Genomic DNA, 57,671 nt, shown 5'->3' with positions numbered 1-57,671 from the left:
TTGCTGCAATACAAGCAATGATAACTATTAGTCCAGAATATTTTTGGGCTTTAATGGGTAGCCTTATTGATGATGGTTATCTCCCTACAGAAAATATTATAGTCATAGATGAAGGTAACCATCAGAAAATTGTCAAAGAAGGCAACCGGCGAATTGCATCTCTCAAGATAATTCATGGCTATGTCGACGCGCAACTATTCGATATTCCTGAAGCGATAAAAAATCGTATCTCAAATATTCCACAAAGTTGGCGTCAGGTGAATGAATCTATACCTTGTACAATTTATGAAAGTAAAGATTCAGCATTAGTCGACAAAATTGTGACTCTTACTCATGGTAAGGGGCAGAAAGCTGGTCGAGACGATTGGGAAACAGTAGCCAGGGCTCGACATAACCAAAAAAGCAATGCCTCACCTGAGCATGGATTGGTATTGCTTGAAAAATACCTTGTTCACGGGATGAATCATTCAACTGAGCAAAAGCTTAGATGGTCTGGAAAATATAACCTCTCTGTTCTTGATGAGGCTTTGCCAAAGATCTTCTCTAGAGTTGGATGCTCTTCAACATCTGATCTTGCTGTTAAATATCCAAAGGTAAACCACAAAAAAGAGTTGGATAATATATTTCTGGCTATTGGATTAGGTGAGCTAAATTTCCCCGCGATTCGCGGTTCAGTTGATTTTCTTTTGCGATATGGAATACCACCTATAAGCTCACCTAGTTCTGGCACTACTAACAATACGACAGGGGCCAATTTACCGATACCTAATCCTGCTAATCCTGCTAATCCTGCTAATCCTGCTAATACAGGTATGCAGCCAGTTAACACATCTTCAGTGCCAACTCCGACGAATACGAATGGTACCAATCCTCAAGCTGCAACATCTGGGGCTAATACAGTAAAACCTACTCAAAGAATTACTACAACGTCAACACATGACATAAAAACAGTGAGAAGGCTTTTGCGTGGGTTGAAATTGTATGGGAATAACAGAGCAAAGTTATTAGACATCAAAAAAGAAATGATCGAGTTAAAGCTAGATAGTAACCCTATCGCTTTTGTGTTCTTATTAAGAAGTATGGTGGAACTATCGGCCAAGGCGTTTTGCGAAGATAAAGCATCAGAACCTAATGCCCCTAGTTATAGGAAAAAAGATGGGAGTGAGAAACCATTAGGTGATTTACTTAGGGATATTGTAGATTTTTTAACGCAGAAAAAACAAGATAAACAAATGGTTAAGTTGTTGCATGGGCCGGTTACTGAGTTAAATCGGCCTGATGGTATCTTATCAATAACATCAATGAATCAGTTGGTACATAACCAGAGATTTATTATCAGAAGTACAGATATACCAGCTCTGTTTTCTAGTATATTCCCAATTATTGAGCAGATGAACAAGTAATTATGGCAAATTATAGAACTCCACTGAGGTATCCGGGTGGGAAGCAAAAGTTAGCTCCTTATATATTAGAATTGATTAAAGCTAATTCTTTAGATGGTTGTAATTATGTTGAACCATATGCTGGAGGGGCGGGGGTTGCTATGCAACTTCTTATTGATGGTAATATAGATAGGGTTTATCTTAACGATTCTTCTATCCATATTTACGCTTTTTGGCATTCTATTCTTAATAGGACTGAAGATTTTTGTAGAGCTATATCAAAGTCGATAATGACAATTGATGAGTGGAAGGAACATCGCGAAGTTGTTCGAAATCCTAATGATTACGATTTGTTTAATTTAGGGTTTTCAACGTTTTATCTGAATAGAACAAACCGTTCTGGTGTGTTGAATGGTGGTGTAATTGGTGGTTTATCACAGGCAGGAAATTGGAAGATAGATGCAAGATTTCCGCATAAGGCATTGATTGAACGCATCGAGTTGATTGCAACTAAGGGCCAATATATCCATATTTATAATGATGATGCCGAAGATTTTTTTTCAAATGAAATACCAAACCTCCCTAAAGATACTTTGATGTACTGTGATCCTCCTTACTTTGAAAAGGCCAGTGGTCTTTATTTGAACTTTTATAAACCGGAAGATCATGAGCGCATAGCAAATATCATACAAAATATCAATAATGTTAAATGGGTTGTTTCATACGACGGTGTGAAAAATATTCTAGATTATTATTCTCAAAGAAGACACTTTTTATATGATCTCCAATATAATGTGTCTCGGGTATATAAGGGGAGTGAGGTTTTTATATTCTCTGATGATCTAAATATACCTCGTAATTCTTCTGTAAAGTTTATTGATCAAGCAATAAATAACAGTAGTTTACTGTTCAGATGAAATTAATGATTATGCTGGGGGGACAAAAATATTGCAATCCAGCACAATAATTTAAAAAAAGTATGTTTTTTAATCATTGGTAAAGTGTTTTACTCCCCCAGACTATATTTGTAAGAAAAGTAAAATGGTGGTTACTTTGGGGGTATAATCTGATTTTTGTTTTGTTTTTTTTATTTAACTCATAGGGTTATGTTTCTTTCTCGACTCCTGTGATCTTCCGCCAAATTATTGTTTCCCACACTTTCTTGAATTCAAAAAAATCCTATCCAAGCGAATCACCTCGCAGACATTTTTTTGAGAAAATAACCGTTGTTCGAGTAATGAGCTTCGATGAGCTTCTCTGGCATACTAAGCGAATTACAGCGTTGTAAGTCAGATTAAAGCGGAGGCGACATGGCAGACAAACACTTAACCCAATCACCGGCAGGTGAGTTTGTTATGTTTGCCAGCGATGATGGCGAAGTGCGCGTTGAATGTCGTCTTGAGCAAGAAACGCTGTGGTTGCCCCAGGCGACCATCGCGAATCTTTATCAAGTGACTCCCCAGGCGATTACGCAACACATCAAAGCGATCTACGAAGAAGCGGAACTTGAACAAAACGCAACCTGTAAGTCTTACTTACAGGTTCAAGAGGAGGGGGGCGCCAGAAAAGTCGCAATATTTAATCTAAGCGATTATGTGATATAGTAATACGCTCTTTCTTGTTGTTTGATGATGTAGTTCCTTACTTTTCTCTTAAGGGAAAGAGTAAGAGAAATACTGATTATTAACCAGAAAAGAATGATTTCTATGATGGTCAGTATTGGGTATATAATTATCTTGTCTTTTTTTACTTCATCTATGTATTTATTTAGTTCAATCTGGTTTTTTTCATCATTAAATATTTCGCAAATCAATGATGACAACTCTGGAGAGATGTTTTTTATTCTTTTTAGTTGATTGCTATTTCCAATGCATTGTTTTTTGTCAATAGACCAAGGGTGACGGGAAAACAAAGATGATTCCTTGGCGGAATGGTTGGTGATAAAGAAGCTTTCATTTGTTGTTTTTAACGTCAAAAGAGTCCACCCATTTTGAATGCGCAATGTTTGTATGTGCATGTGAAAAACAAATAAAAGCCCAATGGTCACTGAAAAAATAATAAAGCCAGACAGTATTTTATCAATGAACGTATTCTGGGGTGTTTTTTTTAGAGGAATAGATATGGAGAACAATCTAATTGTCCAATTGGGGATGCCTGCTTTACTCAAGTATTCAGATTCGCCGTTTAATGGTTTGTTTAAATATTTAAGTATTATCATTCCTGCCGCGAATATACTCCCTAATATTCCAAGGATGCTTGCAAATATTTCAATAGTTGACTTGAAACTTTCGTCAGTAAATAATTCAGTGATAGATAGTGCGTTACTCATATTTTTTCCTCATTGTGACTGTTACGTTTTGTTGATTTTTTATTATTCTTATGATTTTTTCAAGTTGTTAACAGCTATCTAGTCTATGATAAGTACATGGTGTTATTGATATGAAATTCATTGAGTTGGTAAATGATTAGTGGTTACTATACGAAATGTCTTCCTAATTTAGCTAAGCGGCTATTTTAGTAACAGCATAATATATCTGAAGTGCGATTTGCTATAAGTCCCCAATACCTAACCCCTTTACTCCCTTTGCAAAAAGAACTGCTTTATGGTCTGCCGCAGCCAGCGGTGCGCCGGGTCGCGATCGAGGCGCGGATGCCAGGCCTGCACGATAAACACCGATTCCAGCTCGAGCGGCAGCTCGATCTCAGCCAACGGCAGGTGGATGTTGCTTACTCCCTGCAGCACGTGGCGCGGTAGCGGCAGGATAAAGTCTGATTTCATGGTTAGCATCATCGCCGAATGGAAGCCCGGCAGGGTCAGGGCGACGTTGCGCTGCAGGCCAAGATCGCGCAGCGCGTCGTCGATCGGCCCCTGCGTGCGCCCGCGGCGAGAAACGCTGATATGCGGGTAATGGGTCAGGGTTTCGGGCGTTACCTGGCCGATGATCGGGTGACCAGGGCGCACCAGCGCCTGAAAGGTGCTGGTGAACAGGCTCTGCGTCTTAATTTCCGGGTGCCAGTCGCGTGAGGAACCGATCACCAGATCCACCTTGCCGCTGCGCAGCGCGTCATCTTCGCCGTCGCTTTCGGCGATAAACTTCAGGCCGCTTAACGGCGCCATGTCCCGCAGCGTCTCCAGCAAGCCGCCCGCCAGCGCGCCGATAAAAATGTCGTTGGCGCGAATGGTGAAGGTTCGGGTCAGCTTGCCGGGCTCGAAGGATTCACTCGGCGCGATCAGCGCGGCGGCCTGTTCGATGATATCGCTGAGCTGGCGTTTCAACTCCAGCGCGCGCGGCGTCGGCACCAGATGCTTGCCGGCCCTGACCATGATCGGATCGTCGAACTGCCGGCGGATGCGCCCCAGAATGCGGCTCATCGCCGGGGCGCTCAGATTCATCTTCTCGGCGGCGCCGCTCACGCTGCCTTCTTCCAGCAGCAGATTCAGCGCATAGATCAGGTTGAAATCAATTTTTTGCGGCATGGCCTCTCCGGTGGTGGTGCGCTCAATGGATTGCGTTTTGTGCAACTAGTTAATTACATCATTTCATTTTAAACAATCGAAATAAGCCCGGATACTGCCCACGACAACAAAGATTGAGGCTGAAACAGCAGGAGTGGGGAATGGTTGAGGTGTCTGTTACGCCGCACCACAAAAATCGATGGCTCGCCAGCGCCGGCGAAATCAACGGCCGCACCTGGCTGGGGCTGTTCGGCGTGTTTTTGGCGGTGATGGCCAGCGGCGTGGGGGAAAACGCCAGCAAGTTCGCGCTGGCGGATATACAGGGCGGCATGCTGCTGAGCTTCGATGCCGGCAGTTGGCTGACCACCTGTTACGTCACCGGCTTTGTGATCGGTTCCGGGTTCACGCCCTGTTTTTGGCCGACCTTTTCGCTGCGCCGGGTGGCGTTGACGATGTGCGGCATTTACCTGGCCGGTGGGCTGCTGACGCCCTGGCTGGGAGAACAGTATGGCGTGCTGCTGGCGGTGCGCAGCCTGCAGGGCTTCGCCGGCGGCGCGTTGCCGCCGATGCTGATGACGGTGGTGCTGCGTTTTATGCCGCCGCTGATCAAGGTGCTGGGGCTGGGTGCCTACGGCTGGGTCTCCGCCTGGAGCGCCACGTTGGGCGCCACCGCCGCCGCCTTCGCCTTTCACTGGGGTTGGAGCGGGTACTTCTACTGGAACCTGCCGCTGATGGCGATCGCTGCTGTGTGCATCGGCTATGGTCTGCCGCAGGATCCGCTGCGGCTGGAGCGCCTGCGGCAGTTCAACTGGCGCGGCATGCTGCTCGGTGGCATGGCGCTCGGCATGCTGACGATGGGTATCTCACAGGGGGAACGCCTCGACTGGCTGAACTCGCCGCTGATCTACGTTTTATTGTTGGGCGGCATCGGGCTATTGGCATTATTTCTGATTAACGAATGGTATCACCCGCTGCCTTTTTTCAATTTGCAGCTATTAAGCAAAAGGAACTTATCCTTCTCCTTAATTACGCTGGGTGGCGTGCTGTTAATTATGGTGTCGTTGGTCAATATCACGTCGGGATATTTATCCGCGATTCAAGGCTATCGCCAGGAACAAACCTCCGACTTAATGCTGTGGGTGGCGTTGCCGCAATTAATTACGCTGCCGATTGTCGCCATGATATGCAATACGCCGCGGGTGGATTGCCGCTGGGTGCTGGCGATCAGCCTGCTGTTGATGGCCACCGCCTGCGTGCTGGCCGCCCAGCTGACGCCGGAATGGAACGGCGACACGTTTCGCGTCATCGCGCTGTTGCAGGCGGTCGCTCAACCGATGGCGATCATCCCCCTGCTGATGCAGGCGACCGGTGGGCTGTTGCCGACCGACGGGCCGTTTGCGGCGGCCTGGTTCAACGCGGTGAAGGGGTTCACCGCCACCGCGGCCGGCGGCGCCATCGCGCTGCTCAGCCGACAGCGCGGGGACTATCACGCCGGCACGATCGCCGACGGTTTTGGCTCGGCCTACAGCCGCGCATCGGGGTCGGCGGAGCAGTTGGCGCAGCTTGCCGCTCGGCAGGGCCACGTGCTGGCCAGCGCCGATCTTTATCTGTTGGTTGCCGGCCTGGCGTTATTACTGACCGTGCTGATTTTATTTATGCCGACCCGTATTTATCCGCCGCGTTCGGTCGCCGCCTGACATTTTATCATCAGAAATAAATATTAAGTGGAGTCACTTTTATGGCTAACAAGAAAGTCGCCGTCGCCGTATTGGCGGTTACCGTCATTACGCTGGGATTATTAATCAATAAATTCCTTATTAAAGAGACACAGCAGAATACCAACGACGCCTATATTCGCGCCGATATCTCGCGTATTTCTCCGCAGATTGCCGGTGAAATTGCGCAGGTGTTGGTCAGGGACAATCAGTGGGTCAAACAGGGGGAGTTGCTGGCGGTGATCGACCCGCGTGAATTCAACGTTGCCCTAGCGCAGGCGACGGCGCAGGAGCAATCGGCCCGCGCCCGGCAGGACGACGCCAGGGCTAACCTCACCCGCCAGAGCGCGCTGATCGCCGCCGCGCTGGCGGAGCGGCAGGCGGCGCAGGCGGAGCTGGCGTTTGCACGCCAGGAGCAGAACCGCTACCAGAGAATGGCCAGCAGCGGCGCGGGTTCGCAGCAGGCGGCGCAGCAGGCGACAACGCGGGTGCACACGCTTTCCGCCAATGTGGCGCAGGCGGAGGCGACGCTCAAAGCGGCGCGAAACATGGAGCAGGTGCTACAAGCCAAGCTGGCGGACAGCGATGCCGAGCTGATGTTGGCGCAGGCGAAGAAAGCGATGGCTGAACTGAACCTGTCTTATACCCGCATCACCGCGCCGATCGGCGGCGTGGTCGGCAAGAAAAGCCTGCGGGTCGGGGAGTTCGTCAAACCGGGCGATGCGCTGCTGGCCATCGTGCCGCAGGACAAGCTGTACATCATCGCCAACTACCAGGAAACCCAGCTGGAAAAAATTGCGCACGGGCAGTCGGTAGACATCCATATCGATACCTTTCCCGGCCAAACGCTGAAAGGGCAGGTGGACAGCATTGCGCCGGCTTCCGGCGTCAGCTTCGCGGCCGTGGCGCCGGAGAACGCCACCGGCAACTTCACCAAGATCGTTCAGCGCATCCCGGTGAAGATTGTGTTCGATATCAATAAAGAGCATGCCACCTTGCTGAGCGCCCTGCGCGTCGGCATGTCCGCAGACGTCAGCATCAATACGCTGGACGGAGGCGTGCAATGAACAGGGCCGTGATCCCGCTGCTGTTGATGGCGCTGAGCGGCTGCCGGGCGGTAGGGCCGGACTACGCTCGGCCGCAGAACGCGCTGCCCGAGAGCTGGGGTGAGCAGGCCGGCGGCGGGGCGTTGCCGGTGGCCTGGTGGTCGATATTCAACGATGCGTCGCTGACGCAGCTGGTACAGCGCGCGGCGGCCGGCAACCTGGATCTGCAGCTCGCCACGGCGCGCATGCAGCAAAGCCGCGCACTGCTGGGCGTGACCGAGGCGGCGCTGATGCCGGATCTGAGCCTGGACGGCGCCTATCACCGCCAGCGTGCCACCTCGGTGGGCAGCATGGATCCGTCCGGCAACGGCGGAGAGGCGGATTACAACTTCTGGCGCGGCGGATTCAGCGCCACCTGGGAGCTGGACATGTGGGGCAAGCTGCGTCGCGCATCGGAAAGCGCGCGCGCCGGCTTCGCCGCTTCGCAGGAGAATCGGCGCGCGCTGCTGACGTCGGTGACGGCGGAGGTGGCGAGCGACTATCTGCGTCTGCGCGCCACGCAGCAGCAGCTGGCGGTGGCGCAGGAAAACCGCGCCACGGCGCTGCGCACGCTGCAGCTGACGCAAAGCCGTTATCAAAGCGGCGCAGGCAACGAACTGGATATCGATCAGGCGCAGGTGCAGTTGGCGCAGGTAGATGCCCTGCTGCCGACGCTGTTCGATCGACAGGAACGCTTGATCAACGCCATCAGCCTGCTGTTGGGCGAGCGGCCGGGCGCGCTGAAAGCGAGGTTGTCGCCGACGGGGCCGCTGCCGGTGCTGGCGCGCGCGGTGCCGATGGGCGTGCCGTCGGATCTGGCGCTGCGCAGGCCGGATATTCGCGAAGCAGCGGAGCGTTTGCATCAGGCGACCGCCGAGATTGGCGTCGCCACCGCCGACTACTATCCGCGCATCACGCTGACCGGCAACGCGGGCTACCAGGCATTGGCGCTGGCGGATATGGGCAACTGGTCCACGCATACCTTCGCCATCGGCCCCGCCCTGTATCTGCCGCTGTTCGACGGGGGGAAAATCACCCAGCGGGTGCGCCTGAGCGAATACCGGCAGCAGGAAATGGCCATCGCCTACCAGCAAACGGTGCTGCGCGCTTGGCATGAGATCGACGACGCGCTTTCCGGTTACCGCGCCCAGCAGCGCCGCCAGACGCATCTGGCCGAGGCGCTGGCCGCCAACCGACACGCGTTTGCGCTGGCGCGCGACAGCTATCTGAACGGCGCCAGCGATTTTATCCACGTTCTGAGCACGCAGCGCGCGCTGCTGGATCTGCAGTCCGCGCAAATTGTTTCACAGGAGGAGACGGCGATCGCCGTGGTGAATATCTATCGAGCGCTGGGCGGCGGCTGGGAACACACCTACCCGTCTGCGGCGCCACAGGAGAAGGCTGATGCACAACACGCTGAATAAGATTGTCGACGAGATGCTGGAAAGGGATACCCGCCGTAAACGCGAGGCCAGGGTGAGCGCCGTGCGGCAAGTCACCGCCCGGATCCGCCGCATCACGTTGAGCGGCGACGATGTGGATAAGTTTATCGCCGACCCGCGCGCGCAGGAGCCGGCCAGTTGGATCAAGGTGTTCTTCCCGTGGCGCGACACGCTGGCCGGGCGGGCCTATACCCTGAGCGGCATCGACAAACTCGCCCGCACCTTCGATATCGATATGGTGCTGCACGGCGAAGGCCCAGCGTCGAACTGGGCGCGCGACGCGATGCCGGGCGACAAGCTGGGGTTCGCCGGCCCTTGCTCCGGCGGCTTCCGGCTGTTGCCGCAAACTCGCTGGCTACTGTTGCTGGGCGATGAGACCGCGCTGCCCGCCATGCGCACTATCCTCGCCTCGCTGTCTACCCCGCTGCCGGTGCTGTGGTTCGCCGAAGTGGGCGATGCGCAGGAGATTCAGGATGTCGATTGCTCCTTTTTGCAGATGAACAGCTGGCAAATACGCACCCGGCATTTCGACAGCGTGATGAACAGCCCGCTGGTGCAGGCCGTCAGCCACTGCGAACTGCCGGCCGGGGAAGGGCAGGTGTGGCTGGCCTGCGAACACCAGGTCGCCGCGTATCTGAAGGCGCGTTTTATCAACGAAATGGGCATCTCCCGCGCCGCCTTGTTTGCCAAAGGTTATTGGAAAAAGGGCGAAGCTAATTTCAAGGGCGCGATGTAACTCGGGCGAATGAGGATGGTTATGATTGAGAGAGTGTTATTGGCGGTGGACTGCTTTGAACACAGCGGCAACGCGCTGGATTTTATGGCGCGTCTGCAAGGCAGCATCGGCGGCGTGATCGTACTGACGGTGGTAGACAATGCCTTCACGCTCAGCCGCAGCGGCCTGCGCTTCGACAGCGACGAGCGCGAAGAATATCCCGCCGCCCAGCGCGAAGAGGCGCTGGCGGAAAAGCAGGTCGGGCAGGTGACGCGGGCGTTGAAACAGATGGGCTTCAACGCCCAGGGCCTGCTGGCTGCGGGGGCGCCCATCGAGGTGATCCCGGACCAGATGGCTTTGTTCAACTGCGATTTGCTGATCATCTCGCACCGCCACCTGTCTTCGTTGGGGCGCTGGCTGAACGCCTCCGTCACGCGCGGCCTGCTGGATGAGATTGGCCAACCGGTCTTGGTGATCCCGCGCTAAGCTATGGGTAAGGGCAGCCGCATGCGGCGGCGCGCGTTCGGCGACGAAGGCCGTACATACCGGAGGTCAACATGCGAAGTCTGGAAGATCAACTTGCCGCTTATGCCGCCTATCACCGCGATGCGCGCAATATTGCCACGCATTTTATCGGCATCCCGCTGATCGTCGTCAGCCTGCTGGCGCTGCTCTCCCGGCCGGCTTGGGACGCGGGAGGGCTGCCGTTTTCGCCGGCCTGCGCGGTGGTTATTGTCGCGGCCCTCTATTACCTGCGGCTGAGCCTGCGCCTTGGCGCCATGATGCTGGCGTTGCTGCTGCTGTGCCTCGGGTTCGGCGCCTGGGTGGCGTCGCTGTCGACGGCGGCGTGGCTGAGCGTCGGCATCGGCGGCTTCGTTATCGGCTGGCTGTTTCAGTTTGTCGGGCATTTCTGGGAGGGGAGAAAACCGGCGTTTATGGACGATGTGACGGGCCTTATCATCGGCCCGCTGTTCGTGCTGGCGGAAGCCTGCTTCCTGGCCGGCGGGCTGCGCGAACTGCAGCGGAACATCGAAATGCGCTCGGGCAAAGTGCGTAGCGGGAGGGCATGAGGTGGGCTTGATTCCTACGGTGACGGCCTTTCCGCTGCAGCAGGCTTTTATCCCGCTGCTGGAGGCGCTGACGACAGGGCTACCGCGCCAATTCCCGACGCTCATCCACAGCATTTACCTCTACGGCAGCGTCGCGCGCGGCGAAGCCATTCCCGGCGTGTCCGATCTGGACATCACGCTGTTGCTCATCAAGCCGGCCGATAGCGAGGCGTTGCAGCGCCTTGAGGCGTGGCGGCAGGCTTTTCAGCTGGAGCAGCGGATCGTGAGCAAGGTCGACTTTGACATCGGCAGCGTCGAGGAGGCGTTGAACCCCGAGCATTGCCATTCCTGGGGATTTTGGCTGAAGCATCACTGCCGCTGCCTGTGGGGCGAAGACGTGTCCGCCGCTTTTCCGCTGTTTCGGCCCGATCGGCGCATCGCGCTGGCGGTCAATGCCGATTTACGGCCCGTGTTGGTGCGTTATCGGGAGCAGCTACTGCTGCAGGCAAGCCCGGTGCCGGATGAGAAGCGCTTAAAGCGCGAAGCGGCCAGAAAGCTGATCCGCGCCACCAACATGCTGCGCGCCGAGGGCAGCGCATTCTGGCCGACAACGTTAACCGACTATGCCGAACAGCTGCTGGCGCGCTATCCGGCACAGCAGGCTGACATGACGTACTTGCTGGCTCATGCGGTTGGCGAGGTGAACGACGCTGCCTTTGCCGACCGGATGATGGATTTTCTTGCGTGGATGGAAGGGCAGCGGTAGGGCGGCTGCCATGCGTGATCACACCGGATGACGGATGCCCCCTCCCGCCGCACTTTTAACAAATTTGCAAAAGTCTTTTAGCCTCCCGCCTGCTTATCTTTGTTGTGATCAATGTCATACTTTCGGCATCTTAACTGTTCCCGCGCTTCGGCAGCGGTAAACCGGAGTTGTTGCATGAAAGTGAATTATCCCTTGTTAGCGCTGGCGGTGGGGGCGTTCGGCATCGGCACCACCGAATTCTCTCCCATGGGCTTGCTGCCGACCATCGCCAAAGGGGTGGACGTCTCCATTCCGATGGCCGGCATGTTGATCAGCGCCTACGCCGTCGGCGTGATGGTCGGCGCGCCGCTGATGACGCTGCTGCTGTCGCACCGGGCGCGCAGAAGCGCGCTGATTTTCCTGATGGCGATCTTTACCCTGGGCAACGTGCTGTCGGCCATCGCGCCGGATTACACCACCCTGATGCTGTCGCGCATCATCACCAGCCTGAACCACGGCGCCTTCTTTGGCCTCGGATCGGTGGTGGCCGCCAGCGTGGTGCCGAAAGAGAAACAGGCCAGCGCCGTGGCGACCATGTTTATGGGGCTGACCATCGCCAATATCGGCGGGGTGCCCGCCGCGACCTGGCTGGGTGAAACCATCGGCTGGCGCATGTCGTTCCTGGCGACGGCCGGGCTGGGCGTGATCGCCATGCTGGGGCTGTGGTTCTCGTTGCCGAAAGGCAGCGCCGGCGCGCGCCCTGACGTGAAACGCGAGCTGTCGGTGCTGGTGCGGCCGCAGGTGCTGACCGCGCTGCTGACGACCGTGCTGGGGGCGGGCGCGATGTTCACGCTCTATACCTACATTTCGCCGGTATTGCAGCACATCACCGAGGCGACGCCGCTGTTCGTGACGGTGATGCTGGTGCTGATCGGCGTCGGTTTCTCGATCGGCAACTACCTCGGCGGCAAGTTCGCCGACCGTTCCGAGAGCGCGACGCTGAAGGGCTTCCTGCTGCTGTTGGTGGCCATCATGCTGCTGATCCCGCTGCTGGCGCGCAGTGACATCGGCGCTGCGGTGAGCATGGTGATTTGGGGCGCGGCGACCTTTGCCGTGGTGCCGCCGCTGCAGATGCGCGTGATGCGCGTGGCCAGCGAAGCGCCGGGGCTGTCGTCTTCGGTCAACATCGGCGCTTTCAACCTGGGCAACGCGCTGGGCGCCGCCGCCGGTGGCGCGGTGGTCTCCGCCGGTCTGGGCTACAGCTTCGTGCCGGTGATGGGGGCGATTATCGCCGGGTTGGCGCTGCTGTTGGTGTTGTTCACCAGCCGCACCGCGGCAAAAGTCGTTTACGCCAACGGCTAAGTGACAGCGTGCGGCGGTTTTTTATCCGCCGCACGCCGTTAGCCGCATAAAACATAAACGCTTATCCTCTCCCGCCCCCATTTATCTGTTCGGCATCAACTCTTAGCCGCTATCATTAACCATGTATATACATGGTGGCCGCTTGCACGGCACCTCTGGGATAATGAAAGACCTGCCTAAGGAAAGATCCACATGAGAAATATCTTCTTCTTCGACGCGATGCTGACGCCAAAAATCATCACCGCCGTTTACTGGCTGGCGCTGTTGGGCGTGTTGATCAGCGGCATCGGCATGATGTTCTACGGCGAGTTCTTCCGTGGCCTGTTCGGCATCATCGTCGGCGGCGTGTTTGTGCGCGTGGCGTTCGAGATGATCATCATTGCGTTTAAAAATAACGAATATCTGCGCAAGATCGCCGAAAAACCGTAACTATGCCAAAACGCCGGGTATTGCCCGGCGTTGTTTTCCTCTCCGGTCTTGGCTACTCGAAGCCGAGCAGGCTGAACGCATCGTCCTGCGGGGCGTAACCCAGCAGGCGACGGGTCTCTTCCAGCGATAAACGCGTGTAGCGGTTATTGGAAACCCCGTGCACCACCGCATATTGCACCCCTTCGACACGAATGCAGCGCTCCAGCAGATCGGCGGCGTCGCGATGGCTGAGAAACGCGCTCATGTCGCGCGCGCTGAGCCGATCGCCTGGGCTGAGGGAGGTGAAGTTGGCGATGCGCACCGACAGGGCAGAAAGCCCTTCCTGATGGGCGAAGTAGGCGGCGATGCCTTCGCCGAAGGCTTTGCTGGCGCCGTACAGGTTCTTCGGTTTCGGCGCGTCGTCCGGGCGGATTTGATAGTCGAGCGGATAGCCTTCCACCGCCTGCGCGCTGCTGGCGAACACCACCCGGCGGCAGCCGGCGTCTTTCGCCGCGCGGAAGATATTGAAGGTGCCGAGAATGTTGTTGTCCATCAACGAGCCGCAGAAGTCGGCGTCGGGGGAGGGATCGGCCGCCAGGTGCAACACGGTGTCGATATTGGCGCAGGCCGCGCGGCAGGCGTCGAGATCGGCGATGTTGAAGCTGATGACTTCGTCGCCGGGTTGCAGATCGTTCAGCAGACTGATGTCGCGTTCCGCCAGGCGCAGCGCGTAGCGATCGCCCATTGCCTGACGAAACGCCGTGGCTACCCGGCCGCCGGCGCCGGTGATCAGAATCCGTCCTACATCAGTACGCAACACCATGATGACTGCCATCCCTACTCTCGATTAAGTGTTGACCAGTAATAATCCCCCGCGTGACTTTTGTCCAGTATTTATATTAGTCATTCTGATGCTTTATGCCGGTAATGGGCACGTTTTGCCGAGCGTTTCGACCAGGAAATTCATCACCGCGCGCACGGCAGCGGTGCGCGCCAAATCGGGATACGTCACCAGCCAAAGCTCGCGCGTTGGCGCGGCATTGGCCGTGGGCAACGGGACCAGATCCGGATCGCCATCGGCGACGAAAGTCGGCAAAACGGCGGCACCCAGCCCTGAACGCGCCGCTTGTTGCAGTGAAAACAGATCGCTGGCCTGAAAGACCACCGGACGCCCCTGCAACAGCTGTTGCAGCCATTGCTGATGCGGCTGCTGTTGGTAGTGATGGTCATAGGCGAGAAAGCGGCGCGCCGTGTCGGGCAGTGCGGCGTGCTCCGGTGTAGCATACAGCGCGTAGCGCATCATGCCGATGCGCTGCGTCAGCAGTTCCGGTTGCTGCGGGCGCACCATGCGCACGGCGATGTCGGCTTCGCCGCGATCCAGCTCGGCGAGCGCCGATTCACCCGACAGCGTGACGACGATCTGTGGAAAAGCCTGGTTAAATGCGGCAATGCGCGGCGCGAGAATATGCGCGGCGATCGACGGCGGCGCACTGATGCGCACGCCGGCCTGTGGCGTTGCGACGGCGCTGCGCGCATGGCGGGCAATCGCCTGGCTTTGCGCCTCGATCTCCGCCGCCAGCCCGGCAATCGCCTGCCCGTCCTGGGTCAAGGGCGTGCTGCGCGGCAGTCGTACGATCAAACGCAGGCCGAGCGCCTGTTCCAGTGCCGCTACGCGTCGCCCGACGGTGGCGTGATCGCAACCCAGCTCCCGCGCTGCCGCCGACAACGAACCGGTGCGCGCCAGCGCCACGAAGTGTTTTAAATCCTGCCAGTCAAACATCGGTGAATTCCTGCACATTAATGATGCGGTTTTCGGGAATATTCACACGAATAACGGCGTGATTCAATGTGTGAACGTTTCCTTTTAAATTGAATTATTCAATTAGGGTTTCTTATGAATTTGCAACTGCAGCAACGCACGGCATTGGTCACGGGCGCCAGTGAAGGGATCGGTGCCGGCATGGTCAGGGTATTGGCCGCTCAAGGGGTCAAGGTAGTGGCCACCGCACGACGCGGTGACCGGCTGCAGGCCTTGGCGGGTGAGGTGGAACGGCAAGGGGCGGTGCGTCCGCAGGTGATCGTTGCAGACGTGACCGACCCTGAGGCGATAGCCCGTTTGGCGGCGCAGGCGCTGCGCCAGGTGGGGACAGTTGATATCCTGATCAACGCGGTAGGCGCGTTTCACCCCACGACGCTGAACGACAGCGATCGCAGCTGGGATGACGCTTTCGCTTTGAACTTCACGCCGGCCCGCAGATTGACTCAGGCGCTGTTGCCGGCCATGCAGGCGCAAGGCTGGGGCCGGGTGATCAACATCAGCGGATCGATGGAGCCGCGCAGCCTGAGCGCCGCCAGCGCCGCCAAGGGCGCATTGCATCTGTGGGCCAAAGGATTGGCCAGCGACGTGGCTGCTCAGGGGATTACCGTCAATACGCTGCAACCCGGACGTATCAACAGTGAACAGATCCGTGAGCGCTTATACGCTTGCGATGAAGCGCGCCAGGCGTTCATTGCGCAACATATCCCGATCGGCTACTTCGGCGAACCGGAAGACATGGCCTATCTGGCGGCGTTTCTTTGCCCCCCGCTCGCGCGATATATCACCGGCGCGGTGATCCCGGTAGATGGCGGCATGCATTATTTCGCGCATTGAGGCCGTTTTGCCCCCGCGATCACAGTTCGGCAATTTGCCGGCGCAAAGGCTTGCCTCGGCAAAATCTGCGGTGTTAACGTCATAACTCAACCGATTTAGGGTTGTTACTGCTACGGCAGGCAAAACCTAAACCTTGCGTTTCTGTTCCCCGATGGGGCAGAGGCCGGAGGTTTAGGTTTTTTTTTGCGCCGAATTCCGCCTCAGCGCCAGGCCAGTGCGGGGAGGGAAGCGGCAGAACGCGAAGTCTAAGGATAACCGTATGAAATATGACACATTAGCCAGTGAGATTTTGGCCGGCGTCGGTGGCCGCGACAATGTGAAAAGCCTGGTGCACTGCGCCACCCGCCTGCGTTTCAAGCTGCGTGACGACACTCGCGCCAACGCGGCAGCGCTGAAGAAAAACCCCGGCGTCATCATGGTGGTGGAGAGCGGCGGCCAGTTCCAGGTGGTGGTGGGCAACCACGTGGCGGAGGTGTTCGACGCGGTTAACCGCGTTGGCGGGTTGGCCGAGGGCGCGCCGAGCGACGACGCGGGCGGCAAAAAAGACAACCTGCTCAGCCGCTTTATCGATCTGGTGTCCGGTATTTTTACCCCGCTGCTCGGGGTGATGGCCGCTTCGGGGATCCTGAAAGGCTTCCTGGCGCTGAGCCTGGCCTGCGGCTGGCTGCTGGAGAGCGGCGGCACCTTCAAAATGCTGTTCGCCGCCAGCGACTCGCTGTTCTACTTCTTCCCGATCATGCTCGGCTACACCGCCGGGAAAAAATTTGGCGGCAACCCCTTCGTCACCATGGCGATCGGCGGCGCGTTGACGCATCCGCTGATGATGGCGGCGTTCGAAGCGGCGCAGCAGCCGGGGGCGGTGCGCGAATACTTCTTCGGCATTCCGCTGACCTTCATCAACTACAGTTCGTCGGTGATCCCGATCATTTTCGCGGCCTGGGTATCCTGCCGCCTGGAGCCGCTGTTTAACCGGGTGATCCACAGCGCGCTGCGCAATTTCATCACGCCGCTGCTGTGCCTGGCGATCACCGTGCCGTTGACCTTCCTGCTGATCGGCCCGGCGGCGACCTGGCTCAGCCACCTGCTGGCCAACGGCTATCAGAGCATTTACGCCTTTAACCCGATCATCGCCGGTGCCTTTATGGGGGCGATGTGGCAGGTGTGCGTGATCTTCGGTCTGCATTGGGGATTGGTGCCGTTGATGATCAATAACCTGAGCGTGCTGGGGCGCGACACCATGGTGCCGCTGCTGCTGCCGGCGGTAATGGGGCAGGTCGGCGCCACGCTGGGCGTGATGCTGCGCACCCGCGACGCCAAGCTGCGGGCGCTGTCCGCTTCGGCCATCGGCGCCGGGATTTTCGGCATCACCGAACCGGCGGTGTACGGCGTTACGCTGCCGAACAAACGCCCGTTCATCTTCGGCTGCATCGGCGGCGCGCTGGGCGGTGCGGTGATCGGCTACTTCCATACCTCGGTCTACTCGTTCGGCCTGGTGAGCGTATTCACCTTCGCGCAGATCATCCCCGGCGGCGGCATCGACGCCACGGTATGGGGCGCGATCGGTGGCACCCTGCTGTCGTTCGTGTTTGCCGCGCTGGCCAGCTACCTGTTCGGCGTCGCACCGGCGGAAGACGCGGCGCAGCCTGAAGCCGCCGCGCCGCTTAACCGCAAGCAGGCCATCCTCAGCCCGATCGCCGGCGACATCGTGCCGCTGGATCAGGTGAACGACGCGACCTTCGCCAGCGGCCTGCTGGGGAAAGGGGTGGCGATCGCGCCGCAGCAGGGGCGCGTGGTGGCGCCGGTGAGCGGCAGCGTGGCGTCGCTGTTCAAAACCAAACACGCCATCGGCATCGAATCGGACGACGGCGCGGAGATTCTCATCCACGTCGGTATCGATACCGTGAAGCTGGACGGGGCGCATTTCACCGCCCACGTGCGGGAAGGCGAGCGGGTTGCCCCGGGCGATCTGCTGATCGAGTTCGACCAGGCGGCGATCCATGCTGCCGGCTATGACACCACCACGCCGATCATCATCAGCAACAGCGATGACTACGTGGACGTGTTGACCAGCGGCCTGTCTCCGGTGCAGGAACAGGCGCCGCTGCTGACTTTATTACGCTAATTGAGGAGCAAGCGATGAACGGCAAGTTTCCGCAACATTTTCTGTGGGGCGGCGCGGTAGCGGCGAACCAGGTAGAAGGCGCATATCAGGCCGACGGCAAGGGGCTGTCGACCTCCGATCTGCAGCCGCAGGGCATCTTCGGCGCCATTACGCCGCGCACGGCGGGCGACAGCGGCATCAAGGATGTGGCGATCGATTTCTATCACCGTTATCCGGAGGACATCGCGCTGTTCGCCGAAATGGGCTTTAAGTGTCTGCGCACCTCGATCGCCTGGTCGCGCATTTTCCCGCAGGGCGACGAAGAGATGCCGAACGAAGCCGGGCTGGCGTTTTACGATCGGCTGTTCGACGAGATGGCGAAGTACGGCATTCAGCCGCTGATCACGCTGTCGCACTATGAGATGCCTTACGGCCTGGTGAAGCACTACGGCGGTTGGGGCGATCGGCGTACCATCGATTTCTTCGAGCGCTATGCGCGCACCGTGTTCGAACGCTACAAGCACAAGGTCAAACACTGGCTGACCTTCAATGAGATCAACATGTCGCTGCACGCGCCCTTCACCGGCGTCGGCCTGCCGCAGGAGAGCGACAAGAGCGCCATCTATCAGGCGATCCACCATCAGCTGGTGGCCAGCGCCAGAGCGGTGAAGGCCTGTCACGAGATCGTGCCGGAGGGCAAAATCGGCAACATGCTGCTGGGTGGTATTCTGTATCCGCTGAGCTGCAAGCCGGAAGATCTGCTGGAAACCCAGCGGCAAAACCGCGACTGGCTGTTCTTCGGCGACGTGCAGGCGCGCGGCTATTACCCGGCCTATATGCAGCGCTTCTTCCGTGAAAACGGCATTCAGGTGGCGATCACCGAGGAAGATCGGCAAACGCTGCGCGAAACCATCGATTTCATCTCGTTCAGCTACTACATGAGCGGCTGCGTCACCGCCGACCCGGCGCAGTACGAGACGGCGCGCGGCAACATTCTCGATATGGTGCCGAACCCGCACCTGGCCAGCTCGGAGTGGGGGTGGCAAATCGACCCGATCGGGCTGCGCTACCTGCTCAACGTGCTGTACGACCGCTATCAGAAGCCGCTGTTCATCGTCGAGAACGGGCTGGGCGCCAAAGATCGCGTCGAGGCCGACGGCAGCATCCACGACGACTACCGCATCAACTACCTTAATGACCATCTGGTGCAGGTGGCGGAAGCGATCGACGACGGCGTCGAGGTGATGGGCTACACCAGCTGGGGGCCGATCGATCTGGTCAGCGCCTCGAAGGCGGAAATGTCGAAGCGCTACGGCTTCATTCACGTCGACAGGGACGATGCCGGCAACGGCAGCCTCGATCGCCGCCGCAAGAAGAGTTTCTACTGGTATCGCGATGTGATCCACAGCAACGGCGCCAGCCTGAAAGACCGGCGCTAGCCTCTAAGCCCGGCGGCAAACGCCGGGCGTTAACCTAACGTTATTCGCTGCTGTTCATGATGGGAAATTCTCTCCCAGGGAATGCTGTTGCCCGCAGTCAGCCGTTATGCGGAGAAATATAATAATGATGAAAAGCTTATTACCTCGTTCCATGACCCTGGCGGCGCTGGCGCTGCTCTGTAGCCAGGCGCAGGCGGAAACGCTGCAAACCGGCAAGGACGTCGAAGCCCCCACCGCCAAATGGGAAGGGGTAGCGCTCGGCTTTGAGCCGCCACAGCCCGGGCTGTTGGGGGATATGCTGGGGATCAGGCCGATCCTGGAGGATCACGGCTTCCACTATAACCTCGGCTACCTCAGCCAGCTGTCGTATAACGCCGGCGGCGGTTACAACCACGACAAACAGGCATCGTACATCGACCAATTCTCGTTGACCTTCAGCCAGGATTTGCAGGCGCTGACCGGCATTCCGGACGCGGCGATCGAAGGCAATATCGTCAACCGCAACCATGACAACAACCTGACCCGCGATCGCTTGCAGGATCCGCGCGTCGGCCTGACCGATCTGTCGCAGGAGAGCTTTGGCGGGCAGTCGATTACCCGGCTGGGTTGGTTGACCTTCAGCCGTTCCTTCCTCGATCGCCGGCTGCAGTGGCGCATCGGCATGATGAACAAGGTGCAGGATTTCGATCAGATCATTCCCTGCGATTTTCAGACGCTGACGCTGTGCGGCGGCAAGTCCGCCAACTCGTTGACCTGGTATAACTGGAACGTGCATTACTGGGGCACCACGCTGCAATACAAGCTGACCGACGGCCTGACGCTCAAGGGCGGCGTGATGGAGCAGAACCCGAGCGCCCCCAGCCGCAGCCACGCCTGGAGTTGGTCCACCAAGGGCAGCAAAGGCTTCCTGTTGCCGATGGAGCTGGAGCTGAAAACCCACGCCGTCAACCAGCTGCCTGGGGTGTATAACCTGGGCGTGCTGTTCACCAACGCGCGCCAGAGCGATCTTTATGAAGGGGTGTCCGGCGGGCCGGGTGCCAGCGATCCGCAGGGCTATCGCAGCCACGATCGCACCTGGTTCCTGTATACCGGTTTCAACCAGCAGGTGACGCGCCATGCGGATGACGTCAACCGCGGTCTGAGCGTGTTTTACAGCCTGGGGCTGGGAGATCAGCGCAGCAACTACCTGCACTGGTCTACCTCGACCGGCATCCGTTACCGCGGGCTGTTCGATGCGCGGCCGGACGACTGGCTGGGGCTCGGTGTCTCGGTGGTGAAGCTGAGCGACCGCTACAAAGACAATCAGCGTTATCTCAACCAGATGAGCGGCATCAGCGATTATCACGATCCGAACTACCGGCCGGTGCCGGGCCACTCGGTGACGGCGGAGCTGTATTACCGGGTTAACGTCACGCCGTGGCTGCAGCTGCAGCCGGGCCTGCAGTACTGGCATCACCCGGCGGGCGTCAGCGAGACGCAGGACGCCTGGGTGACGGCGTTGAAAACGGTGGTGACCTTCTGATCAGGCCGCGTCGCTCTCGCGGTAGCGCCGGCGGGCGTGTTCGAACCAGCTGGCGGGCACGTTGTGCGGCGGCTGCTGCAACCTGAGCAGCCCCTGTTCAACGATATGGCTGGCCTGGCGCCACAGCGTCGGGTCGCCTTCGGTCAGCACCTCCAGCAGGCGCTGTTTCTCGATCAGGTAGGTCTGGGCGAAGTGGCTGTCGTAGTCCAGCAGCGAGCGGGTGTTGTCGATAAGATCCGCCAGCTTGATGGTTTTGGCCTGCGGCGATGCGCCGGCGCTGTGGCGCCGATCGCGGTTTTTGCGCTCAAAGCGGTTGCCGTCCTCGGCGTGGCTGACGTTGGTTAACATCCGCACCAGCTCTGCCACCTTCGGCCCGAAATGGCTGTCGATATCGCCGAGGGTGGTGGGCGTGTCTTCCACCGTATCATGCAGCCAGGCGGCCGCCAGCATCTCTTCGGTGTGCGGTACGCTGCGCACCAGCTCCATCACCGCCTGCGGGTGGACGATGTACGGATCGTCGGTGTATTTGCGGCGCTGATCGATGGCCGCATGCGCCTTGGTGGCGTAGCGGCGCGCGCGTTCTGCAAGCGTGTTCGTCATTTCCTTTCCCTCCGAGCATCCTCTGCATGAAAAAAATGTAGCATACCTCACAAGAAATAGCTTGCGATTACATCGTGCGCTATCTATATTCACACACATGAAAAGCACCGAGACCGAACAACCCAAGGCGAAGAACCTGCTGCAGCTCGATCAGCAGCTCTGTTTCGCGCTGTACTCCGCCAACCTGGCGCTGCACAAAGTTTATCGCAAGCTGTTGAGCCAGCTCGAACTCACCTACCCGCAATACCTGGTGATGATGGTGCTGTGGGAGCGCGATCGGGTGACGGTATCGGATATCGGCGAGCGGCTGTTCCTCGATTCCGCCACGCTGACGCCGCTGCTGAAGCGGCTGGAAACCGCCGGTTTGCTGGTGCGCTATCGCGCCACCACCGATGAGCGGCAGGTGATCATCGCCCTGACCGAAGCCGGCCGCGCGCTGCGCGAGCGGGCGCAATCGGTGCCCGAGGCGGTGATGTGCGCCACCGACTGCAGCCTGGACGAGATCGTCTCGCTCAAACAGCAGCTGGAAAAGCTGCGCGGCAGCCTGATCGATCAGATTTGACCCGCCGCCGCCGGACGCAAGAACGGCGCGGGTGGTCTACACTGGTTAATAAGTGTCAAAAATAAGTAGTGCGCGATTTAATCGCAAAAGATAAATATGTGACCGGCTTTACCTCGTGGAAGCCGTAGTCATCTCGCCAACCAGCAAGAAGGAATGAACGATGTCTATTGAGAAAGTGGTTTACCGCGCTCACGCCACCGCAACCGGCGGCCGCGACGGCCGTGCGACCTCCTCCGACGGCGTGTTGGACGTGAAACTGGGCGTACCGAAAGAGATGGGCGGCGCCGGCGGCGAAGTCACCAACCCTGAGCAGCTGTTCGCCGCCGGTTACTCGGCCTGCTTCCTCGGCGCGTTGAAGTTTGTCGCGGCGAAAGAAAAGGTCAAAATCCCGGCCGAAGCCAAGATCGACGGCACCGTGGGCATCGGTGAGATCCCGAACGGCTTCGGCATCGAAGTGCAGCTGGATATCTCGCTGCCGGGCATCGAGCGCAGCGTGGCGGAAGATCTGGTGAAAAAGGCGCACGTGGTGTGTCCATACTCCAACGCCACCCGTGGCAATATCGACGTGACGTTGAACGTGAAATAACGTTTTTCGCCGACGCGCTGAAAAATGGAGGGGTCTCCCTCCATTTCTTGTCTTGCTTTCCCTTCCAGAGTTCGCACAACAGGGTAAAAAAAACCTGTTTTGTGAGAATTCTCTTGATTGTCGCCTGCAAAACCACGCTTATTGCCGGTTGGCTGAACCTGCAGCCGCATTGACTGTCTGAAAAACTCAGAACTGCTATCGCCCTCCGGAGCCACCGCACTACATGAACAAAATAAAATCGCTATCACAGCAGAATTTATCGTTATTGTTAGCGATCTATATCGGCATCTTTTTAAACCTGTCCGTTTTCTATCGCCGTTTTGACTCGCTTGCGCACGGCATTCAGGGGATTAAGCTTATTTCGGCGGTGACGGAAGTGATCGCCATCGTTTTATTCACTTTCTTTATCATGCGATTGGTGTCGCTCGGCGGCCGGTTGTTTTATCGCATCGTCGCTTCGCTGCTGGTGCTGATTTCGGTCGCCGCCAGCTACTACATGACGTTTTTCAACGTGGTGATCGGCTACGGTATCGTGGTGTCGGTGATGACCACCGACATCGATCTGTCGAAAGAGGTGGTTGGCCTGCACTTCGTGCTGTGGATGGTGGCGCTCAGCGCCTTGCCGCTGCTGCTGATCTGGAAAAACGGCCTGCGTTACACCCTGATCGAACAGCTGAAAACCCCTGGTCATCGCATCAAGCCGCTGCTGGTCTTGCTGGCGGTGGTGGCGCTGGTCTGGCTGCCGCTGCGCATGCTGGACGACGAGCAAAGCGTGCAGGAGAAGCTCGCCAACGTCGATCTGCCGAGCTACGGTGGCGTGGTGGCGCACTCGTATCTGCCGTCCAACTGGCTGTCGGCGCTGGGGCTGTTTGCCTATACCCGCTATGACGAAAGCCAGGACCAGAGCACGATGTTCGATCCGGGCAAACACTTCACCTATGTACCGCCGGCGGATATCGACGATACCTACGTGGTGTTCATCATCGGCGAGACCACGCGCTGGGATCACATGGGCATGCTGGGCTATGAGCGCGATACTACGCCGCGGCTGTCGAAAGAGAAGAACCTGGTGGCGTTTCGCGGCGAGTCGTGCGACACCGCCACCAAGCTGTCGCTGCGCTGCATGTTCGTGCGCGAAGGCGGCACCGAAGACAATCCGCAGCGCACGCTGAAAGAGCAGAACGTGTTCGCGGTGCTGAAGGATCTGGGCTTCTCTTCCGAGCTGTTCGCCATGCAGAGCGAGGTGTGGTTCTACAACAACACCGAGGTGAACAACTATTCGTTCCGCGAGATGATCGCGTCCGAGAAGCGCAACGACGGCAAGGCGGTCGATGACATGCTGTTGGTGGATGAAATGAAGGAGTCGCTGGCGCGCTATCCGAAGGGCAAACACCTGGTGATCCTGCATACCAAAGGCTCGCACTACCTGTACTCGCAGCGTTATCCGCGCAGCTATGCGCGCTATCAGCCGGAGTGCATGGGGGTGGATGACTCATGCACCAAGGCGCAGTTGATCAACGCGTTCGACAATACCGTGCTGTATACCGACAGCTTTATCAGCAATGTGATCGATCAGGTGCGCGACAAGAAGGCCATCGTGTTCTATGCCGCCGATCACGGCGAATCGATCGGCGAGAACACGCACCTGCACGGCACGCCGCGCGAAATGGCGCCGCCGGAGCAGTTCCGCGTGCCGATGATCGTATGGGCGTCGGACAAGTTCCTCGAGAACCCGCAGCACCTCAGCGCCTTTGAGCAGCTGCAGGCGCAGCAGCGCATCGGCAAAACGCATCGCCACGTCGAGCTGTTCGATACCATCCTCGGTTGCCTCGGCTACACCTCGCCGAACGGCGGCATCGTGGATAAAAACAACTGGTGCTCTCTGCCGCAGCATAAAACGGCGCCCGCCCGCCTGTAATCCTTCCCGCCGGGTGCCTTGCGCACCCGGTAATTTCACTCAATACATTCTCTTCATCAATTATTCCGGTGTGTGCATACGGTATACTTGCGCACTTCCCTTCTAACCGGAGATTTCCATGACCCTGCGCGTGGCGTTTATCGACGATCATGACATTGTGCGCTCGGGCTTTGTGCAGCTGCTGTCGCTGGAGGCCGATATTCAGGTGGTGGGCGAGTTCAGCAGCGCGGCGCAGGCGCGCGCCGGCCTGCCGGGGCTGGAGGCGGAAATCTGCATCTGTGACATTTCGATGCCGGACGGCAGCGGGCTGGATCTGCTGGCGGACATTCCCTCCGGCATCCGTGTGGTGATGCTGTCGATGCACGACAACCCGGCGCTGGTGGAAATGGCGCTGGAACGCGGCGCCAGCGGTTTCCTCTCCAAGCGCTGCAAGCCGGAAGATCTGATCACCGCGGTGCGCACCGTCGCCGGCGGCGGCGTCTACCTGATGCCGGAAATCGCCCAGCAGCTGGCGCGGGTGAGGGTCGATCCGTTGACCCGCCGCGAGCGCGAAATCGCGCTATTGCTGGCGCAGGGCCAGGAGGTGCGCGAGATCGCCGCCGCCTTGGGGCTGTCGCCGAAGACGGTGCATGTGCATCGCGCCAACCTGTTCGCCAAGCTGGGCATCAACAATAACGTCGAGCTGGCCAGACGGATGCTGAACCTGTGACGCAGCGCCTGATCACCCAGCTGGCGCTGTTTTTCATCTACGCCGCCAGCGCCTTTTGCCTGTGGGGCATCGGCACCGCGCTGATCGACCCGCCCTGGCAGGCGCTGCTGCTGTTCCCGTTCGGCCTGCGCATGGGCATTTTGCTGCAGAGCCCGTACCGTTTCTGGCCGGGGATCCTGCTGGCCGACCTGCTGCTGATGGCGCTGCTGGCGGACCAGTTCGGTTACGGCCCGGCGCTGTGGGCGTTGGTGGCGGTGCTGGTGTTGACGGTGCTGCTCAGCCTGCTGGCCTCGCCGTGGCTGTTGCGCCATCAGCAGAGCGACAGCGAATGGCGGTGGCCGCTGTTGCAGGGCGCGGTGGTGGCCGCCGCCGCCTTGCTGCAGGCCCTGGTATGGCAGCTGGTGAGCGGCGAAGGCGCCCGCGCGCTGCTGCTCGGCCTGACCGGCGGTTTCACCATCGCGCCGACCTGCCTGCTGTTGTGGCACTATCTGGCGCGCCAAATCTGGGTGCCGCTGGAGCCGGGGCTGATCCACAAGCCGGTGGAGCTGCGCCTCGGCCACTTGGCCAGCTATCTGCTGTTGTTTGCGTTCAGCATCTGGCTGCAGCAGCAGGTGAACGCCGCCGAGCTGCGCCGTTTCGCGCCGTTCTGCCTGGCCATTCCTATCGTGTTCATGTCTTACCGCTACGGCTGGCAGGGCGCGCTGTTGGCGACGCTGCTCAACGGCGTGGCGCTGATGGTCAACGAGCCGCCGCAGCCGGAGTCGCACCGCGATCTGCTGCTGTCGCTGCTGGCCCAAAGCCTGACCGGGCTGCTGCTGGGCGCCGGCATTCAGCGCCAGCGCGAGCTGAATCAGCAACTGCGGCTGCGGCTGGCGGAGAACCGCCAGCTGGCGCGGGCGCTGGTGACGGCGGAGGAGCAAACCCGGCGCGAGGTGGCGCGCGAGCTGCACGATGAAGTGGGGCAGACCATCACCGTGATCCGCACCCAGGCCAGCATCGTCAAACGCCTGGCGCCGGAGCCGGCGGTGATCGGCTGCGCCGACGCCATCGATGCGTTGGCGCTGCGGGTCTACGACGGGGTGCACGACGTGCTGACCCAGCTGTGGCCGGCGGCGCTGAACAACCTGCCGCTGTCGGCGGCGGTGGCGGCGATGCTGCGGGAGTCGCTGCCGCAGGACGCGTCGCTGGTGAGCAGCCTGCAGTGGCAGGTGCCGGACGAGCTGCTGGATGAAACGCTGAAAATCACGCTGTACCGGGTGTGTCAGGAAGGGGTGACCAATGTGTGCCGCCACGCCGGCGCCAGCCGCCTGGAGCTGGACGCGCGCCTGCAGCCGCGCAAAGGCGCTGCGCCGCTGATCGCCCTGACCATCCGCGACAACGGCGTGGGTTTCGATGCGGAAAACCATCAGCCGGGGTATGGCCTGCGCGGTATGCAGGAGCGCATCAGCGCCCTCGGCGGCAGCCTGCGGTTCACCGCTGAACGGGGCGCCTGTTTGAGTGTGATCTTGCCCACAGTTTCACCGGCGCAAGCGCCAAACTAGGAAAAACTCCTAGCCGCGTCGGGAATCCGGCGTAAGCCTCCCGCGCGCGCGAGGAGCATCATAGCGGCACTTTATTCAATCCTCTGAGGTTCCACATGTGGTCTTTCCTTAAAAGCCGCTCGGACGCGCCGCAGGTCACCGATCAACGGCAGATCGACGCCAGCTACAAATACTGGCGCATCCAGCTGATGTGCACCATGTACATCGGCTACGCCGCGTTTTACTTCACGCGCAAAAGCTTCAACTTCATCATGCCGGCGATGCTGAGCGATCTGGGCCTGACGATGTCCGACGTCGGCATCCTCGGCACGCTGTTCTACATCACCTACGGCTGCTCGAAATTCATTTCCGGCATGATCAGCGATCGCTCCAACCCGCGTTACTTTATGGGGCTGGGCCTGATCATGACCGGGGTGCTGAATATCTTCTTCGGCCTCAGTTCGTCGCTGCTGATGCTGGGCACGCTGTGGATCCTCAACGCCTTCTTCCAGGGTTGGGGCTGGCCGCCGTGCTCCAAAATCCTCACCAGCTGGTATTCGCGCTCCGAGCGCGGCAGCTGGTGGGCGATCTGGAACACCTCGCACAACGTCGGCGGCGCGCTGATCCCGCTGCTGGTGGGCTTTATCTCGCTGCATTTCAGCTGGCGTTACGGCATGATCATTCCCGGCATCATCGGCGTGGTGCTCGGCCTGCTGATGTGCTGGCGCCTGCGCGACAAGCCATCCACCCTGGGGCTGCCGAGCGTCGGCAAATGGCGTAACGACGCCATGGAGCTGGTGCAGGAATCGGAAGGCCAGGGGCTGAGCAACCGCGAGATCATCAAACGCTACGTGCTGACCAACAAGTACATCTGGCTGCTGGCGGTCTCTTATGTGCTGGTGTACATCGTGCGCACCGCGATCAACGACTGGGGCAACCTCTACCTGACGCAGGAAAAGGGCTATTCGCTGATGACCGCCAACTCGGCCATTTCGCTGTTTGAAGTGGGCGGCTTTATCGGTTCGCTGGTGGCCGGTTGGGGCTCCGACAAGCTGTTCCGCGGCAACCGCGGCCCGATGAACCTGATCTTCGCCATCGGTATCTTCCTGTCGGTGGCGGCGCTGTGGCTGATGCCGGGCGTGACCTACCTGCTGCAGGCCTGCTGCTTCTTCGCCATCGGCTTCTTCATCTTCGGCCCGCAGATGCTGATCGGCATGGCGGCGGCGGAGTGCTCGCACAAGGATGCGGCGGGTGCGGCGACCGGTTTCGTCGGCCTGTTCGCCTACCTGGGCGCGGCGCTGTCCGGCTACCCGATTGCGCGGGTGATGGAGATCTGGCATTGGAACGGCTTCTTCGTGGTGATTTCCATCGCCGCCTGCCTGTCGGCGCTGTTCCTGCTGCCGTTCCTGCGTGCGCAGACGCCGGCGCTGAAAACCGCCAACGCCTGAGTGAAATACGCTGCGCAACCCCCGGCGCAGCGCATTATGGCGCTTTTATCACCACTTGAAATGCAGGGGCAAAAAAGTGATTGACGCCTATAACCGCCAGCAGTAAGATGCGCCCCGCATCGGCGAGTAGCGCAGCTTGGTAGCGCAACTGGTTTGGGACCAGTGGGTCGGAGGTTCGAATCCTCTCTCGCCGACCACATTCGAAAAACCTGCTTTTAAAGCAGGTTTTTTTTCGCCCGTCGTTTATGAGGATGAGCACCTCTGCAGGAGGTTCGAGCCTCGCGAAGCGAGACAACGTTGCTTCAGCAACGGCCCGCAGGGCGCGCATCAAAGATGCGCGTAATCCTCTCTCGCCGACCACCATTCGAAAACCTGCTTTTTAAAGCAGGTTTTTTTTCTTCCGTCGTTTATGAGGATGAGTACCTCCTCCGATACGGTCGGCTGCGCTTTATGGCGTGCCTCAATCTGCCGTCCTCGTGAAATATATTTATCCTTTACGCTTAATTAATTCACACTCCTTATTCCCATTAGGTTCTTATTTTTATATTTAAATAAATTCATGCTTGCCAAATAAAACCCGGTTGATAGCGCTCTTGTTTTCACGTTTTTTTTATCTATAGTCTGAATGGACAACGCGGGAGCTCTTATTCCCGCTGCGTGGGAAATACCGTGATTATTTATTAACGTTAATCTTCGTGGATTATTGCGGGATCATTTTGCTCCGGCAATGCGTGGCGTCGATTAACTCTTTTATGTTTATCCTCTCGGAATAAAGGAATCAGTTATGCGCAAATTTAATAAACCGCTGTTGGCGCTGTTGATCGGCAGCACGCTGTGTTCCGCGGCGCAGGCCGCCGCACCGGGCAAACCGACCATCGCCTGGGGCAACACCAAGTTCGCTATCGTCGAAGTCGATCAGGCGGCCACCGCTTATAATAATCTGGTGAAGGTAAAAAATGCCGCCGACGTTTCTGTCTCCTGGAATTTATGGAATGGCGACATCGGCACGACGGCAAAAATTTTATTAAATGGCAAAGAGGCGTGGAGCGGCCCTTCAACCGGATCTTCCGGTACGGCGAATTTTAAAGTGAATAAAGGTGGCCGTTATCAAATGCAGGTGGCACTGTGTAATGCCGACGGCTGCACCGCCAGCGACGCCACCGAAATTGTGGTGGCCGACACCGACGGCAGCCATTTGGCGCCGTTGAAAGAGCCGCTGCTGGAAAAGAACAAACCTTATAAACAAAACTCCGGCAAAGTCGTCGGTTCTTATTTTGTCGAGTGGGGCGTTTACGGGCGCAATTTCACCGTCGACAAGATCCCGGCGCAAAACCTGACCCACCTGCTGTACGGATTTATCCCGATCTGCGGCGGCAACGGCATCAACGACAGCCTGAAAGAGATCGAAGGCAGTTTCCAGGCATTGCAGCGCTCCTGTCAGGGCCGCGAGGACTTCAAAGTCTCGATCCACGATCCGTTTGCCGCGCTGCAAAAAGCGCAGAAGGGCGTCACCGCCTGGGATGACCCCTACAAGGGCAACTTCGGCCAGCTGATGGCGCTGAAGCAGGCGCGCCCTGACCTGAAAATCCTGCCGTCGATCGGCGGCTGGACGCTGTCTGACCCGTTCTTCTTCATGGGCGACAAGGTGAAGCGCGATCGCTTCGTCGGCTCGGTGAAAGAGTTCCTGCAGACCTGGAAGTTCTTCGACGGCGTGGATATCGACTGGGAGTTCCCGGGCGGCAAAGGCGCCAACCCGAACCTGGGCAGCCCGCAGGATGGGGAAACCTATGTGCTGTTGATGAAGGAGCTGCGGGCGATGCTGGATCAGCTGTCGGCGGAAACCGGCCGCAAGTATGAGCTCACCTCCGCCATCAGCGCCGGCAAGGACAAGATCGATAAGGTGGCTTACAACGTCGCGCAGAACTCGATGGATCACATCTTCCTGATGAGCTACGACTTCTACGGCGCCTTCGATCTGAAGAACTTGGGGCACCAGACCGCGCTGAATGCGCCGGCCTGGAAACCGGACACCGCCTACACCACGGTGAACGGCGTCAATGCGCTGCTGGCGCAGGGCGTCAAGCCGGGCAAAATCGTGGTCGGCACCGCCATGTATGGCCGCGGCTGGACCGGTGTGAACGGCTACCAGAACAATATTCCGTTTACCGGCACCGCCACCGGGCCGGTTAAAGGCACCTGGGAGAACGGCATCGTGGACTACCGCCAAATCGCCAGCCAGTTCATGAGCGGCGAGTGGCAGTACACCTACGACGCCACGGCGGAAGCGCCTTACGTGTTCAAGCCTTCCACCGGCGATCTGATCACCTTCGACGATGCCCGCTCGGTGCAGGCCAAAGGCAAGTATGTGCTGGATAAGCAGTTGGGCGGCCTGTTCTCCTGGGAGATCGATGCGGACAACGGCGATATTCTCAACAGCATGAACGCCAGCCTGGGCAACAGCGCCGGCGTTCAATAATCGGTTGCAGTGCGTTGCCGGGGGATATCCTTTCGCCCCCGGCTTTTTCACCGCCGAAAGTTTTTTTACGCCGCACAGATTGTGGCCCTCGCCGGCGCAAAGCGCGGCCATCGGACTCACCCTTTTGGGTAATCCTTCAGCATTTCCTCCTGTCTTTAACGGCGATCACAAAAATAACCGTTCAGATATTCATCATTCAGCAACAAAGTTTTGGGGTTTTTTAACGGAGTTAAAAACCAGTAAGTTTGTGAGGGTCAGACCAATGCGCTAAAAATGACCGCTTAGCATAAATTTTCATGCTGGAACTGTTAACAAAAGGTTTTTTTTATGTTTGTTTGCTGTTTCTCACAGTCTGCGTAAATCCCCACTGGTTATATTGACGACACCCCAAACAGTTGGCAACTTGATAGCCTCAGGGGTAAGAGCGAGAGTTGTTTGAGTGAATTCCACGCGCTCAGACGTCCCCGCCGCGATGCGTTCCATCCGGCATTCTCTCCTCGTACGCCTTCTGCCTTCGGGCGCCGATCGCACAGGCCACGCAATAAAAAATACAGGTCTGGCGGCAATTACACACATCACATCACACAATGGAGCACTAACGATGACACGTTCCTTGGGTAAATCGGGGGTTCTGAAATTCGGCATTGGGCTGATCGCGCTGACCGTGGCGGCCAGCGTTCAGGCCAAGACGTTGGTTTACTGTTCTGAAGGTTCCCCGGAAGGGTTCAACCCGCAGCTGTTTACCTCCGGCACCACCTACGACGCCAGCTCGGTACCGATCTACAACCGCCTGGTCGAATTCAAAATCGGCACCACCGAACTGCAGCCGGGCCTGGCTGAGAAGTGGGACGTCAGCGAAGACGGCAAAACCTACACCTTCCACCTGCGCAAAGGCGTGAAGTGGCAGAGCAGCAAAGACTTCAAACCGACGCGCGACTTCAATGCCGACGACGTGGTGTTCTCCTTTGAGCGCCAGTTGGATGCGAACAACGCCTACCACAAAGTGTCCGGCGGCAGTTACGAATACTTTGAAGGCATGGACATGCCTAAGCTGATCGCCAAGATTGAAAAAGTGGACGACAACACCGTGCGCTTCGTGCTGAACCGCCCGGAGGCGCCGTTCCTGGCTGACCTGGGCATGGACTTCGCGTCCATCCTGTCCGCCGAATATGCCGACGTGATGATGAAAGCCGGCACGCCGGAGAAAGTCGACCTGAATCCGATCGGCACCGGTCCGTTCCAGCTGCTGCAATACCAGAAAGACTCCAAGATCCTGTACAAGGCATTCGACGGTTTCTGGGGCACCAAGCCGAAGATCGATCGCCTGGTGTTCTCCATCACGCCTGACGCCTCCGTGCGCTACGCCAAACTGCAGAAAAACGAATGTCAGGTGATGCCGTACCCGAATCCGGCCGATATCGCCCGCATGAAGCAAGACAAGTCCATCAACCTGATGGAACAGCCGGGCCTGAACGTGGGTTACCTGTCGTTCAACGTCGAGAAAAAGCCGCTGGATAACCTGAAGGTGCGCCAGGCGTTGACCATGGCGGTCAACAAGCAGGCGATCATCGACGCGGTTTATCAGGGCGCGGGCCAGGCGGCCAAGAACCTGATCCCGCCGACCATGTGGGGCTATAACGACGCGGTACAGGATTATGCTTACGATCCGGCCAAGGCGAAAGCACTGCTGAAAGAAGCGGGCATGGCCGACGGCTTCAGCATCGACCTGTGGGCGATGCCGGTACAGCGTCCTTACAACCCGAACGCACGCCGCATGGCGGAAATGATCCAGGCCGACTGGGCCAAGATCGGCGTGAAAGCCAAAATCGTGACCTATGAGTGGGGTGAATACCTCAAGCGCGCCAAAGCGGGCGAGCACCAGACGGTGATGATGGGCTGGACCGGCGACAACGGGGATCCGGACAACTTCTTCGCCACGCTGTTCAGCTGCGCGGCGGCGAAAGACGGCTCCAACTACTCCCGCTGGTGCTACAAGCCGTTTGAAGATCTGATTCAACCGGCGCGCGCCGAATCCAACCACGACAAGCGCATCGAACTGTACAAGCAGGCGCAGGTGGTGATGCACGATCAGGCTCCGGCGCTGATTGTCGCACACTCCACCGTGTACGAGCCTGTGCGTAAGGAAGTGAAAGGCTACGTCGTGGATCCACTCGGTAAGCATCACTTCGAGAATGTCTCTGTAGACTGATTTCGACCGCTTTACCGGAGACGCACGAATGGACTTGCAGGGGCGCAACAGGTTTGCGCCCCTGCTGACCAGTCTCCGGCGTATGGCCGTCGAATCGTTCAAAGGCATGTGAGCGTTAATAAGCCTGGCGGACGATGAGCTGCCGGGCATTGATACAGAGAGTTCGGGATATGTTGCAGTTCATACTCCGACGTTTGGGGTTAGTTATCCCAACGTTTATCGGCATTACGTTGCTGACTTTTGCATTCGTCCATATGATCCCCGGCGACCCGGTGACCATCATGGCCGGGGAACGCGGTATCTCCGCCGAGCGCCACGCGCAGCTGATGGCGGAAATGGGGCTGGACAAGCCGCTCTATCAACAATATTTCTCCTACGTGTCCAACGTGCTGCACGGCGATCTGGGCACCTCACTCAAAAGCCGCATCTCCGTCTGGAGCGAGTTCGTTCCGCGCTTTCAGGCCACGCTGGAGCTGGGCTTCTGCGCGATGCTGTTTGCGGTGCTGGTAGGCATCCCGGTCGGGGTGCTGGCGGCAGTCAAGCGCGGCTCGGTCTTCGATCACACCGCGGTGGGCATCTCGCTGACCGGCTATTCGATGCCGATTTTCTGGTGGGGCATGATGCTGATCATGCTGGTGTCGGTGCAGCTTAACCTGACGCCGGTGTCGGGCCGCATCAGCGACACGGTCTTCCTCGACGACAGCCATCCGCTGACCGGCTTCATGCTGATAGACACTCTGATCTGGGGCGAGCCGGGCGACTTTATCGACGCGGTGATGCACATGATCCTGCCGGCCATCGTGCTGGGCACCATCCCGCTGGCGGTGATCGTGCGCATGACCCGCTCCTCGATGCTGGAAGTGTTGGGTGAAGACTACATCCGCACCGCGCGCGCCAAGGGCGTGAGCCGCATGCGGGTGATCGTCGTCCACGCGCTGCGCAACGCGCTGCTGCCGGTGGTGACGGTGATCGGGCTGCAGGTCGGCACCATGCTGGCCGGCGCCATCCTGACGGAAACCATCTTCTCCTGGCCGGGACTGGGCCGCTGGCTGATCGACGCGCTGCAGCGCCGCGATTACCCGGTGGTGCAGGGCGGGGTGTTGCTGGTCGCCTGTATGATCATTCTGGTTAACCTGCTGGTAGACGTGCTCTACGGCGTGGTCAACCCGCGTATTCGCCACAAGAAATAAGGGGCGCTCTCATGTCTCAAATCACTGAGTCTGCAGTTAAAGGTGCGCCGAAGCCGATGACCCCGTTTCAGGAGTTCTGGCACTATTTCAAGCGCAATAAAGGGGCCGTGGTCGGCCTGGTGTATATCGTTCTGATGCTGGTGATCGCGCTCGGCGCCGGGGTGCTGGCGCCGCATGCGCCGGCGGATCAGTTCCGCGACGCGCTGCTCAAGCCGCCGGTGTGGCAAGAGGGTGGCAGCTGGCAATATCTCCTCGGCACCGACGACGTGGGCCGCGACGTGCTGTCGCGCCTGATGTACGGTGCGCGCCTGTCGCTGCTGGTCGGCTGCCTGGTGGTGGTGCTGTCGCTGATCATGGGCGTGGTGCTCGGTCTGCTGGCCGGCTACTTCGGCGGTGCGGTGGATGCGGTGATCATGCGCGTCGTCGACATCATGCTGGCCCTGCCGAGCCTGCTGCTGGCGCTGGTGCTGGTGGCGGTGTTCGGGCCGTCGATCGTCAACGCCTCGTTGGCGCTTACCTTCGTCGCCTTGCCGCACTATGTGCGTCTGACGCGTGCGGCGGTGCTGGCGGAAGTGAACCGCGATTACGTCACCGCTTCGCGGGTGGCGGGCGCCGGCGCGCTGCGCCAGATGTTCGTCAACATTCTGCCTAACTGCCTGGCGCCTTTGATCGTGCAGGCTTCTCTCGGTTTCTCGAACGCCATTCTGGACATGGCCGCTCTCGGCTTTCTGGGCATGGGCGCGCAACCGCCGACGCCGGAGTGGGGCACCATGCTCTCCGACGTGCTGCAGTTCGCGCAAAGCGCCTGGTGGGTAGTGACCTTCCCCGGCCTGGCGATCCTGCTGACGGTGCTGGCATTTAACCTGATGGGGGACGGTTTGCGTGACGCTCTCGACCCCAAACTCAAGCAGTAACAGAGGACGAGAGAGATGGCGTTATTGAATGTAGACAAGCTTTCGGTGCACTTCGGTGACGAAGGCACCCCGTTCCGCGCGGTAGACCGCATCAGTTACAGCGTGGAGCAAGGCCAGGTGGTCGGCATCGTCGGTGAATCCGGCTCCGGCAAATCCGTCAGCTCGCTGGCGATCATGGGCCTGATCGATTTCCCCGGCAAGGTGATGGCCGACAAGCTGGAGTTCAACGGCCAGGATCTGCGCAAGATCTCCGAAAAAGAGCGCCGCCAGCTGGTGGGTTCTGAAGTGGCGATGATCTTCCAGGATCCGATGACCAGCCTGAACCCGTGCTATACCGTCGGTTACCAGATCATGGAGGCGCTGAAGGTGCATCAGGGCGGCAACCGCCGCACTCGCCGCCAGCGCGCTATCGACCTGCTGACCCAGGTGGGCATTCCCGATCCGGCCTCGCGGCTGGACGTGTACCCGCACCAGCTTTCCGGCGGCATGAGCCAGCGCGTGATGATCGCCATGGCCATCGCCTGTCGGCCGAAGCTGCTGATCGCCGATGAGCCGACGACCGCGCTCGACGTGACCATCCAGGCGCAGATCATCGAACTGCTGCTGGACCTGCAGCAGCGCGAAAACATGGCGCTGGTGCTGATCACCCACGATCTGGCGCTGGTGGCCGAAGCCGCGCACCACATCATCGTGATGTATGCCGGCCAGGTGGTGGAATCCGGCAAGGCGGTGGAGATTTTCCGCGCGCCGCGCCATCCTTATACCCAGGCGCTGCTGCGCGCGCTGCCGGAGTTCGCCGCCGACAAGGCGCGCCTGGCTTCGCTGCCGGGCGTGGTGCCGGGCAAATACGATCGCCCGACCGGTTGCCTGCTCAACCCGCGTTGTCCCTATGCCAACGAGCGCTGCCGTAACGAGGAGCCGGAACTGCGCAGCATTCCCGGCCGTCAGGTTAAATGTCACACACCGCTGGATGATGCGGGGAGGCCGACCGTATGAGCCAGAATCAACCTTTACTGCAGGCGATCGACCTGAAGAAGCATTACCCGGTGAAAAAGGGCCTGTTCGCGCCGGAGCGGCTGGTCAAGGCGCTGGACGGCGTCTCCTTCACCCTGGAGCGCGGCAAAACGCTGGCGGTGGTCGGCGAGTCGGGCTGCGGCAAATCGACGCTCGGCCGCCTGCTGACGATGATCGAAGTGCCGACCGGCGGCGAGCTGTACTATCAGGGGCAGGACCTGCTGAAGCCGGACGTCTCGGCCGAGAAACTGCGCCGCCAGAAGATCCAAATCGTGTTCCAGAATCCTTACGGATCGCTCAACCCGCGCAAGAAGGTCGGGCAGATCCTCGAGGAGCCGCTGTTGATCAATACCCCGCTCAGCGCCGCCGAACGGCGGGAAAAAGCGCTGGAGATGATGGCGAAGGTCGGCCTGAAGACCGAGCATTACGACCGCTACCCGCACATGTTTTCCGGCGGCCAGCGCCAGCGTATTGCTATCGCCCGCGGGCTGATGCTGAACCCGGACGTGGTGATCGCCGATGAGCCGGTGTCGGCGCTGGACGTGTCGGTGCGCGCTCAGGTGCTGAACCTGATGATGGATCTGCAGCAGGAGCTGGGGTTGTCCTATGTGTTCATCTCGCACGATCTGTCGGTGGTGGAACACATCGCCGACGAGGTGATGGTGATGTACCTCGGCCGCTGCGTGGAAAAGGGCAGCAAAGAGGCGATCTTCAACAATCCGCGCCATCCTTATACTCAGGCGCTGCTGTCGGCGACGCCGCGGTTGAACCCGGATATGCGCCGCGAGCGCATCAAGCTGACCGGCGAACTGCCCAGCCCGATGAACCCGCCGCCGGGCTGCGCGTTCAACGCCCGCTGCCGCCGCGCCTTCGGCACCTGCGTGCAGCTGCAGCCGCAGCTGAAACAGTACGGTGAGCAGATGGTGGCCTGCTTTGCGGTCGATCAGGACGAGCATCCGGGGGCGTAAGGCGTCGGATTTTCCTGCTTAAACCAAACGCCGGCACTGCGCCGGCGTTTTTTATTATTCAATCAATGTGTTAGTCAGTAAACGATCGCGACAACCCGTTTTTTAAATTCTGCCCTTAACGCTATTCTGACAAATCGTTATTTTTTTAAGAATCTTCGTATGGAAATAATAATCGAATAATAGAATTCAACGGTTTGTTGTTAATAACATTCTGTCGGTCGAGCGGTTTCACTTTTTTATTATAAAAAACCAATAAAAAAGCACGCCGGCGGCGTGCTTTGGGGGGATGAGGCCGCGCTTATTGCGGGTAAGGCACCCAGTCACCGCCGTTCAGGCGAATGTAGGGCTTGCCCTGATACTGCATCACAATGGCGTTGTCGTTTTCGGAGATGACCGGGGTCTGCGGCAGCCCCTGGGTCAGCGCCTGCCAGTCGACGCTGGATTCGCTGAAGACCTTGCCGTCCACCAGGCGCGACACCAGTTCAGACAGCGCCAGATAGCTGCTCGGCGTTTTGATCTGCAGCGGGCTGCCCTGATGCGGCGCCTTCATCCCAATCAGTTTGATGCCGACCGGCGTATGGGTGATGTTCGGGCTGGGAATATCGCGCAGGCCGGACATCTGCATCTTGTCGCCCACCAACGCCGCGCCGTGCTCCGGCACGATCACCACCACCACTTTGCGGCCGGATTTCTCCAGCTGGTCAAGGAAGGTGTTCAGCTGATCGAACAGTTTCTGCGCGCGCGGTTGATAGTCGGCGCTCTTGCTGGAGCCGACGAAGCGGTTGCCGTCGTGCAGCGGAATGATGTTGAAGAAGGTGGCGGTGCGGCCGTCACCGCCTTTTTGCTGTTGATCCAGCCAGCGGGTCAGCAATTCGAGATCGTTATAAATCGGCTCGCCGTCGAACGAGGTCAGCTCGTTGCCGATGCCGGCCTGCGACATCAGCGGTGCCTGCATGTCGCCCTGTTCACGCAGTTCTTTCAGGAAGTTGCCGAATACCCCGGAGTGATCGAGCATCAGCTGTTCCTTGAAGCCGAGCTTCGCCAGGTTGTCGAACAGGTAACACTGCTGGTTCACCGGTTGATACAGGTCGTGATGCGAAAGCTGGCCGCAGCTGGCGCGCAGCAGGCGTATGGCCGCCGGGCCGCTGTAGGCGGTGGCCGAGTTGAAGCTGTCGAACATGATGTCCATCTTCGACCACAGCGGGTGATTCTGCAGGTTGACCGCCTCCATATCGGCCCAGGCCAGCGAACAGATGTTGATCACCAGCAGATCGAACGGCTGGGCGTCGGCGGGCAAGGTGGCCGGGAACGCGGTGGCGCGGCCTTTTTCCCGCTCGTAGAACTGATTCAGGTAGGCCGTCAGATTGGCGCTGGTCGGCGGCAGGCTGTCTGCCGGGGCAGCATCCCCTGCCGCTGGCACCGACGTGGCCGGCGTATTGGCGCCGCCGGCCGAGGCCGTGGAAGTGGCGGGCAGCAGTGAGACCGCCGGCCCGGCGATGTTGACGATATTGAGCCACACCAGCGCCGCCACGGTGAACACCGTGACGCGCACCCACTGCGCGACGAACAGATAGGCGATAAGCAGCACGAAGGCCGCGCCGACCATCTGCCAGTTGATAAAGCGGTTGATCAGCTCCAGCAGATACTGGGCGCTGAAGCCGGCCAGCTGCGAGCCCTGGCTGAGAATGCTGTTGATGCCCGGCAGCCAGGTGTCGTGGTAGAACAGCGCAATGCCGATCGGGATAGCGAGGTAATGGCGCCAACGGTGCAGGCGCGGCGATGGGATCGGCATCAGCAGAAATGCCATGAACACCAGGTTCGGCAGCGCGTGGAAATTCAGGTAGCCGAACCACAGCAGGGCGAATTTGGCCAGAAAGTAGAGGTTCCAGCCGCCCAGCCCGCGCCAGTAGCGCCACAGAGCGTTATCGGATTGCGTCTTCGAGTTTGGATTCATGGCTGCTTCTTACGTTTAATCTGAGATGAGGAGCCTGTGCGCACCCACAAACCGGCGGATTTCAAATAGCGCGGCGATAACAACAGGTTTTGCCAGTATTGACGCAAATGCGGAAAACGCCGGTGAAAGGCGTAGCCCAGCGGAATGAAGATCAGCGCGCACAGCAGGATCAGTTGCACGATGTCGTTAAGGTTCAGCATGCGGTTCCTCCTGCGGGCCGAGCGGCAGCGTGAAGGCGACCGGCTGCCGCCGTTCTGTGGGCACCTCGGCCGCTTTCACGCTGGGGCGCGGCGCGGCGCCGGCGGTGCCGGTGGCCGAAATCTGCCAGCGCCCCTGGGCCATGCGTTTGATTTCCGAAATGATATCGACGTCCTGGTGCCACACCACCCGGTTACTGAAGGCTTCATCCACCGGCAGGCGGAAGATGAACTTCAGCGCGGTATCCAAATCGTTGATGCGGCAGGTGGAGAGGAACAGCACCAGCCGCCCCTGCACGACGGTCATCACGTCGCCGAAGCGCCGCAGGTGGCACAGGGTCATCGCTTGTTCGGCGCGCAGGCCGGTGGCCGGCCGCAGCGCCACCATCACCCCTTTGCCGTCCTCGGGCAGCAGCGTGTTGCCCATCAGCGACAGCACCGCCTGGCTGAACGGTTCCGGCCGCATATAGCCTTTGAGCTGCAGCGGGCGCAAGCCGGCCAGCAGCGCATCGATGTCGGCGGGGACATGGCGCGAGAAGCGCTGCCCCTGAATGCCTTCGAGCATGGTCAGAAAACGCGACAGCGGCGCGACGTGCGGTACGATCAGGTTGGCGCCGCAGGCCAGCAGCAGCCGCTCGTCGCTGTAGCGCAGGCTGGCGCTCATCTCGCGCACCGCGATTTTCAAGCCGTTGCCGCGGCTGCGGCGCAGGGTGTGGATTTGGTGCGCCAGGTGATCGATTTGGTCGCTTTGGTACAGCGCGAAAATCAACGTCGCCGAGAGTCTCAGCATGCCGTGCTGCGCCAGTTCGTCGTTGCTCTCCAGCAGCTGCCAGTTGGCGGACAGCGGCGGCGCGCCTTCCAGGATGCTGCGCTCGGCCAGATACAGGCCTTCGTCGCTGCGCAAGGCGGTGGGGGAGGGTTGGCTATTTTCATCCTCACCCTGCCAGCCGCCTTCCGCGGCGTACAGCGTCAGCAGCTGATTGGCATTGATGCCGTTTTCGGTGCTCCACCAGTTAACCAGATACTGCGCGCTGTCCTGCTGCCATTGCAGGCTGGACAGGCCGTTCAGGATGCGATGCTGCGCGCTGAGCTGCCCCTTGAGCTTATTGATGCCGCCGCCGTGGCTGAGGATCAACAGCGTACACCCCTGCCGCCGCAGCCAGGCGGCGAGGGTACGGGTCCACTCGCGCAGCTCTTCGGTGGTGAAGGTTTGCCACAGGCTGGCGTGGGCCAGCAGGATAAGTAAGCGATTTTGCGGCCGCAGGGCGCGCATCAGATCGTCGCTCAGCTGCGTCAGCGCGGCTTTTTTCTCCGGTAATTGATACAGCGGCAGCTTCTGCAAAGCAGGCGAAGCCAGCTCGGCCAGCAGGCGATCGGGTTTATCGCCGCTGCAGATCAGGGCGACTTTATGGGTGGCCGGCTGGGCGGCGATGACCTGGCGACACAGCAGCGCGGCGTCGCTTTGCCTGTCGATATTGATCCAATAAAGCCCGGGGGCCTGCATCACCGACAGCTCTTCCCAAATCTGCCGAATGCCTAGAGAAAAAGAGTGCGCCATAGGATGTGTTCTACTTTCGTTGAAAGCCGACTAAAGGCGTTTATATTTAAAGATAGCCATTTTTACTCTGGCAATAACAAATATCCGACGCTCTGCAAAAATATTTGTTGAGAATCATCTTATTGCCTCTCTCTTTTTGTATCGTTGCTATAGTTAATTAACATAGCCTATTTTCGCCAAGGCGGAAGAATGAATAACGCACCCACCCATTTTCGTGCAGCGGCACCTGGGGAGAGCCAGGATGACCTGCAGGCGCTCAGCCAGGCTTTTTCATTGCCGAAATTAAGCTATGTCGATATTTCGCGGCAGGAGCGGTTAACGCAAATGATGACGCGCTGGCCGTTGTTGGCCGAATTGGCGCAGACCACGGGGAGCCACTGATCTATGCCGGTGATCGCGCTGCAAGGGTTGCGGGGTGGAATGGGGACGACGTCGGTCACGGCGGCGCTCGCCTGGGCGTTGCAGCAGCTGGGTGAGTCGGTGTTGGCGATCGATTTCACGCCGGACAATCTGCTGCGCCTGCATTTCAACACGCCGTTCGAGCTGGCGCGTGGCTGGGCCCGCGCGGAGCGGGACGGCGGGCGCTGGCAGGAAGGGGCGCTGCGTTACTGTGAAAACCTCGACTTTCTGCCCTTTGGCCGCCTGAATGCAGCGGAACGGCTGGAAGTGCAGCGCCAGTGTCAGCAACAGCCGGAACGCTGGCGCGACAATGTGCGCCAGCTGATCGCCGGCGATCCGCTGCGCTGGATCCTGCTGGATGTTCCGGTCGGGGACGGCGTGCTGGCGCAGCAGGCGCTGCAGCTTGCCGACAGCGTGTTCGTGCTGTTGAACCCCGACGCCAACTGCCAGGTACGGCTCCATCAGCAGACGCTGCCGAACGACTGCCGTTTCCTGGTCAATCACTACTCCTCCGCCAGCCAGCTGCAGCAGGATCTGCATCAGCTGTGGCTGCAAACGCTGAGCGGCCTGTTGCCGGTGGTGATCCATCGCGACGAAGCGTTGGCGGAAGCGCTGGCGGTCAAGCAGCCGTTGGGCGAGTACCGCCCCGAGAGTCTGGCGGCGGATGAAGTGCTGACGCTGGCCAACTGGTGCCTGATCAACCTCAAGCGGGGCGTTGCGCCATGAGCCGGGTGCTGAGCCTGCTGCTGGTGCCGCCGGTGCGTCAGGCGGTGCAGACGCGCTACCGCGGCTATCGGCGCAACGGCGCGTCGGCGCTAACCGCCTTTTTCGCCACGCTGCTGGTGGCGTTGGGCTGGCTGCTGCTGCGCTTCGAATCGCCGGCCTGGCAGCGCGTGCGCGCCGGCCGCGCTTATTGGTTCCCGCATCTGTCCGCCGACCGCCCGCGCCCGGCGGATGCGCTGCGTTATCTGCTGCAGGGGCTGTGGCTGCTGCTGTTTCGCAGCGGCCGCGCGCCGGTGCAGCGCGACTATTTCGCCGGTTGGCGCCGCCTGCAGCAGCGCTATGCCGACTGGCTGCAGGGCCTGCCGCAACGGCTGAAGAACGCCGGCGTGGAGCAGCGTTCGGTGGAGCGCCTCGGCCGCATGAGCCGCGGCATGCGGCGCGCGCTGTTTATTCTGGTCAGCGTGCTGGCGGCGATCCTCGCCATGCTGTGCATCTCGCAACCGTTCGATCTGCCGGCGCAGTTCGTGTTCGTTCTGCTGCTGTGGGGGATCGCGATGGTGGTGCGCCGGGTGCCGGGGCGCCTGCCGGGGTTGATGCTGATCGTGCTGTCGCTGACCGTATCCTGTCGCTACCTGTGGTGGCGCTATACCGCTACGCTGAACTGGGACGATCCGCTCAGCCTGGTGTGCGGCCTGTTGCTGCTGGTGGCGGAAACCTACGCCTGTGTGGTGCTGGTGCTGGGCTATTTCCAGACCGTCTGGCCGCTTAACCGGCAACCGGTACCGTTGCCCGCCGATAGCGCCACCTGGCCGACTATCGATCTGATGGTGCCGACTTACAACGAAGATCTCGGGGTGGTGAAGCCCACCATCTACGCGGCGCTGGGCATCGACTGGCCGAAAGAGAAGGTGAACATCTATATCCTCGATGACGGCAACCGTCCCGAATTCCGGGCGTTCGCTGACGAAGTGGGGGTGAAATACATCGCCAGGCCGACCCACGAACACGCCAAGGCCGGCAACATCAACAATGCGCTGAAGCAGGCCACCGGCGAGTTCGTGGCGATTTTCGACTGCGACCACGTGCCGACGCGCTCCTTCCTGCAGCTGACCATGGGCTGGTTCTTCAAAGACAAAAAGCTGGCGATGCTGCAAACCCCGCACCACTTCTTCTCGCCGGATCCGTTCGAGCGCAACCTCGGCCGCTTCCGCCAAACGCCCAATGAGGGCACCTTGTTCTACGGGCTGGTGCAGGACGGCAACGACATGTGGGACGCCACCTTCTTCTGCGGCTCTTGCGCCATCCTGCGCCGCAGCGCGCTGGACGAGATCGGCGGCATCGCGGTGGAAACCGTCACCGAAGACGCCCACACCTCGCTGCGCTTGCACCGGCGCGGGCACACCTCGGCCTACATCCGCATTCCGCAGGCCGCCGGGCTGGCGACCGAGAGCCTGTCGGCGCACATCGGCCAGCGGATTCGCTGGGCGCGCGGCATGGTGCAGATCTTCCGGCTGGACAACCCGCTGCTGGGCAAGGGACTGAAACTGGCGCAGCGCCTGTGCTACGCCAACGCCATGCTGCACTTCCTGTCGGGCATTCCGCGGCTGATCTTCCTCACCGCGCCGCTGGCGTTTTTGCTGCTGCATGCCTACATCATCTTCGCGCCGGCGCTGGCGATCGCGCTTTATGTGCTGCCGCACATGATCCACGCCAGCCTGACCAACTCACGTATCCAGGGGAAATACCGCCATTCGTTCTGGAGCGAAATCTATGAAACGGTGCTGGCCTGGTATATCGCGCGGCCGACGACGGTGGCGCTGTTCAATCCGCACAAGGGCAAATTCAACGTCACCGCCAAGGGCGGGCTGGTGGAGGAGGAGCACGTCGACTGGGTGATCACCCGGCCTTACATGTTCCTGGTGATCCTGAACCTGGCCGGGCTGGCGTTCGGCGTCTGGCGGTTGGCCTATGGCCCGACGGACGAGGTGATGACGGTGATCATCAGCCTGGTATGGGTGCTGTACAACATGACGATTCTCGGCGGCGCGGTGGCGGTGGCGGTGGAGGCCAAGCAAGTGCGTCAGGCGCACCGCGTGGAAATCGCCATGCCGGCGGCGATTGCGCGTGCCGACGGCCATCTGTATCCCTGCACGCTGCGCGATTACTCCGACGGCGGCGTGGGCATCGAGATGCGGGTGGAAAACGCGTTGAAAGACGGCGACAAAGCCTCGCTGCTGCTCAAGCGCGGCCAGCAGGAGTACAGCTTCCCCTGCGTGGTGACGCGCGCCTTCGGCAACAAGGTGGGGGTGCGCCTGGTCGACCTCTCCACCCGTGAACACATCGATTTCATTCAGTGCACCTTCGCCCGCGCTGATACCTGGGCGCTGTGGCAGGACGGGTTCCCTGAAGACCGGCCGATCGAAAGCCTGCGCGACGTGCTAGCGCTGGGCTTTCGGGGGTATGTGCGCATGGCGGACTACGCGCCGCCGCTGGTGCGCGGTCTGCTGGTCGGGGTCACTTCGCTGACCGCCTGGGTAGTGTCGTTTATTCCGCGCGGCGTCGGCAGGGATCCGACCTTGGGTCAACAAGAAACAGTGGGTTAGCTGCGAGTTCAACCGCCCGCTCACTCGCCCGGTGAACAGGCTCCAACATTGATGATGATACGATGACGAGAAAAATAACCTGGTTAACTGCTCTGGCCTTAGGCATCAGCACCCTGTCGCAGGCCGAAACCGCCACCGCGCCGACCGCGCCACCGCCGGCCGCCGCGCCGCAGGATCCGAATGCGCCGGTGCGCGACGTGTCGCTGCCGTTTGCGCAGATAGCGCCGCCGCCGGGCACCTTTGTTCTGCGCGGCACCCGGCCGGACGGGCAGATCGAATTCGGCGTGCGCAGCGATGAGGTGGTCTCGCAGGCGATGCTCGATATGGAGTTTACGCCGTCGCCGGCGCTGATCCCGGTGGAGTCGCACGTCAAGGTCTACCTGAACGACGAGCTGATGGGGGTGACCACGATCGCCAAGGAGCAACTGGGCAAGCCCAATCGCATCCAGATGGCGATCGATCCGCGCTATATCACCGATTTTAACCGCGTCCGGCTGGTGTTCGTCGGCCATTATCAGAACATCTGCGAAAACCCGGCCAGCACCTCGCTGTGGCTTGACGTCAGTAAATCGAGCGCGTTGAAGCTGCGTTTCCAGACGCTGCCGGTGAAAAACGAGCTGTCGCACTTCCCTGAGCCGTTCTTCGACAGCCGCGATAATCGGCCGCTGACGCTGCCGATGGTGTTCGCCGGCCAGCCGGATCTCGCCCAGCAGCGCGCGGCGGGCATTCTGGCTTCCTGGTTCGGCAGCAAGGCGCAGTGGCGCGGGCAATCCTTCCCGACGCTGTACAACGCGCTGCCGACGCAGCACGCGGTGGTGTTCGCCACCAACCAGCAGCGCCCGGATTTCCTGCGCGATTATCCGGCGGTCAACGGCCCGACGGTGGAGATGATCAGCCACCCCGATAACCCGTACGTTAAACTGCTGCTGATTCAGGGGCGTGACGACAACGATTTGATCACCGCGGTGAAGGGCATCGCGCAGGGCAACATCCTGTTCCGCGGCCAGAACGTGACGGTGGACAAGGTGGAACAGCTCGCGCCGCGCCAGCCTTACGACGCGCCGAACTGGGTGCGCACCGATCGGCCGATGACCTTCGCCGAGCTGCAGCAATACGCCGAGCAGCTGCAAACCAGCGGCATCGAACCCGGCCCGATCTCGCTGACCATGAACCTGCCGCCGGATCTGTTCCTGATCCGCAGCACCGGCATCGACATGCACCTGAAATACCGTTATACCGCGCCGCGCATTCAGGACGGTTCGCGGCTGAGCGTCAGTCTGAACAACCAGTTCGTGCAGGCTTACTCGCTGGTGCCGGAACACGAACAGGGCGCACAGCTGCTGCGCCTGCCGCTGACGCAGGGGCTGCTCGATTCCGACAAAAACGTCAGCATTCCGGCGCTGCGGCTCGGGGCCACCAACCAGCTGCGCTTTGACTTCGATTACACCACGCTGCTGGCCAGCGGCGCGGAAGGGCGCTGCGAAACCTACTCCTTCACGCAAAATCACGCGGTGATCGACGGTGCGTCCACCATCGATTTCTCCGGCTACCGCCACTTTATGGCGATGCCGGACCTGCGCGCCTTCGCCAACGCCGGCTTCCCGTTCAGCCGTCTGGCGGATCTGTCGCAAACGCTGGTGTTGGTGAACCAGAAACCGCAGCCGGCGCAGGTCAGCGCGCTGCTGAACGCGCTGGGGGTGATCGGCGCGCAAACCGGCTACCCTGCGCTGGCCTTCACGCTCAGCGACGACTGGTCGCAGGCCAAGGATCGCGACGACGATATCCTGATGGTCGGCACCATCCCGCCGGAGCTGCGCGACGACAAGAAAATCAGCCTGCTGGTGGACGCGACCCAAAGCTGGGTGAAACAGCCGACGCGGCAGCCGCCGCTGCCCAGCGCGGAAGTGCTGGCGGAAGATACCAAACCGGACAGCAAGACCAGCGTCAGCTCCGAGGGGGCGATGTCGGCGATCATCGGCGTGCAGTCGCCGTTCAACGACCAGCGCAGCATCGTGGCGCTGCTGGCGGACAGCCCGCGCGGCTATGAGCTGCTGAACGATGCCCTGCTGGACAGCGGCAAGCGCGCCGCGGTGTTCGGCTCGGTGGCGGTGATCCGCGAATCGGGGGTCAATAGCCTGCGCGTCGGCGATATTTACTATGTCGGCCACCTGCCGTGGTGGGAGCGGCTGTGGTATGCCCTGTCCACCCATCCGGTGCTGCTGGCGGTGATCGCGGTAGTGCTGGTGGTGATCCTGGGGCTGATGCTGTGGCGCGGCCTGAAGGCCTTCAGCCGGCGTCGTCTGGCGCCTGAAGATCGGGATTGACGGCGGTGAGCGCGATGCTGCAACGCCTGTCGCTCGGCATGCTGCTGCTGTGCGCGTTCAGCGCGGCGGCGGCCTGCGAGTGGCCGGGCTGGCAACAGTACAAGCAGTACTACATCAGCCCGCAGGGGCGGGTGATCGATCCGAGCAGCTCGAACAAAATCACCACCTCAGAGGGACAGAGTTACGGCCTGTTCTTCGCCCTGGTGGCCAACGACCGGCCGACTTTCGATCGGCTGCTGGCCTGGACGGAGAACAACCTGGCGGCGGGCGATCTCAGCGCCCGTTTGCCCGCCTGGCTGTGGGGCGAGAGCGACGACAAGCAGTGGAAGGTGCTGGACGCCAACTCAGCGTCGGATGCCGATCTGTGGATCGCTTATAACCTGCTCGAAGCCGGCCGCCTGTGGAAAAGCCGGCGTTATCAAACCCTGGGGACGCTGCTGCTGCAACGCATCGGCCGTGAGGAAGTGGCCGACATTCCCGGCCTGGGCCTGATGCTGTTGCCGGGCAAAGTCGGGTTCGTGGCGGAAGATCGCTGGCGGCTGAACCCCAGCTACCTGCCGCCGCAGCTGCTGGCGCGTTTTGCGGCGCTGAACGGCCCGTGGCGCGCGATGCGCCAGGTCAATCAGCGGCTGTGGCTGGACACCGCGCCGCACGGCTTCTCGCCGGACTGGGTGGTGTGGCGGGTCGGTGCCGGCTGGCAGCCGGATACCGTCAAGCCGAACGTCGGCAGCTACGACGCCATTCGGGTTTATCTGTGGGCCGGCATGCTGGCGGACGACGATGAGCATAAGGCGGCGCTGCTCGAACGCTTCCAGCCGATGGCGCAGCTCACCGCCAAACAGGGCGTGCCGCCGGAAAAAACCGATACCGCCAGCGGCAAAACCACCGGCACCGGCCCGGTCGGCTTTTCTGCCTCGATGCTGCCGATGTTGGCGACGCAGGCCGAGGCGCTGACGACACAGCGGCAACGCATCAGCGAACATCCGCCGGGTGACGACGCCTATTTCAGCGCCTCGCTGACGCTGTTCGGTCAGGGGTGGGATCAACAACGTTATCGCTTTAATCGTCAGGGTGAATTGCAACCCTCGTGGGACGGCCAATGCACAACTTCAAAATAAACTGGCTGAATTTGATTCCGCTGAGTCTGGCGATGTTGCCACAGGCACGTGCCGCGGAGGCCGTGGCCCCGGAGCAGTGGCTGCTGGAACAGGTGCGTATTGGCGAGGCCGGCAACAAGGACGATCTGGTGCGCCAGTCGCTGTACCGGCTCGAGCTGATGGATCCGAACAACCCGGACGTGATCGCCGCGCGCATGCGTTTGGCGCTGCGGCAGGGCAACATGGCGCTGGCACAGCAGCAGTTGGATAAGCTGAAAACCCTCGCGCCGCAGTCCAGCGCCTATCGCCAGGCGCAAATGAACATGCTGCTGACGCAGCCGGAAACCCGGCAAAAGCTGCAGCAGGCCCGCCTGATGGCGACCGCCGGCCGGTTGCCGGAGGCCAAGGCGCAGTACGATGCGCTGTTCCACGGCGAGCCGCCGACGCTCGATCTGGCGGTAGAGTATTGGCGGCTGGTGGCGCGTTTGCCGGGGCAGGAGGCGAAGGCGTTGAAGCAACTGCAGGCGCTGGATCAGCAATATTCCGGCAACGTGGCGCTGCGTATGTCGCTGGCGCGCATGCTGTTCAGTCAGAACCAGGACGCGCAGGCCTATGAGCTGCTGCAGAAGATCGCCGCCGATCCGGCCGGGCGCGGCGATGCCGCCGATCTGTGGCTGGACAAGGTCAAAGCGATGCCGGTCAGCGCGCAAAGCGTGGCGGCGCTCAACCGCTTCCTCGGCGTGTTCGACACCGGCGATCAGGCGACCAGCGCCCGCGAAGAGCTGGCCAGACAGCAGAAACTGTTGGCCGATCCGGCGTATCAGGCACGGGTACGCGGCTTGGCACAGGTGGATAAAGGCGGCAGCCGGGCGGCCATTCCGGAGTTGCAAAAGGCGTTGGCGGCGACGCCGAACGACGCCGAGGTGCTGGGCGCGCTCGGCCAGGCCTATTCGCGCGCCGGCAACCGCCCGCAGGCGCTGAAACTGTTCCGCCAGGCGCTGGCCGCCGACAAGAACGGCTACGACAGCGGCAAGTGGCAAAGCCTGATCAAGAGCACCGGCTACTGGCTGGCGATCGACGAAGGCGACAAGGCGCTGAAGGCCGGCAATCTCGCGCTGGCCAGGCAGAAATACCAGCAGGCGCGCCAGCTCGACGACAGCGACGGCGATGCGTTTATCGGCCTGGGCGATGTGGCGGTGGCGGGCAAGGATGACGCCGCGGCGGAAGGATTTTATCAGCAGGCGCTGCGGCGCGACCCCGGCAACGGCAGCGCGCTGCGCGGCCTGGTGAATCTCTATCAACGGCAGTCGCCGGAAAAAGCGCTGGCCTACCTCAACGGCCTGCCGCGCAGCCAACAGGCCAAGCTGCGTAGCACCCTCGACGGGCTGCGGCTCGATATGTTGAAACAGCAGGCGGAGGCGCTGGCGGCGCAGCAGCAGTGGCAGCAGGCGGCGGAAATCTATCGCCGCGCTCAGCCGATGGATCCCGACGATGTCTGGCTGACCTATCGTTACGCGCAGGCGCTGCGTCAGGCCGGGCAGCCGCAGCAGGCGGACGCTCTGTTCCGGCAGCTGGCGCAGCGTCAGCGCGCCAATCCGCAGTTGGCCTATGCCTATGCGCTCTACCTTTCCGGCAACGATCGCGACGACCAGGCGCTGGCGCAGCTCAATACGCTGCCTGCGGCGCAGTGGAACGACAACATGCGCGAACTGGCGCAGCGGCTGAAAATGCAGGCGGTGATCGCGCAGGCCGAACGGCTGCGGGCGGCCGGCGACGAACCGGCGGCGGAAGCCTATCTGCGCCGGCAGCCGGCGGACACCCGCATCGATTTACTGCTGGCCGACTGGGCGCTGGCGCGCGGGGAGTATGCGGCGGCGCTGGAGGATTATCAGCGGGTGAAACGGCGCGAACCGAACAACCCGGATGCGCAACTGGGCGAGATCGAAGCCTATGTCGCGCAAGGGGATTTGGACGCGGCGCGCCAGCGGCTGAAAACCGAACCGCAGCCGCAAGACGCTTCGCTCAATAGCCAACGGCGGGTGGCCAACGCCTGGGGGGCGGTCGGCGATCCGCAGCAGGCTGACGCGCTCTTCAGCCGGCTGAAAACGGCGGCGGCCTCGGAGCCCGTGGGGCAGACCAAGGCGCTGATCTACCGCGACGCCGCCCGTCTGGAACAGGCGCAGCGGCAGCCGGAGCGGGCGCAGCAGGACTACCGCCAGGCGATGGTGGCTGGCGGCATCACACCGACGCTGCCGCAGGACAATGACAGCTACACCTATTTGACGCGCAATAACCCGAGCGACGACTGGCTGAAACGCGGCATCCGCTCCGACGCCGCGGATCTGTATCGGCAGCAAGACGTGAACGTCACGCTCGATCACGATTACTGGCGCTCGAGCGGCACCGGCGGCATTTCCGACTTCAACGCGCACGACACCATGCTGCAGGTGGACATGCCGCTCTATGACGGGCGCGCCTTCTTGCGCACCGACACCGTGCAGCTGGACGCCGGCCGCTTCTCGACCGACGGCAGCGGCAAATACTACGAGACCTTCGGCACCTGCAATACGCAAGGGTGCCGTGGCGATGAACACCAGAAAACCACCGGCACCAGCGTGGCGGCCGGCTGGAAAAACGACCGCTGGGCCGCCGACATCGGCACGACGCCGATGGGCTTTGAGGTGGTCGACTGGACCGGCGGCCTGGCCTACAGCGGCGACTGGAACCACATCGGTTGGACGCTGGCGGCCTCGCGGCGGCCGATCTCCAGCTCGCTGCTGGCGTTCGGCGGTGCCAAAGATCCGAACACCGGCACCACCTGGGGCGGCGTGCGCGCCACCGGCGTCAGCCTGAGCGCGAGCTACGATCGCGGCGAGGCGAACGGCGTGTGGGCCGATCTCAGCGCGCACCAGATTACCGGCAAGAACGTGGCGGACAACCAGCGGCAGCGGTTGATGGCCGGCTACTACTACAAGCTGATCAACGAAGACAATCGCCGTCTGAGCGTCGGGCTCAATACCATGCTGTGGCACTACCAGAAGGATTTGAGCGGCTACTCGCTGGGGCAGGGCGGCTATTACAGCCCGCAGCAATATCTGTCGCTGTCGCTGCCGGTCAACTATCGCCAGCGCACCGAGAACTGGTCGTGGGAGCTGGGCGGTTCGGTTTCGCTGTCCCATTCGAAAACCGACAGCCAGCGCCGCTATCCGCTGCAGGGGCTGATCCCGGATTCACTGCCCGATAAGTTCGCCGTCGAGGACGGCAGCGCCTCGAGCGGCGTCGGTTATACGCTGCGGGCGATCGTCGAACGCCGCCTCAGCTCGCACTGGACGCTCGGCGCCGGCATCGACATTCAGCAGGCGAAGGACTATACGCCGAGCCACGCGTTGATTTACCTGCGTTATTCCCTGGCCGGCTGGCAGGGCGATCTCGATTTGCCGCCGCAACCGCTGACGCCTTACGCCGACTTCAAGTAACCGGGAGGGGAAAGATTCGGAGTGTCGGACACCGGGGAGTTTTGTTACCCTGTGTCCGGGTCGCGTTTGTTCGCTTTAGGAAAAGACTGAAACCCGCGATTTTCTTGGCTTTGCCTGCGGCATAGCCAGATTAAAACAGCCGATGATCGAGTATACTCAGCCCGGTTCGAGGGGGCGGGTGAGAGTCAGCCCCCTTTTTGTTTCAGCCCGATTTCACGGAGAGCAGGTTTGCGGGTCAGGCGTTCGTTAACGATTAAGCAGATGGCGACGGTGTCCGGCGTGGCGCTGGTCACGATCTGTATCTTTATCGTGATCCAGTTATTCCACTTTGTGCAGCAGCGCAGGGATGACTACGCCCAGCAACTGGAGAATATCGCTCATTCCGTGCGCCAGCCGTTGGCGGAAGCGGTGCTGCGCATGGACGTGCCGGAAGCCAAAAAGGTGCTGAATACGCTGCTGCCGGTCGGCATTTTGAGCCGGGCGGATATCGTCTTGCCGAACGAGTTTCAGGCGCTGCACGCCAATTTCCCGCCTGAGAGGCCGGTGCCGACGCTGATCGCCCGGCTGTTTGAACTGCCGATCCAAATTTCCGTACCGCTCTATTCGCTGGAGCGGGTGCCGGCCAACCAGCAGCCGCTGGCCTATCTGGTGCTGCAGGCCGACTCGTTCCGCATGTACCAGTTTATCCTCAGTATTTTGTCGACCATGTTGTCGACCTACCTGCTGCTGGCGCTGATCCTGTCGGTGGCCATCACCTGGTGCATGAACCGGCTGATGGTGCATCCGCTGCGCGCGATGGCCAAGGAGCTGGAAAACATCTCGCAGGACGAAGCGCCCTATCACCAGCTGATGCTGCCGGCGCTGCACCAGGACGACGAGCTCGGCCTGTTGGTGCGCAACTACAACCGCAATCAACAGACGCTGGCCAAGGCGCATGCCGACATGAGCCGCCTCAGCACCCGCCATCCGGTGACCGAACTGCCGAATCCGGCGTTGCTGAACGCGTTGCTGGAACAGCATATCGCTTCCAGCCTGCGCCCCGAGCGTTTTAACCTGCTGGTGATCGGCATCGAGACGCTGCATGAGGCCTCGGGCGTGATGAGCCCGGCGATGCGTGAAGCGTTGCTGTTGGCGCTGGCGAAGAAGCTGCGCGGCTGCATCGACGAAAACGGCGTGCTGGCGCAGCTGAGCAATACCGAATTCGCCATCCTGGCCAAGGGCACCGAGCGGCCGTTCCACGCCATGCAGCTGGCGCGGCGCATCATGGCGGAGATCAACGCGCCGTTGACGCTGGAGGGGCTGGCGCTGCGGCCCAACGCCAGCATCGGCATCGCGCACTACCTCAATCAGGGGGAAAGTGCGGAACAGCTGCTGCGCAGCGCCACCTCGGCGATGATGTCCGCGCACCGCGAAGGAAAAAATCAGATCCTGTTCTTCGAACCCAGCCTGACGGAACGCACGCAGAAGCGGCTGACGCAGGAGAGCGAGATCTTGCACGGCATCGAACAGCGGCATTTTACGCTGTTCCTGCAGCCGCAGATCGACATGCAGTCCAACGAGGTGATCGGCGCCGAAGCGTTGCTGCGTTGGCAGCAGTATGACGGCAGCTATACCCTGCCGGCCGACGTTATCCCGCTCGCGGAAGAACTGGGCGTGATCGTGCCCCTCGGCAACTGGGTGCTGGAAGAGTCCTGCCGTATCCTGGCGGACTGGCAGCAACGCGGCATTGAGCTGCCGCTGGCGGTCAACGTTTCCGGTATTCAGATGCAGGATGAGGCGTTCGTTCCGCATCTGAAAAACCTGCTGGCGCAGTATCGGATCGATCCGCGCAAGCTGCTGCTGGAGATCACCGAGACGGTACGCATCGACGATCTCGACCGTGCGCTGGCGCTGCTGCGTGAGCTGCACGATCTGGGATTGTCGATCGCGCTGGACGACTTCGGGATGGGCTACTCCAGCCTGGAGTACCTGAACCGCTTGAAATCCCTGCCGATTGACCTGATTAAAATCGACCGCAGTTTCATTCAGGGGCTGCCGGCCGACGATGCGATGGTGCGCATCGTCAGCTCGATCTCTGAAGTGCTGGCGTTGCCGGTGATGGCCGAAGGCGTGGAAAACGCCGAGCAGCGCGACTGGCTGCTGAAGCACGGCATTCGCAGCGGGCAAGGATTCCTGTTTGCCCGGCCGCTGCCGCGCGAAGCGTTCGAAGCCGAGTTTTGCCGCGCGGCGCCGTGAGCGTCGCGTTACCTTTCCGGTACTTTTCCCCGTCCGAAAATCGCCATTCTCTACCTACCTCTTTTGCGTTAGTGCAAACAAAGGCTTACGCAATTTTCAGCTTTGCACCCAGACTGACGCGTTTCAGCTCTTAAATTCACATCAACCCCGTGGGGCGGGTGCAACAAATTATTTCCATGTTGTTAAGTGGGTGTTATTTTCCGCGCAAGCGATGAACAGGCTGGATTTTTAGACTGCTGCCTGGTGCGTGTCTTCCCCTCCATAGGACGTTCATATGAAAACAACAATCTTTAAGAGCCTCTATTTTCAGGTGCTGACGGCGATCACGCTGGGTATCCTGCTTGGCCATTTCTACCCTGACCTCGGCGCCGAGATGAAACCTCTGGGCGATGGCTTCGTCAAACTGATCAAGATGATTATCGCCCCGGTGATCTTCTGCACCGTGGTGACCGGCATCGCCGGCATGGAAAGTATGAAGGCGGTGGGCCGCACCGGCGCCATCGCGCTGCTGTATTTTGAAATCGTCAGCACCATCGCGCTGATTATCGGCCTGGTGATCGTCAACCTGGTGCAACCGGGCGCCGGCATGAACGTCGATCCCGGCACGCTGGACGCCAAAGCGGTAGCGGTCTACGCCGAGCAGGCGCAGCAGCAGGGCATCATTCCGTTCCTGCTGGATATCATTCCCGGCAGCGTGATCGGCGCGTTCGCCAGCGGCAACATTCTGCAGGTGCTGCTGTTCGCGGTGCTGTTCGGCTTCGCCCTGCATCGTCTGGGGGAGAAAGGGCAGCTGATCTTCAACGTGATCGACAGCTTCTCGCGGGTGATTTTCGGCATCATCAACATGATCATGCGCCTGGCGCCGCTGGGGGCCTTCGGCGCCATGGCGTTTACCATCGGTAAATACGGCGTCGGCACCCTGGTGCAACTCGGCCAGCTGATCGTGTGCTTCTACATTACCTGTATCCTGTTCGTGGTGGTGGTGTTGGGCAGCATCGCCCGCGCCAACGGCTTCAGCATCTTCAAATTCGTCAACTACATCAAAGAAGAACTGTTGATCGTGCTGGGGACCTCGTCGTCCGAGTCCGCGCTGCCGCGCATGCTGGATAAAATGGAGAAGCTGGGCTGCAAGAAATCGGTGGTGGGCCTGGTGATCCCGACCGGGTACTCCTTTAACCTGGACGGCACGTCTATCTACCTGACCATGGCCGCGGTGTTTATCGCGCAGGCGACCAATACCCACATGGACATCATGCATCAGGTTACTCTGCTGGTGGTGCTGCTGCTTTCCTCCAAAGGGGCGGCGGGCGTGACCGGCAGCGGCTTTATCGTGCTGGCCGCCACCATCTCCGCCGTCGGCCATCTGCCGTTGGCCGGCCTGGCGCTGATCCTCGGCATCGATCGCTTCATGTCGGAAGCCCGCGCGCTGACCAACCTGGTGGGCAACGGGGTGGCGACCGTGGTGGTGGCGAAGTGGTGCGACCAACTGGATGAGAAACAGCTGAAAGACACGCTGAACAACAAAAACGCCGGCGCGGACAAAACGCAGCCTTCCGCCTGATATTGGCGGCGAATCACCGGCCGCAGCCGCGGCCGGTGAGGGAAAACCCCTGCCTCGTAACGATTTCTTGCATTAAAAACCCCGCTATCTATTATTTTTCACTCTAATGAGTGACATCCGCAAAGGCGCGCGGTCTAACACGATGGTACACTTTCTGCTTTCCGCCCCACTGTGAAACTCAGGGCGTATTTTTATGATTCCATTGAATGGAATACACGCATTTGCATAAGAAATTGGATAGTCATTAAGTAGGGGTTCACATGCAGGGCACCAGAATTCATCTTATAGTTGGTGGGCTGCTATTGGCTGCCGCCAGTAGCAGCGTGCAGGCTGAAGCACTACAACCCGATCCTGCCTGGCAGCAGGGGTCGCTGGCCAACGGGTTTTCATGGCAGATTCTCGATACGCCGCAGCGGCCAAGCGACCGCGTGGAACTGCGGCTGATCGTCAATACCGGCTCCCTGGTGGAGTCTTCGCAGCAGACCGGCTTCGCCCATCTGCTGCCGCGGCTGGCGTTGGCGCGCAGCGAAAGCTTTACCGCGCCGCAGCTGCGCGCCCTGTGGCAACAGAGCGTGGATAACGAGCGGCCGCTGCCGCCGGCGATCATCTCGTATGATTTCACCATGTATAACCTCAGCCTGCCGAACAACCGGCCCGACCTGCTGAAAGAAGCGCTGGCCTGGCTGGCGGACACCACCGGCAAACTGGCGATCGACGAGCATACGGTGCACGCGGTGATGAATTCCAGCATCAATCCGGTCGGCACTTTCCCGCCCAATACCAAAGACGCCTGGTGGCGTTATCGCCTGAAAGGCTCGACGCTGCTGGCGCACGATCCGGCGCAGCCGGCGAAACGCCCGGTCAATCTCGAGCAGCTGAAGAAATTCTATCAACAGTGGTATACCCCGGACGCCATGACGCTGTTCGTGGTCGGCAAGGTGGACAGCCGCAGCCTGGGCGAACAGATCAACAAGGCGTTCTCGCCGCTGCAGGGCAAACGTGAAACCCCGGCCCCGATGCCGACGCTGACGCCGCTGCCGCAGCAGCCGGTAAGCCTGATCAGCGAGCAGGTGAAGCAGGATACGCTGTCTATCATGTGGGATTCGCCGTGGCATCCGATTCGCGATTCGCAGAGCCTGCTCCGCTACTGGCGTGGCGATCTTGCTCGCGAGGCGCTGTTCTGGCATCTCCAGCAGACGCTGGAAAAAAGCGACCAGAAGAACCTGCATCTGGGCTTTGACTGCCGCGTGCAGTACCAGCGCGGGCAGTGCGCCATCCATCTGGATACGCCGAACAACAACCTGAACGGCAGCCTGGGCTTTATCGCCCGTGAGCTGGCCAACGTACGTGACAACGGCCTGTCCAAAGAGGAATTCGATGCATTGCTGGCGCAGAAAAACGATCAGCTGAGCAAGCTGTTCGCGACCTACGCCCGTACCGATACCGACGTGCTGATGAGCCAGCGCCTGCGTTCGCAGCAGAGCGGGGTGGTGGATATCGCGCCGGAGCTGTATCAGAAGCTGCGTCAGGAGTTCCTGTCCAGCCTGACGCTGGAGACGCTGAATCAGGCGCTGAAGCTGCAGCTTTCTCAGGAGGCGACGCTGGTGCTGATGCAGCCGAAGGGCGAGCCGGAAATGAGCATGAAGCAGCTGCAGGAAACCTATAACGGCATCATGATGCCGGCGCCGGCGGTGGTGACGGAAGAAGCCAAACCGGCAGACACCGCGGTGGCTGCGCCAGCGACGGACGCCGGCGCGCAGTAATCGCAGCAGGGGGCTCAGGCCCCCTCAGTTGCGGTACAGCACCTTGATGATGTGGTAACCGAACTGGGTTTTGACCGGGCCGTAAGGTTTGAGCAGTGGGATGCTGAACACCGCTTTATCGAACGCCGGCACCATCGCGCCCTTGTTGAATTCGCCCAGCGAGCCGCCGTTGCGTTTTGACGGGCAGCTCGAGTATTTGCGCGCCAGCGTGTCGAAGCTGACGCCGCGCTTCAGCTTGGCCAGCAGCTCGTTGGCCAGCTTTTCATTGTCTACCAGAATGTGCAGGGCGCACGCCGTTTTTGCCATGGTAATGCCTTTGTCGATGCGAAAATTGCGCTGATTATACCCGCTAAATCTCATCGGCGCTTTCTGCTACAATTCCCTTCCACGTTTTACAGTCGAGCAAGCCAGCACCATGCGATTAAACCCCAGCCAACAACAAGCCGTCGAATTCGTTACCGGGCCCTGCCTGGTGTTGGCCGGTGCCGGTTCCGGCAAGACGCGCGTTATCACCAACAAGATAGCCCACCTGATCCACCACTGCGGCTATCAGGCGCGGCACATCGCCGCCGTGACCTTTACCAACAAGGCC

The 57,671-nt window shown here is 60.0% G+C and carries 46 protein-coding genes, 1 tRNA gene, 1 other RNA gene and 1 pseudogene (2 of these 49 running past the window's edge); 40 read left to right on the top strand and 9 right to left on the bottom strand.

Annotated features, from left to right (window positions below):
- The 3 genes and pseudogenes from WCL58_RS19590 to WCL58_RS19580 form a co-directional block, all read left to right on the top strand.
- A protein-coding gene (locus tag WCL58_RS19590) for a hypothetical protein (RefSeq protein WP_336851503.1) crosses the window boundary here: on the top strand, positions 1-1,403 show its 3' portion. The gene continues 82 nt to the left of window position 1, outside the view; the window shows 1,403 of its 1,485 coding nt (coding positions 83-1,485); its start codon lies off the left edge, out of view; its stop codon occupies positions 1,401-1,403.
- Positions 1,404-1,405: 2 nt separating this feature from the next.
- A complete protein-coding gene (locus tag WCL58_RS19585) occupies positions 1,406-2,299 on the top strand; it encodes a DNA adenine methylase (RefSeq protein WP_336851502.1) in 894 nt (297 codons plus the stop codon).
- Between the two features lie 393 nt (positions 2,300-2,692).
- Positions 2,693-2,938 (top strand): annotated as a pseudogene (locus WCL58_RS19580) (hydroxyacid dehydrogenase); the annotation flags it as partial.
- A 35-nt stretch (positions 2,939-2,973) separates the two neighbouring features.
- Here the strand turns inward: WCL58_RS19580 and WCL58_RS19575 are convergent.
- Together WCL58_RS19575 and WCL58_RS19570 are read right to left on the bottom strand one after the other, a co-directional pair.
- Positions 2,974-3,711 carry a DUF6216 family protein gene (locus WCL58_RS19575; RefSeq protein ID WP_159318811.1) on the bottom strand — a complete coding sequence of 246 codons (738 nt, stop codon included), beginning with the start codon at positions 3,709-3,711 and terminating at the stop codon, positions 2,974-2,976.
- Positions 3,712-3,957: 246 nt separating this feature from the next.
- Positions 3,958-4,860 (bottom strand): LysR family transcriptional regulator, encoded by a 903-nt coding sequence (locus tag WCL58_RS19570; RefSeq protein ID WP_070915673.1) that lies wholly within the window; start codon positions 4,858-4,860, stop codon positions 3,958-3,960.
- Positions 4,861-5,000: 140 nt separating this feature from the next.
- On the opposite strand from WCL58_RS19570, the gene WCL58_RS19565 reads away from it, so the two are divergent.
- The 9 genes from WCL58_RS19565 (at position 5,001) to WCL58_RS19525 (ending at position 13,381) form a co-directional block, all read left to right on the top strand.
- On the top strand, positions 5,001-6,536 hold the full coding sequence (locus WCL58_RS19565) for an MFS transporter (RefSeq protein ID WP_336851501.1): 1,536 nt from the start codon (positions 5,001-5,003) through the stop codon (positions 6,534-6,536).
- A gap of 41 nt (positions 6,537-6,577) precedes the next feature.
- A complete protein-coding gene (locus WCL58_RS19560) occupies positions 6,578-7,621 on the top strand; it encodes an HlyD family secretion protein (RefSeq protein WP_174137400.1) in 1,044 nt (347 codons plus the stop codon).
- A complete protein-coding gene (locus tag WCL58_RS19555) occupies positions 7,618-9,063 on the top strand; it encodes an efflux transporter outer membrane subunit (protein WP_336851500.1) in 1,446 nt (481 codons plus the stop codon). The genes WCL58_RS19560 and WCL58_RS19555 overlap by 4 nt, the downstream gene beginning before the upstream one ends.
- Positions 9,044-9,817, top strand: a complete 774-nt coding sequence (locus WCL58_RS19550; RefSeq protein ID WP_060423466.1) for a siderophore-interacting protein — start codon at positions 9,044-9,046, stop codon at positions 9,815-9,817. The genes WCL58_RS19555 and WCL58_RS19550 overlap by 20 nt, the downstream gene beginning before the upstream one ends.
- Before the next feature lie 21 nt (positions 9,818-9,838).
- Complete coding sequence (locus WCL58_RS19545; RefSeq protein WP_060423462.1) at positions 9,839-10,282, top strand: universal stress protein; 444 nt, start codon at positions 9,839-9,841, stop codon at positions 10,280-10,282.
- A gap of 71 nt (positions 10,283-10,353) precedes the next feature.
- A complete protein-coding gene (locus WCL58_RS19540) occupies positions 10,354-10,866 on the top strand; it encodes an Mpo1 family 2-hydroxy fatty acid dioxygenase (RefSeq protein ID WP_336851499.1) in 513 nt (170 codons plus the stop codon).
- A gap of 1 nt (position 10,867) precedes the next feature.
- Positions 10,868-11,611 carry a nucleotidyltransferase domain-containing protein gene (locus tag WCL58_RS19535; RefSeq protein WP_336851498.1) on the top strand — a complete coding sequence of 248 codons (744 nt, stop codon included), beginning with the start codon at positions 10,868-10,870 and terminating at the stop codon, positions 11,609-11,611.
- A 174-nt stretch (positions 11,612-11,785) separates the two neighbouring features.
- Positions 11,786-12,952 (top strand): MFS transporter, encoded by a 1,167-nt coding sequence (locus WCL58_RS19530; RefSeq protein ID WP_039568202.1) that lies wholly within the window; start codon positions 11,786-11,788, stop codon positions 12,950-12,952.
- 192 nt (positions 12,953-13,144) lie between these two features.
- The gene (locus WCL58_RS19525; protein ID WP_019452598.1) at positions 13,145-13,381 is read left to right on the top strand and encodes a DUF4282 domain-containing protein; all 237 of its coding nucleotides are present in this window, start codon (positions 13,145-13,147) and stop codon (positions 13,379-13,381) included.
- Positions 13,382-13,433: 52 nt separating this feature from the next.
- Here WCL58_RS19525 and WCL58_RS19520 read toward each other — a convergent pair whose 3' ends face one another.
- Complete coding sequence (locus WCL58_RS19520) at positions 13,434-14,183, bottom strand: NAD-dependent epimerase/dehydratase family protein (protein WP_038875909.1); 750 nt, start codon at positions 14,181-14,183, stop codon at positions 13,434-13,436.
- Between the two features lie 93 nt (positions 14,184-14,276).
- Positions 14,277-15,140 carry a LysR family transcriptional regulator gene (locus WCL58_RS19515; RefSeq protein ID WP_102985093.1) on the bottom strand — a complete coding sequence of 288 codons (864 nt, stop codon included), beginning with the start codon at positions 15,138-15,140 and terminating at the stop codon, positions 14,277-14,279.
- Positions 15,141-15,254: 114 nt separating this feature from the next.
- Here WCL58_RS19515 and WCL58_RS19510 point away from each other — a divergent pair, with 114 nt between their 5' ends.
- From WCL58_RS19510 to WCL58_RS19495, 4 genes are all read left to right on the top strand, one after another.
- Positions 15,255-16,013, top strand: a complete 759-nt coding sequence (locus WCL58_RS19510) for an SDR family NAD(P)-dependent oxidoreductase (protein WP_336851497.1) — start codon at positions 15,255-15,257, stop codon at positions 16,011-16,013.
- A 259-nt stretch (positions 16,014-16,272) separates the two neighbouring features.
- On the top strand, positions 16,273-18,135 hold the full coding sequence (bglF, locus tag WCL58_RS19505; protein ID WP_060424259.1) for a PTS beta-glucoside transporter subunit IIABC: 1,863 nt from the start codon (positions 16,273-16,275) through the stop codon (positions 18,133-18,135).
- A 14-nt stretch (positions 18,136-18,149) separates the two neighbouring features.
- Positions 18,150-19,553 (top strand): glycoside hydrolase family 1 protein, encoded by a 1,404-nt coding sequence (locus WCL58_RS19500; protein ID WP_336851496.1) that lies wholly within the window; start codon positions 18,150-18,152, stop codon positions 19,551-19,553.
- Positions 19,554-19,704: 151 nt separating this feature from the next.
- Entirely contained in the window at positions 19,705-21,075 is a 1,371-nt protein-coding gene (locus WCL58_RS19495; RefSeq protein WP_369803993.1) for a carbohydrate porin, read from the top strand.
- Here WCL58_RS19495 and WCL58_RS19490 read toward each other — a convergent pair whose 3' ends face one another.
- On the bottom strand, positions 21,076-21,675 hold the full coding sequence (locus WCL58_RS19490; RefSeq protein ID WP_049274352.1) for an HD domain-containing protein: 600 nt from the start codon (positions 21,673-21,675) through the stop codon (positions 21,076-21,078). It lies immediately after the preceding gene.
- Between the two features lie 97 nt (positions 21,676-21,772).
- Here WCL58_RS19490 and WCL58_RS19485 point away from each other — a divergent pair, with 97 nt between their 5' ends.
- From WCL58_RS19485 to dppF, 14 genes are all read left to right on the top strand, one after another.
- Positions 21,773-22,237 (top strand): MarR family winged helix-turn-helix transcriptional regulator, encoded by a 465-nt coding sequence (locus tag WCL58_RS19485; RefSeq protein ID WP_049202597.1) that lies wholly within the window; start codon positions 21,773-21,775, stop codon positions 22,235-22,237.
- Positions 22,238-22,397: 160 nt separating this feature from the next.
- On the top strand, positions 22,398-22,823 hold the full coding sequence (locus tag WCL58_RS19480) for an organic hydroperoxide resistance protein (RefSeq protein WP_004934114.1): 426 nt from the start codon (positions 22,398-22,400) through the stop codon (positions 22,821-22,823).
- Positions 22,824-23,046: 223 nt separating this feature from the next.
- A complete protein-coding gene (gene eptB, locus WCL58_RS19475) occupies positions 23,047-24,741 on the top strand; it encodes a kdo(2)-lipid A phosphoethanolamine 7''-transferase (RefSeq protein ID WP_060441225.1) in 1,695 nt (564 codons plus the stop codon).
- 118 nt (positions 24,742-24,859) lie between these two features.
- Complete coding sequence (uhpA, locus tag WCL58_RS19470; RefSeq protein ID WP_004934117.1) at positions 24,860-25,450, top strand: transcriptional regulator UhpA; 591 nt, start codon at positions 24,860-24,862, stop codon at positions 25,448-25,450.
- Complete coding sequence (uhpB, locus tag WCL58_RS19465) at positions 25,447-26,991, top strand: signal transduction histidine-protein kinase/phosphatase UhpB (RefSeq protein WP_336851495.1); 1,545 nt, start codon at positions 25,447-25,449, stop codon at positions 26,989-26,991. The genes uhpA and uhpB overlap by 4 nt, the downstream gene beginning before the upstream one ends.
- 95 nt (positions 26,992-27,086) lie before the next feature.
- Positions 27,087-28,418: an MFS transporter gene (locus tag WCL58_RS19460; RefSeq protein ID WP_038875891.1), complete on the top strand. Its 1,332-nt coding sequence runs from the start codon at positions 27,087-27,089 to the stop codon at positions 28,416-28,418.
- Between the two features lie 120 nt (positions 28,419-28,538).
- A tRNA-Pro gene (locus tag WCL58_RS19455) sits at positions 28,539-28,615 on the top strand.
- Positions 28,616-28,649: 34 nt separating this feature from the next.
- Positions 28,650-28,778, top strand: a non-coding RNA gene (locus WCL58_RS19450) — RtT sRNA.
- 424 nt (positions 28,779-29,202) lie between these two features.
- Positions 29,203-30,894 carry a glycosyl hydrolase family 18 protein gene (locus WCL58_RS19445; protein WP_336851494.1) on the top strand — a complete coding sequence of 564 codons (1,692 nt, stop codon included), beginning with the start codon at positions 29,203-29,205 and terminating at the stop codon, positions 30,892-30,894.
- Between the two features lie 601 nt (positions 30,895-31,495).
- Positions 31,496-33,103, top strand: a complete 1,608-nt coding sequence (dppA, locus tag WCL58_RS19440; RefSeq protein ID WP_047729481.1) for a dipeptide ABC transporter periplasmic-binding protein DppA — start codon at positions 31,496-31,498, stop codon at positions 33,101-33,103.
- 170 nt (positions 33,104-33,273) lie between these two features.
- Positions 33,274-34,293: a dipeptide ABC transporter permease DppB gene (dppB, locus tag WCL58_RS19435; RefSeq protein WP_043129106.1), complete on the top strand. Its 1,020-nt coding sequence runs from the start codon at positions 33,274-33,276 to the stop codon at positions 34,291-34,293.
- A gap of 11 nt (positions 34,294-34,304) precedes the next feature.
- Positions 34,305-35,207 carry a dipeptide ABC transporter permease DppC gene (gene dppC, locus WCL58_RS19430; RefSeq protein ID WP_038874021.1) on the top strand — a complete coding sequence of 301 codons (903 nt, stop codon included), beginning with the start codon at positions 34,305-34,307 and terminating at the stop codon, positions 35,205-35,207.
- A gap of 15 nt (positions 35,208-35,222) precedes the next feature.
- Positions 35,223-36,203 (top strand): dipeptide ABC transporter ATP-binding protein, encoded by a 981-nt coding sequence (gene dppD, locus WCL58_RS19425; RefSeq protein ID WP_336851493.1) that lies wholly within the window; start codon positions 35,223-35,225, stop codon positions 36,201-36,203.
- Positions 36,200-37,189, top strand: coding sequence for a dipeptide ABC transporter ATP-binding subunit DppF (gene dppF, locus WCL58_RS19420; protein WP_047729477.1), 990 nt, complete (start codon positions 36,200-36,202; stop codon positions 37,187-37,189). The genes dppD and dppF overlap by 4 nt, the downstream gene beginning before the upstream one ends.
- A 298-nt stretch (positions 37,190-37,487) precedes the next feature.
- On the opposite strand, the gene bcsG is transcribed toward dppF, so the two are convergent.
- The 3 genes from bcsG to bcsE are packed head-to-tail and all read right to left on the bottom strand — an operon-like array spanning position 37,488 to position 40,898.
- Positions 37,488-39,143, bottom strand: coding sequence for a cellulose biosynthesis protein BcsG (gene bcsG, locus WCL58_RS19415; protein ID WP_336851492.1), 1,656 nt, complete (start codon positions 39,141-39,143; stop codon positions 37,488-37,490).
- Positions 39,140-39,343 (bottom strand): cellulose biosynthesis protein BcsF, encoded by a 204-nt coding sequence (bcsF, locus tag WCL58_RS19410; RefSeq protein WP_004934139.1) that lies wholly within the window; start codon positions 39,341-39,343, stop codon positions 39,140-39,142. The genes bcsG and bcsF overlap by 4 nt, the downstream gene beginning before the upstream one ends.
- The gene (bcsE, locus tag WCL58_RS19405; RefSeq protein ID WP_060424247.1) at positions 39,330-40,898 is read right to left on the bottom strand and encodes a cellulose biosynthesis protein BcsE; all 1,569 of its coding nucleotides are present in this window, start codon (positions 40,896-40,898) and stop codon (positions 39,330-39,332) included. The genes bcsF and bcsE overlap by 14 nt, the downstream gene beginning before the upstream one ends.
- 189 nt (positions 40,899-41,087) lie before the next feature.
- On the opposite strand from bcsE, the gene bcsR reads away from it, so the two are divergent.
- From bcsR to WCL58_RS19360, 9 genes are all read left to right on the top strand, one after another.
- The gene (bcsR, locus tag WCL58_RS19400) at positions 41,088-41,279 is read left to right on the top strand and encodes a cellulose biosynthesis protein BcsR (protein WP_033649881.1); all 192 of its coding nucleotides are present in this window, start codon (positions 41,088-41,090) and stop codon (positions 41,277-41,279) included.
- A 3-nt stretch (positions 41,280-41,282) separates the two neighbouring features.
- Positions 41,283-42,023: a cellulose biosynthesis protein BcsQ gene (gene bcsQ / locus WCL58_RS19395; protein ID WP_087762632.1), complete on the top strand. Its 741-nt coding sequence runs from the start codon at positions 41,283-41,285 to the stop codon at positions 42,021-42,023.
- Positions 42,020-44,623 (top strand): UDP-forming cellulose synthase catalytic subunit, encoded by a 2,604-nt coding sequence (gene bcsA, locus WCL58_RS19390; protein ID WP_336851491.1) that lies wholly within the window; start codon positions 42,020-42,022, stop codon positions 44,621-44,623. Before bcsQ ends, bcsA begins: the two co-directional genes overlap by 4 nt.
- 62 nt (positions 44,624-44,685) lie before the next feature.
- Entirely contained in the window at positions 44,686-46,947 is a 2,262-nt protein-coding gene (bcsB, locus tag WCL58_RS19385; RefSeq protein WP_336851490.1) for a cellulose biosynthesis cyclic di-GMP-binding regulatory protein BcsB, read from the top strand.
- Between the two features lie 5 nt (positions 46,948-46,952).
- Positions 46,953-48,065 (top strand): cellulose synthase complex periplasmic endoglucanase BcsZ, encoded by a 1,113-nt coding sequence (bcsZ, locus tag WCL58_RS19380; protein WP_100396624.1) that lies wholly within the window; start codon positions 46,953-46,955, stop codon positions 48,063-48,065.
- Positions 48,047-51,520: a cellulose synthase complex outer membrane protein BcsC gene (gene bcsC / locus WCL58_RS19375; RefSeq protein ID WP_336851489.1), complete on the top strand. Its 3,474-nt coding sequence runs from the start codon at positions 48,047-48,049 to the stop codon at positions 51,518-51,520. The genes bcsZ and bcsC overlap by 19 nt, the downstream gene beginning before the upstream one ends.
- 228 nt (positions 51,521-51,748) lie before the next feature.
- Complete coding sequence (hmsP, locus tag WCL58_RS19370) at positions 51,749-53,755, top strand: biofilm formation regulator HmsP (protein ID WP_038874045.1); 2,007 nt, start codon at positions 51,749-51,751, stop codon at positions 53,753-53,755.
- 274 nt (positions 53,756-54,029) lie between these two features.
- A complete protein-coding gene (locus tag WCL58_RS19365) occupies positions 54,030-55,316 on the top strand; it encodes a dicarboxylate/amino acid:cation symporter (RefSeq protein WP_038874048.1) in 1,287 nt (428 codons plus the stop codon).
- 260 nt (positions 55,317-55,576) lie between these two features.
- Positions 55,577-57,079, top strand: a complete 1,503-nt coding sequence (locus WCL58_RS19360) for a M16 family metallopeptidase (protein WP_142109119.1) — start codon at positions 55,577-55,579, stop codon at positions 57,077-57,079.
- A gap of 24 nt (positions 57,080-57,103) precedes the next feature.
- Here WCL58_RS19360 and ppiC read toward each other — a convergent pair whose 3' ends face one another.
- Positions 57,104-57,385 carry a peptidylprolyl isomerase PpiC gene (gene ppiC / locus WCL58_RS19355; protein WP_004934175.1) on the bottom strand — a complete coding sequence of 94 codons (282 nt, stop codon included), beginning with the start codon at positions 57,383-57,385 and terminating at the stop codon, positions 57,104-57,106.
- 109 nt (positions 57,386-57,494) lie between these two features.
- On the opposite strand from ppiC, the gene rep reads away from it, so the two are divergent.
- Positions 57,495-57,671, top strand: partial view of a DNA helicase Rep gene (gene rep, locus WCL58_RS19350; RefSeq protein WP_004934177.1) — the 5' end (the start) only. Its footprint extends 1,848 nt past the window's final position; 177 of the gene's 2,025 nt are visible here — the first part of the coding sequence; its start codon is at positions 57,495-57,497; its stop codon lies off the right edge, out of view.

Origin of the sequence: Serratia sp. TMDUHS_CL, assembly GCF_037137105.1 — a bacterium.
Lineage (GTDB): Bacteria > Pseudomonadota > Gammaproteobacteria > Enterobacterales > Enterobacteriaceae > Serratia > Serratia nevei.
The sequence above is the reverse complement of the archived record's forward strand: the minus strand, read 5'-3'. Positions and strand labels throughout refer to the sequence as shown.

Excerpts from the sequence above, each read along its gene's own strand:
- WCL58_RS19585 (WP_336851502.1), top strand. The coding sequence starts at position 1,406 with ATGGCAAATTATAGAACTCCACTGAGGTATCCGGGTGGGAAGCAAAAG.
- WCL58_RS19575 (WP_159318811.1), bottom strand. The coding sequence starts at position 3,711 with ATGAGTAACGCACTATCTATCACTGAATTATTTACTGACGAAAGTTTC.
- WCL58_RS19570 (WP_070915673.1), bottom strand. The coding sequence starts at position 4,860 with ATGCCGCAAAAAATTGATTTCAACCTGATCTATGCGCTGAATCTGCTG.
- WCL58_RS19565 (WP_336851501.1), top strand. The coding sequence starts at position 5,001 with ATGGTTGAGGTGTCTGTTACGCCGCACCACAAAAATCGATGGCTCGCC.
- WCL58_RS19560 (WP_174137400.1), top strand. The coding sequence starts at position 6,578 with ATGGCTAACAAGAAAGTCGCCGTCGCCGTATTGGCGGTTACCGTCATT.
- WCL58_RS19555 (WP_336851500.1), top strand. The coding sequence starts at position 7,618 with ATGAACAGGGCCGTGATCCCGCTGCTGTTGATGGCGCTGAGCGGCTGC.
- WCL58_RS19550 (WP_060423466.1), top strand. The coding sequence starts at position 9,044 with ATGCACAACACGCTGAATAAGATTGTCGACGAGATGCTGGAAAGGGAT.
- WCL58_RS19545 (WP_060423462.1), top strand. The coding sequence starts at position 9,839 with ATGATTGAGAGAGTGTTATTGGCGGTGGACTGCTTTGAACACAGCGGC.
- WCL58_RS19540 (WP_336851499.1), top strand. The coding sequence starts at position 10,354 with ATGCGAAGTCTGGAAGATCAACTTGCCGCTTATGCCGCCTATCACCGC.
- WCL58_RS19530 (WP_039568202.1), top strand. The coding sequence starts at position 11,786 with ATGAAAGTGAATTATCCCTTGTTAGCGCTGGCGGTGGGGGCGTTCGGC.
- WCL58_RS19525 (WP_019452598.1), top strand. The coding sequence starts at position 13,145 with ATGAGAAATATCTTCTTCTTCGACGCGATGCTGACGCCAAAAATCATC.
- WCL58_RS19520 (WP_038875909.1), bottom strand. The coding sequence starts at position 14,183 with ATGGTGTTGCGTACTGATGTAGGACGGATTCTGATCACCGGCGCCGGC.
- WCL58_RS19515 (WP_102985093.1), bottom strand. The coding sequence starts at position 15,140 with ATGTTTGACTGGCAGGATTTAAAACACTTCGTGGCGCTGGCGCGCACC.
- WCL58_RS19510 (WP_336851497.1), top strand. The coding sequence starts at position 15,255 with ATGAATTTGCAACTGCAGCAACGCACGGCATTGGTCACGGGCGCCAGT.
- bglF (WP_060424259.1), top strand. The coding sequence starts at position 16,273 with ATGAAATATGACACATTAGCCAGTGAGATTTTGGCCGGCGTCGGTGGC.
- WCL58_RS19500 (WP_336851496.1), top strand. The coding sequence starts at position 18,150 with ATGAACGGCAAGTTTCCGCAACATTTTCTGTGGGGCGGCGCGGTAGCG.
- WCL58_RS19495 (WP_369803993.1), top strand. The coding sequence starts at position 19,705 with ATGACCCTGGCGGCGCTGGCGCTGCTCTGTAGCCAGGCGCAGGCGGAA.
- WCL58_RS19490 (WP_049274352.1), bottom strand. The coding sequence starts at position 21,675 with ATGACGAACACGCTTGCAGAACGCGCGCGCCGCTACGCCACCAAGGCG.
- WCL58_RS19485 (WP_049202597.1), top strand. The coding sequence starts at position 21,773 with ATGAAAAGCACCGAGACCGAACAACCCAAGGCGAAGAACCTGCTGCAG.
- WCL58_RS19480 (WP_004934114.1), top strand. The coding sequence starts at position 22,398 with ATGTCTATTGAGAAAGTGGTTTACCGCGCTCACGCCACCGCAACCGGC.
- eptB (WP_060441225.1), top strand. The coding sequence starts at position 23,047 with ATGAACAAAATAAAATCGCTATCACAGCAGAATTTATCGTTATTGTTA.
- uhpA (WP_004934117.1), top strand. The coding sequence starts at position 24,860 with ATGACCCTGCGCGTGGCGTTTATCGACGATCATGACATTGTGCGCTCG.
- WCL58_RS19460 (WP_038875891.1), top strand. The coding sequence starts at position 27,087 with ATGTGGTCTTTCCTTAAAAGCCGCTCGGACGCGCCGCAGGTCACCGAT.
- WCL58_RS19445 (WP_336851494.1), top strand. The coding sequence starts at position 29,203 with ATGCGCAAATTTAATAAACCGCTGTTGGCGCTGTTGATCGGCAGCACG.
- dppA (WP_047729481.1), top strand. The coding sequence starts at position 31,496 with ATGACACGTTCCTTGGGTAAATCGGGGGTTCTGAAATTCGGCATTGGG.
- dppB (WP_043129106.1), top strand. The coding sequence starts at position 33,274 with ATGTTGCAGTTCATACTCCGACGTTTGGGGTTAGTTATCCCAACGTTT.
- dppC (WP_038874021.1), top strand. The coding sequence starts at position 34,305 with ATGTCTCAAATCACTGAGTCTGCAGTTAAAGGTGCGCCGAAGCCGATG.
- dppD (WP_336851493.1), top strand. The coding sequence starts at position 35,223 with ATGGCGTTATTGAATGTAGACAAGCTTTCGGTGCACTTCGGTGACGAA.
- dppF (WP_047729477.1), top strand. The coding sequence starts at position 36,200 with ATGAGCCAGAATCAACCTTTACTGCAGGCGATCGACCTGAAGAAGCAT.
- bcsG (WP_336851492.1), bottom strand. The coding sequence starts at position 39,143 with ATGAATCCAAACTCGAAGACGCAATCCGATAACGCTCTGTGGCGCTAC.
- bcsF (WP_004934139.1), bottom strand. The coding sequence starts at position 39,343 with ATGCTGAACCTTAACGACATCGTGCAACTGATCCTGCTGTGCGCGCTG.
- bcsE (WP_060424247.1), bottom strand. The coding sequence starts at position 40,898 with ATGGCGCACTCTTTTTCTCTAGGCATTCGGCAGATTTGGGAAGAGCTG.
- bcsR (WP_033649881.1), top strand. The coding sequence starts at position 41,088 with ATGAATAACGCACCCACCCATTTTCGTGCAGCGGCACCTGGGGAGAGC.
- bcsQ (WP_087762632.1), top strand. The coding sequence starts at position 41,283 with ATGCCGGTGATCGCGCTGCAAGGGTTGCGGGGTGGAATGGGGACGACG.
- bcsA (WP_336851491.1), top strand. The coding sequence starts at position 42,020 with ATGAGCCGGGTGCTGAGCCTGCTGCTGGTGCCGCCGGTGCGTCAGGCG.
- bcsB (WP_336851490.1), top strand. The coding sequence starts at position 44,686 with ATGACGAGAAAAATAACCTGGTTAACTGCTCTGGCCTTAGGCATCAGC.
- bcsC (WP_336851489.1), top strand. The coding sequence starts at position 48,047 with ATGCACAACTTCAAAATAAACTGGCTGAATTTGATTCCGCTGAGTCTG.
- WCL58_RS19365 (WP_038874048.1), top strand. The coding sequence starts at position 54,030 with ATGAAAACAACAATCTTTAAGAGCCTCTATTTTCAGGTGCTGACGGCG.
- WCL58_RS19360 (WP_142109119.1), top strand. The coding sequence starts at position 55,577 with ATGCAGGGCACCAGAATTCATCTTATAGTTGGTGGGCTGCTATTGGCT.
- ppiC (WP_004934175.1), bottom strand. The coding sequence starts at position 57,385 with ATGGCAAAAACGGCGTGCGCCCTGCACATTCTGGTAGACAATGAAAAG.